Source organism: Streptomyces sp. NPDC005794 (assembly GCF_042871445.1).
Taxonomy (GTDB): Bacteria; Actinomycetota; Actinomycetes; order Streptomycetales; family Streptomycetaceae; genus Streptomyces.
The window spans coordinates 1-57403 of record NZ_JBIAIN010000003.1 but is presented as its reverse complement, the minus strand read 5'-3'; the positions used below and the strand labels follow the sequence as shown (position 1 = coordinate 57403).

General features: G+C 71.1%; 47 protein-coding genes and 2 tRNA genes (1 of these 49 cut by a window edge). 16 read left to right on the top strand and 33 right to left on the bottom strand.

Annotated elements, in window-relative coordinates:
- The 6 genes from ACFYQ5_RS04975 to ACFYQ5_RS04950 form a co-directional block, all read right to left on the bottom strand.
- Positions 1-793, bottom strand: the 5' portion of a protein-coding gene (locus ACFYQ5_RS04975) for an HD-GYP domain-containing protein (protein WP_389193256.1). The gene continues 455 nt to the left of window position 1, outside the view; 793 of the gene's 1248 nt are visible here — the first part of the coding sequence; its start codon is at positions 791-793; its stop codon lies off the left edge, out of view.
- Positions 790-2178 carry an HD-GYP domain-containing protein gene (locus tag ACFYQ5_RS04970; RefSeq protein ID WP_389193253.1) on the bottom strand — a complete coding sequence of 463 codons (1389 nt, stop codon included), beginning with the start codon at positions 2176-2178 and terminating at the stop codon, positions 790-792. The genes ACFYQ5_RS04975 and ACFYQ5_RS04970 overlap by 4 nt, the downstream gene beginning before the upstream one ends.
- A 138-nt stretch (positions 2179-2316) precedes the next feature.
- Positions 2317-2637 carry a mycothiol system anti-sigma-R factor gene (gene rsrA, locus ACFYQ5_RS04965; protein ID WP_389193250.1) on the bottom strand — a complete coding sequence of 107 codons (321 nt, stop codon included), beginning with the start codon at positions 2635-2637 and terminating at the stop codon, positions 2317-2319.
- Positions 2634-3290: a sigma-70 family RNA polymerase sigma factor gene (locus ACFYQ5_RS04960; RefSeq protein WP_389193247.1), complete on the bottom strand. Its 657-nt coding sequence runs from the start codon at positions 3288-3290 to the stop codon at positions 2634-2636. The genes rsrA and ACFYQ5_RS04960 overlap by 4 nt, the downstream gene beginning before the upstream one ends.
- 312 nt (positions 3291-3602) lie before the next feature.
- The gene (locus ACFYQ5_RS04955) at positions 3603-4265 is read right to left on the bottom strand and encodes an alpha/beta family hydrolase (RefSeq protein ID WP_389193244.1); all 663 of its coding nucleotides are present in this window, start codon (positions 4263-4265) and stop codon (positions 3603-3605) included.
- Between the two features lie 16 nt (positions 4266-4281).
- Positions 4282-5097: an SOS response-associated peptidase gene (locus tag ACFYQ5_RS04950; RefSeq protein WP_389193241.1), complete on the bottom strand. Its 816-nt coding sequence runs from the start codon at positions 5095-5097 to the stop codon at positions 4282-4284.
- An 83-nt stretch (positions 5098-5180) separates the two neighbouring features.
- On the opposite strand from ACFYQ5_RS04950, the gene ACFYQ5_RS04945 reads away from it, so the two are divergent.
- The 6 genes from ACFYQ5_RS04945 to ACFYQ5_RS04920 all read left to right on the top strand — a co-directional run bounded on the left by ACFYQ5_RS04945 (position 5181) and on the right by ACFYQ5_RS04920 (position 10354).
- Positions 5181-5894: a M50 family metallopeptidase gene (locus ACFYQ5_RS04945; RefSeq protein WP_389193238.1), complete on the top strand. Its 714-nt coding sequence runs from the start codon at positions 5181-5183 to the stop codon at positions 5892-5894.
- A 90-nt stretch (positions 5895-5984) separates the two neighbouring features.
- Positions 5985-7364, top strand: coding sequence for a 3-phosphoshikimate 1-carboxyvinyltransferase (gene aroA / locus ACFYQ5_RS04940; protein WP_389193235.1), 1380 nt, complete (start codon positions 5985-5987; stop codon positions 7362-7364).
- A 4-nt stretch (positions 7365-7368) separates the two neighbouring features.
- Positions 7369-8385: a ribosome small subunit-dependent GTPase A gene (gene rsgA, locus ACFYQ5_RS04935; RefSeq protein ID WP_389194214.1), complete on the top strand. Its 1017-nt coding sequence runs from the start codon at positions 7369-7371 to the stop codon at positions 8383-8385.
- A 116-nt stretch (positions 8386-8501) separates the two neighbouring features.
- Complete coding sequence (locus ACFYQ5_RS04930) at positions 8502-8825, top strand: DMT family transporter (protein WP_389193233.1); 324 nt, start codon at positions 8502-8504, stop codon at positions 8823-8825.
- Between the two features lie 173 nt (positions 8826-8998).
- The gene (gene hisN, locus ACFYQ5_RS04925; protein ID WP_389193231.1) at positions 8999-9799 is read left to right on the top strand and encodes a histidinol-phosphatase; all 801 of its coding nucleotides are present in this window, start codon (positions 8999-9001) and stop codon (positions 9797-9799) included.
- A gap of 153 nt (positions 9800-9952) precedes the next feature.
- Positions 9953-10354, top strand: coding sequence for a cyclic nucleotide-binding/CBS domain-containing protein (locus ACFYQ5_RS04920; RefSeq protein ID WP_389193228.1), 402 nt, complete (start codon positions 9953-9955; stop codon positions 10352-10354).
- 99 nt (positions 10355-10453) lie between these two features.
- Here ACFYQ5_RS04920 and ACFYQ5_RS04915 read toward each other — a convergent pair whose 3' ends face one another.
- Complete coding sequence (locus ACFYQ5_RS04915; protein WP_389193225.1) at positions 10454-11908, bottom strand: catalase; 1455 nt, start codon at positions 11906-11908, stop codon at positions 10454-10456.
- A gap of 177 nt (positions 11909-12085) precedes the next feature.
- Here ACFYQ5_RS04915 and ACFYQ5_RS04910 point away from each other — a divergent pair, with 177 nt between their 5' ends.
- A complete protein-coding gene (locus ACFYQ5_RS04910) occupies positions 12086-12505 on the top strand; it encodes a Fur family transcriptional regulator (protein WP_389193222.1) in 420 nt (139 codons plus the stop codon).
- A gap of 134 nt (positions 12506-12639) precedes the next feature.
- On the opposite strand, the gene ACFYQ5_RS04905 is transcribed toward ACFYQ5_RS04910, so the two are convergent.
- The 4 genes from ACFYQ5_RS04905 to ACFYQ5_RS04890 all read right to left on the bottom strand — a co-directional run bounded on the left by ACFYQ5_RS04905 (position 12640) and on the right by ACFYQ5_RS04890 (position 18120).
- Positions 12640-12713: transfer RNA gene (locus ACFYQ5_RS04905), tRNA-Met, on the bottom strand.
- 92 nt (positions 12714-12805) lie between these two features.
- On the bottom strand, positions 12806-14857 hold the full coding sequence (locus ACFYQ5_RS04900) for a sel1 repeat family protein (RefSeq protein WP_389193219.1): 2052 nt from the start codon (positions 14855-14857) through the stop codon (positions 12806-12808).
- Between the two features lie 213 nt (positions 14858-15070).
- A tRNA-Met gene (locus ACFYQ5_RS04895) sits at positions 15071-15144 on the bottom strand.
- Positions 15145-15186: 42 nt separating this feature from the next.
- The gene (locus ACFYQ5_RS04890) at positions 15187-18120 is read right to left on the bottom strand and encodes a UPF0182 family protein (protein WP_389194211.1); all 2934 of its coding nucleotides are present in this window, start codon (positions 18118-18120) and stop codon (positions 15187-15189) included.
- Positions 18121-18256: 136 nt separating this feature from the next.
- Between ACFYQ5_RS04890 and ACFYQ5_RS04885 the strand changes: the two genes are divergently transcribed.
- Positions 18257-18817 carry a PPA1309 family protein gene (locus ACFYQ5_RS04885; RefSeq protein WP_389193217.1) on the top strand — a complete coding sequence of 187 codons (561 nt, stop codon included), beginning with the start codon at positions 18257-18259 and terminating at the stop codon, positions 18815-18817.
- Between the two features lie 21 nt (positions 18818-18838).
- Here the strand turns inward: ACFYQ5_RS04885 and ACFYQ5_RS04880 are convergent, their stop codons facing one another.
- The 4 genes from ACFYQ5_RS04880 to ACFYQ5_RS04865 form a co-directional block, all read right to left on the bottom strand.
- On the bottom strand, positions 18839-19945 hold the full coding sequence (locus ACFYQ5_RS04880; protein ID WP_389193214.1) for a PDZ domain-containing protein: 1107 nt from the start codon (positions 19943-19945) through the stop codon (positions 18839-18841).
- Between the two features lie 101 nt (positions 19946-20046).
- Positions 20047-20217, bottom strand: coding sequence for a hypothetical protein (locus ACFYQ5_RS04875; RefSeq protein WP_389193211.1), 171 nt, complete (start codon positions 20215-20217; stop codon positions 20047-20049).
- 127 nt (positions 20218-20344) lie between these two features.
- Positions 20345-20806 carry a molybdenum cofactor biosynthesis protein MoaE gene (locus tag ACFYQ5_RS04870; RefSeq protein WP_389193208.1) on the bottom strand — a complete coding sequence of 154 codons (462 nt, stop codon included), beginning with the start codon at positions 20804-20806 and terminating at the stop codon, positions 20345-20347.
- Positions 20807-20916: 110 nt separating this feature from the next.
- A complete protein-coding gene (locus ACFYQ5_RS04865) occupies positions 20917-22059 on the bottom strand; it encodes an SDR family oxidoreductase (protein WP_359472268.1) in 1143 nt (380 codons plus the stop codon).
- 191 nt (positions 22060-22250) lie between these two features.
- Here ACFYQ5_RS04865 and ACFYQ5_RS04860 point away from each other — a divergent pair, with 191 nt between their 5' ends.
- Both ACFYQ5_RS04860 and ACFYQ5_RS04855 read left to right on the top strand, forming a co-directional pair.
- Positions 22251-23699 (top strand): zinc-dependent metalloprotease, encoded by a 1449-nt coding sequence (locus ACFYQ5_RS04860; RefSeq protein WP_389193205.1) that lies wholly within the window; start codon positions 22251-22253, stop codon positions 23697-23699.
- Positions 23696-24241 carry an NUDIX hydrolase gene (locus tag ACFYQ5_RS04855; protein ID WP_389193202.1) on the top strand — a complete coding sequence of 182 codons (546 nt, stop codon included), beginning with the start codon at positions 23696-23698 and terminating at the stop codon, positions 24239-24241. Before ACFYQ5_RS04860 ends, ACFYQ5_RS04855 begins: the two co-directional genes overlap by 4 nt.
- Positions 24242-24297: 56 nt before the next feature.
- Here the strand turns inward: ACFYQ5_RS04855 and ACFYQ5_RS04850 are convergent, their stop codons facing one another.
- The 4 genes from ACFYQ5_RS04850 to ACFYQ5_RS04835 form a co-directional block, all read right to left on the bottom strand.
- Positions 24298-25053, bottom strand: a complete 756-nt coding sequence (locus tag ACFYQ5_RS04850) for an AIM24 family protein (protein ID WP_389193199.1) — start codon at positions 25051-25053, stop codon at positions 24298-24300.
- Between the two features lie 19 nt (positions 25054-25072).
- Complete coding sequence (locus tag ACFYQ5_RS04845; RefSeq protein WP_389193196.1) at positions 25073-25753, bottom strand: AIM24 family protein; 681 nt, start codon at positions 25751-25753, stop codon at positions 25073-25075.
- Positions 25754-25764: 11 nt separating this feature from the next.
- Entirely contained in the window at positions 25765-27387 is a 1623-nt protein-coding gene (locus ACFYQ5_RS04840) for a TerD family protein (RefSeq protein ID WP_389193193.1), read from the bottom strand.
- A gap of 106 nt (positions 27388-27493) precedes the next feature.
- A complete protein-coding gene (locus tag ACFYQ5_RS04835) occupies positions 27494-28117 on the bottom strand; it encodes a M48 family metallopeptidase (protein ID WP_389193190.1) in 624 nt (207 codons plus the stop codon).
- 180 nt (positions 28118-28297) lie between these two features.
- Here ACFYQ5_RS04835 and ACFYQ5_RS04830 point away from each other — a divergent pair, with 180 nt between their 5' ends.
- The 3 genes from ACFYQ5_RS04830 to ACFYQ5_RS04820 all read left to right on the top strand — a co-directional run bounded on the left by ACFYQ5_RS04830 (position 28298) and on the right by ACFYQ5_RS04820 (position 31248).
- Positions 28298-29443: a ThiF family adenylyltransferase gene (locus ACFYQ5_RS04830; protein ID WP_389193187.1), complete on the top strand. Its 1146-nt coding sequence runs from the start codon at positions 28298-28300 to the stop codon at positions 29441-29443.
- Positions 29444-29507: 64 nt separating this feature from the next.
- Positions 29508-30932, top strand: coding sequence for an ABC1 kinase family protein (locus tag ACFYQ5_RS04825; protein WP_389193185.1), 1425 nt, complete (start codon positions 29508-29510; stop codon positions 30930-30932).
- Positions 30933-31086: 154 nt separating this feature from the next.
- Positions 31087-31248, top strand: a complete 162-nt coding sequence (locus ACFYQ5_RS04820) for a hypothetical protein (protein WP_389193182.1) — start codon at positions 31087-31089, stop codon at positions 31246-31248.
- A 238-nt stretch (positions 31249-31486) separates the two neighbouring features.
- Here the strand turns inward: ACFYQ5_RS04820 and ACFYQ5_RS04815 are convergent, their stop codons facing one another.
- From ACFYQ5_RS04815 to ACFYQ5_RS04800, 4 genes are all read right to left on the bottom strand, one after another.
- Positions 31487-31846, bottom strand: coding sequence for a hypothetical protein (locus tag ACFYQ5_RS04815; protein WP_389193179.1), 360 nt, complete (start codon positions 31844-31846; stop codon positions 31487-31489).
- Positions 31843-32211, bottom strand: a complete 369-nt coding sequence (locus ACFYQ5_RS04810) for a WhiB family transcriptional regulator (protein ID WP_389193176.1) — start codon at positions 32209-32211, stop codon at positions 31843-31845. Before ACFYQ5_RS04810 ends, ACFYQ5_RS04815 begins: the two co-directional genes overlap by 4 nt.
- A 170-nt stretch (positions 32212-32381) precedes the next feature.
- Positions 32382-32708, bottom strand: coding sequence for a hypothetical protein (locus tag ACFYQ5_RS04805; protein ID WP_389193173.1), 327 nt, complete (start codon positions 32706-32708; stop codon positions 32382-32384).
- 167 nt (positions 32709-32875) lie between these two features.
- Entirely contained in the window at positions 32876-35098 is a 2223-nt protein-coding gene (locus ACFYQ5_RS04800) for an ATP-dependent DNA helicase UvrD2 (RefSeq protein ID WP_389193170.1), read from the bottom strand.
- Between the two features lie 188 nt (positions 35099-35286).
- Between ACFYQ5_RS04800 and ACFYQ5_RS04795 the strand changes: the two genes are divergently transcribed.
- On the top strand, positions 35287-35529 hold the full coding sequence (locus ACFYQ5_RS04795) for a mycoredoxin (protein ID WP_389193167.1): 243 nt from the start codon (positions 35287-35289) through the stop codon (positions 35527-35529).
- 483 nt (positions 35530-36012) lie between these two features.
- On the opposite strand, the gene nudC is transcribed toward ACFYQ5_RS04795, so the two are convergent.
- The 5 genes from nudC to ACFYQ5_RS04770 form a co-directional block, all read right to left on the bottom strand.
- Positions 36013-36960 carry an NAD(+) diphosphatase gene (gene nudC / locus ACFYQ5_RS04790; protein ID WP_389193164.1) on the bottom strand — a complete coding sequence of 316 codons (948 nt, stop codon included), beginning with the start codon at positions 36958-36960 and terminating at the stop codon, positions 36013-36015.
- A gap of 44 nt (positions 36961-37004) precedes the next feature.
- The gene (locus tag ACFYQ5_RS04785) at positions 37005-38399 is read right to left on the bottom strand and encodes a dipeptidase (protein WP_389193162.1); all 1395 of its coding nucleotides are present in this window, start codon (positions 38397-38399) and stop codon (positions 37005-37007) included.
- Between the two features lie 10 nt (positions 38400-38409).
- Positions 38410-41952 (bottom strand): UvrD-helicase domain-containing protein, encoded by a 3543-nt coding sequence (locus tag ACFYQ5_RS04780; RefSeq protein WP_389193159.1) that lies wholly within the window; start codon positions 41950-41952, stop codon positions 38410-38412.
- A 60-nt stretch (positions 41953-42012) separates the two neighbouring features.
- Entirely contained in the window at positions 42013-45459 is a 3447-nt protein-coding gene (locus tag ACFYQ5_RS04775) for an ATP-dependent helicase (protein ID WP_389193157.1), read from the bottom strand.
- 298 nt (positions 45460-45757) lie between these two features.
- A complete protein-coding gene (locus ACFYQ5_RS04770) occupies positions 45758-46168 on the bottom strand; it encodes an MGMT family protein (RefSeq protein ID WP_389193155.1) in 411 nt (136 codons plus the stop codon).
- A gap of 216 nt (positions 46169-46384) precedes the next feature.
- Here ACFYQ5_RS04770 and ACFYQ5_RS04765 point away from each other — a divergent pair, with 216 nt between their 5' ends.
- Positions 46385-49114: a lysylphosphatidylglycerol synthase domain-containing protein gene (locus ACFYQ5_RS04765; protein WP_389193152.1), complete on the top strand. Its 2730-nt coding sequence runs from the start codon at positions 46385-46387 to the stop codon at positions 49112-49114.
- 117 nt (positions 49115-49231) lie between these two features.
- Complete coding sequence (locus tag ACFYQ5_RS04760; protein WP_389193149.1) at positions 49232-50830, top strand: alpha/beta hydrolase; 1599 nt, start codon at positions 49232-49234, stop codon at positions 50828-50830.
- Positions 50831-50970: 140 nt separating this feature from the next.
- Here ACFYQ5_RS04760 and moeZ read toward each other — a convergent pair whose 3' ends face one another.
- From moeZ to ACFYQ5_RS04735, 5 genes are all read right to left on the bottom strand, one after another.
- On the bottom strand, positions 50971-52149 hold the full coding sequence (gene moeZ, locus ACFYQ5_RS04755; RefSeq protein WP_351284027.1) for an adenylyltransferase/sulfurtransferase MoeZ: 1179 nt from the start codon (positions 52147-52149) through the stop codon (positions 50971-50973).
- A gap of 84 nt (positions 52150-52233) precedes the next feature.
- Positions 52234-53061, bottom strand: a complete 828-nt coding sequence (locus tag ACFYQ5_RS04750) for a spherulation-specific family 4 protein (RefSeq protein ID WP_389193146.1) — start codon at positions 53059-53061, stop codon at positions 52234-52236.
- Entirely contained in the window at positions 53049-54014 is a 966-nt protein-coding gene (locus tag ACFYQ5_RS04745; protein ID WP_389193144.1) for an NAD-dependent epimerase/dehydratase family protein, read from the bottom strand. Before ACFYQ5_RS04745 ends, ACFYQ5_RS04750 begins: the two co-directional genes overlap by 13 nt.
- Before the next feature lie 131 nt (positions 54015-54145).
- Positions 54146-55363, bottom strand: coding sequence for a hypothetical protein (locus ACFYQ5_RS04740; RefSeq protein ID WP_389193142.1), 1218 nt, complete (start codon positions 55361-55363; stop codon positions 54146-54148).
- A gap of 34 nt (positions 55364-55397) precedes the next feature.
- Positions 55398-57182 carry a DUF3492 domain-containing protein gene (locus tag ACFYQ5_RS04735; RefSeq protein ID WP_389193140.1) on the bottom strand — a complete coding sequence of 595 codons (1785 nt, stop codon included), beginning with the start codon at positions 57180-57182 and terminating at the stop codon, positions 55398-55400.
- Between the last annotated feature and the right edge of the window lie 221 nt (positions 57183-57403).

Sequence of the window (57403 nt, the reverse complement as noted above, 5' to 3'; positions counted from 1 at the left end):
GGGCGTGACCGTGCGGGGTGTAGCCCGCGATCTCCGTGGACCGGGCCAGCGAGGCGATCGTCTGCCGGTACGTCGTGCGGACGGCCACGTACCGGCGGAACGACACCTGGGTGAGCAGCAGCGGTACGCACAGCACGGGCAGGGCCCACAGCCCCGCGACGGCGACCCCGAGCGCCATCACGGCACCGGTCGCGCAGACCGCCGAGCCGATGCCGCTGAGCGCGCGGAGTTCGTCGCGGAGCTGCGGCCCGTACGGACGGGGCGTCCCCGCCGTGAGGGCCGCGAGGACGGCGTCGCAGAGGGCGGTGAGGATCAGCAGCACGATCAGGAAGAGGGCGAAGTCCGGGCCCGCGCCGAACCAGCGTTCCGACCTGCCCGAATGGTGGAGGGGCTGGAAGCACACGGCGGCGAACGCCACCGCCAGCACGCGCCGGGCGGCCTGGTCGGGCCCGGGACCGCTGCCGCGCGCCATGTGGGGCACGGAGGCGAGCAGCTGTGCGGCGGCGACGACGGTGACCACTTGGAGGACCCCGTGCGCGGTCTCCTGTCCGCCGCTGCGCCCGAGCAGTGCGTACGCGAGTGCCCCGGCCGCCCCCAGCGGCGCGGGCTCCCGCTCCCCGGGCAGTGCGCCCCAGCGGGCCAGCTCACCGACGGTCACCAGGACTCCGAAGGCGAGGGCGTGGCCGGGCTCGACGACGCCGTGCCACAGGGTGTGCCCGAGCGCGACGACCGCGAGGACCAGCGCGGCGCCGCGGACCGATAGAACGGCCGGCGACGGGTGGACCGGGGTCATCGCGGATGCCCCGGCCGGCCCGGGGAACCGGTGGCGCGCCCCCGCGCCCCCGCCCGCTGGTGCGGCAGCCCGGGCGGCTCCTCGTCCGAGGTGACCGTGTTGGCCGCGGCGGACCAGCCGTGGCGGTCCAGGGCGTGCGCCAGCGCGCGCACCATCCGGGGGTCGAACTGGCTTCCGGCGCAGCGCTCCAGTTCCTCCACAGCAGCGGGTACGGGCCGCCCGCGCCGGTAGGAGCGCGTCGAGGTCATCGCGTCGAAGGCGTCCGCGACCGCGACGACCCGGGCGAACTCGGGGATGCTGTCACCGGCGAGGCCGTACGGATAGCCGCTGCCGTCGAGCCGCTCGTGATGGTGCAGGATCGCGGCGCGCGCCTCGTCCAGGAAGCCGATGCCCCGGACGATCTCGTGGCCGTACTCCGGATGCAGCTCGATGACGCGGCGTTCCTCCGGGGTGAGCGGACCGTCCTTGCGCAGGACCCGGGTCGGGACGCCGAGCTTGCCGACGTCGTGCAGGATTCCGGCGAAACGGAGAGCCTCCATCCGGCTCTCCTCCATGCCGAGTTCACGGGCGATCAGCTCGGAGGCGCGGCCCACCCGCTCGCTGTGTCCCCGGGTGTACCCGTCCTTGATGTCGACCGCCTGCACGAGCGCCCTGATGGTGGCGCGGTGGGCGGCGTGCTGGCGGTGGTACTGCGCGAAGACCCAGCAGGAGATGTACATCGGCAGCAGGACGACCAGCGCGGACAGCGGCCCGTAGGGGCTGCGCCACAGGACGGCCATCATCAGTCCCGCGAGCGCGTGCACCAGGTGGGGCCCCACGGAGCGGGCCGGCAGCCCGCACCAGGCGTGCCTGACGGCCACGCGTTCCGCCGTGACGAGGATGCCGCCGTCCAGCGCGGCCAGCACGAGGCTGAAGACGAGCGCTGTCGCGCAGGCGGGGAGGAGGGCGTACGGAAGATCGGGCGCGGCGCCCCCCGAGGCCCCGCCGAGCGTGGCGGGGCCGCCGAGGAACGCGTACGTCCATGAGGCCGCCCCCACGCTCAGGGCGAGCTGGGCGGCCCTCCAGACACGGCGGGCCGTGGCGGGCGGCCGCTCCACCCGGCCGGCGAGCGCGCCGGGCACGGCGACGAGCACGGCGGCGGACGGCGGCAGAAGGAACGCCCCGGCGAGCAGCAAAGGGAAGAACGATCCGGCGCCGACCGGCACTGAGCCACCGACGACGCGGCAGCGGCCGGGGAGTTCACAGGCCAGGTAGAGCGCCGCGAGGAGGCCGAGCGTCCCCCAGGGCGTGCCCGCCCCCGGAGACAGCGCGGGCAGGGCGCAGAGCGCGGCGCAGACCGCCGTGCACAGGATATGGACGCGTGCCGCCCCCGGTGTGCCCCTCACCTGTACCGCCCGCCCCAGCCTGGTCGATGGAGGCGCCAGGCTAGCGAGTTGGGCGTCGGTCAGGCTTCGAACGGGCCGGATTAGCACGTTCGGGTGACACGACCGGGGTTCAGCAATCGGCGTGCCGGCGGACCGCTGTCACTCGGCGGCGGCGGCCGGACGCTCGGCGCCACCCATGGCCACGTCCTGCTCGGGCACGGCCTGGCCCGAACGGATCAGGTCGATCCGTCCCATCACCTTCGAGCGCAGGTCGGCGGGGACGTCGTCCTGCCCGCAGCAGCGCTTGACCAGCTTCTTCACGGCCTGCTCCAGGCCGTACTTCTCCAGGCACGGGGAGCACTCCTCGAAATGCACCTCGAATTTGGTGCAGTCGCCCTCGGGCATCTCATGGTCGAGAAACTCATAGAGATGATCGAGAACCTCTGAGCAGTCCGTCTCGTGCGGCTCTCCGCAGCTCATGAGCCCGAGCCTTTCCTGTCGTCCGACTCACCGGCTCCGGCCGGGACGAGCCCGCGCTCACGCGCGTAGTCCTCCAGCATGCCGCGCAGCTGACGGCGTCCCCGGTGCAGCCGGGACATCACCGTACCGATGGGTGTCCCCATGATGTCCGCGATCTCCTTGTAGGCAAAGCCCTCTACATCGGCGAGGTACACGGCGATGCGGAACTCTTCGGGGATCGACTGCAGCGCGGACTTCACATCGGAGTCCGGCAGGTGGTCGAGCGCCTGGGACTCCGCCGAGCGCAGACCGGTCGACATGTGCGACTCCGCACGCGCCAGCTGCCAGTCCTCGATCTCCTCGGCGGCACTCCGCTGGGGTTCCCGCTGCTTCTTGCGGTACGAGTTGATGAAGGTGTTGGTAAGAATGCGGTACATCCACGCCTTGAGGTTCGTGCCCTCACGGAACTGGTGGAAGGAGCCGTACGCCTTGGCATACGTCTCCTGCACCAGGTCCTCGGCATCCGCGGGGTTGCGCGTCATGCGCAGCGCGGCCGAGTACATCTGGTCCAGATATCCGAGGGCGTCCCGCTCGAAGCGCGCGTTCCGCTCGGCAGTCGTCTCCTGCGCACGGCCGTCGTCGGTCCCTGTGTCGGTCCCAGTGACCGGACCCACCTCCTCCAACGATGTGGCGGAACCGAAACCGGACCCGCTCGCATCGGAGAATAGTCGACCTTCCTTCTGCGCGGGCTGCCGATCGGATCCGCCCGGGGCGCGCGCCGGAGTGCGCGTGGCCGCGTGAAGGACCGTCCACTCCAGTTCAGCGGCGTTCGAGCGGCTCGGGCAGATGGTCGAACCCATGCGACGGACTCCCTCTCCACGTACGACGTTGTTGTACCGACACCAGCCACAACAGCCGCCCCGCATGGCGCATTCCCGGGGCTTGAGCGGGTGCCGGGAGTGTGAGGGCCACCTCGTGGCCGGCGGTCAGGAGAGCCCGTCCAGCCAACCGGCCACCGCCTCGGTGAGGAGGTCCATCGACTGATCCTGGGTCAGCGGCGCCTTCTTCGGTACGGCGAAGCCGTGATCCGCGTACGGCACCGCGACGAGCCCGTGTTCCCCCGGAGGAAACTCCTCCGGCCGCCCGAACGGATCGCGGCCGCCCTGCACCACGAGGGTCGGGACGCCCGCGCCGAGCAGCTCGTCCGCGCGGGACTTCTCCGGCTTACCCGGCGGGTGCAGCGGGAAGCTCAGCGCGAGAACCGCGCGGGCGCCGAGCTCTGCCGCCGTACGGCAGGCCACGCGGGCCCCCGCACTGCGTCCCCCGGCGACGACGGGGAGCCCTGGGGCCGTCAGCGCAGGCCACAGGCCACGCCAGCCGGTGTCCAGGGTCCGGGGCGCGGGCGCCAGCCTCTTTCCGGCCACCCGCCACGGCTGCTCCACCAGGGCCACGGTCACCCGGTGGCCAGGCAGCACGCCGGCCAGGGCCTGGAGGTCACGGGCCTCGATGCCGCCGCCCGCTCCATGGCTGACGGCAAGCACCAGACGGGCCTTCTTCGCGGGGATCCAGGTGATCCTGGCCTCCCCGGCATCCGTGCCGACGTTCTCGGTCTTCCGCGGGGTCGCTGCAGTACGGCTCACACCGCCCATCCTGCCGGGTGCCGGGTCAGAAGAGCGTGCTCACCTCCGGCGCGGCCAGCTCGTCCAGGAGTTCCGGGCCGTTGTTGCGGACGTTGCTGACGGCGGTCGCCACCGGATAGGCCCGCATCAGTCCGCCCGGCGGCGGCTCCAGCAGCGCCTTCAGCTCGTCGACGTCGGTGCGCGCAGGGTCGAGCCAGGCGTCCCACCGGTCCGGGGTCAGCATCAGCGGCATCCGGGGGTGGATGTCGGACAGCGAGGCGGGCCCCTCCGCCGGCGCCACCGCGAGCGGGGCCGTCTCCGCCTCGGTGGTGATCACCGAACAGGTCACCCACCAGGCCTGCGGATGGTCGTCGGGCAGCGTCCGGTCACGCCAGAACTCGTACAGACCGGCCATCGCGAAGACGGAACCGTCCGCGGGGGTCACGAAGTACGGCTGCTTCCGGGGCCGCTTCTTCTTCCCCTTCTCCTCCAGCTGCCGCTCGTCGGCCCCGGTGACCCACTCGTAGTAGCCGTCGGCGGGCAGGATGCAGCGCCTCGACACGAAGGGCCGGCGGAAGGACGGCTTCTCGTGGACGGTCTCGGCGCGCGCGTTGATCATGCGGGCGCCGCCCTCCGGCGACTTCGACCACGACGGCACGAGTCCCCACTTCAGGGCGCGCAGCTGGCGAACCGGACGCCGGTCGTCTGCGTCCTTCACAGGACGGTCCAGAACCGCGTAGACCTCCTTGGTCGGCGCGACGTTCCAGTCGGGCTCCAAGGTCTCCGTGGGTTCCCACTTCTCCACGCCGAAGAGCCCGGTCAGATCCTCTGGCCGCCGACTCGCCGCATACCGTCCGCACATAAGTGCCAGACTGCCACGACCCGCCAGTCGAGTGGACCCCGATCCCTCAAGCACCTCGAGCACGTCAAGGAGCCGCACGCGCCATGGACAGCACCGAACTGGGCGATCTGTGGGATCGCGTCTTCGGCACCCAGCCCGCTCCCGAGCAGTGGCTGGTGGTCGTCACGGCCACGGCGGCGCTCGTCGCCGTGGTGCCGAACCTCATATGGCGGCTCTCCCGCAACGCGATCACCATCGCGCACGAGGGCGGTCACGGACTGATCGCCCTGCTCACCGGGCGGCAGCTCTCCGGCATCCGGCTGCACTCGGACACCAGCGGCCTCACCGTCAGCCGCGGCAAGCCGACCGGCATCGGCATGATCCTCACCGCTGCGGCCGGCTACACGGCTCCACCGCTGCTCGGCCTGGGCGGCGCCTGGCTGCTGACCAACGGCCGGATCACCCTGCTCCTGTGGCTGGCGACCGCGCTCCTGGCGGTGATGCTGGTGATGATCCGCAATCTGTACGGGGCGCTGACGGTCATCCTCACGGGTACGACCTTCCTGCTGGTGTCCTGGCTGACCTCGGCGGACGTCCAGTCGGCGTTCGCGTACACCGTGGTCTGGTTCCTGCTGCTCGGCGGCGTACGTCCGGCGTTCGAGCTGCAGTCCAAGCGCAGGTACGGCGGTGCGTCCGACTCCGACGCCGACCAGCTCGCCCGGCTGACGCACGCCCCGGCCGCGATGTGGCTCTTCCTCTTCCACGCGGTGTCGCTCTGCTCGCTGATCGGCGGCGGACGCTGGCTGCTCGGACTGTGAGAGCCCGCCCGTACCACCCTTGCGTTACGTCCCGGTTTCAGCCTTTTTGTTGAGGATCTGGGTTTGCGCTGAGCCACTAAAGTGAGGGGCATGACCGATAGTTCCGCGCACCCCGCCCTCTGGCCCGCCCCCCTAGCGACCGGGGCCGTCGACGCGACCGTCACCGTGCCCGGATCGAAGTCGGTCACCAATCGCGCCCTCGTCCTCGCCTCCCTGTCCTCCGAGCCCGGCTGGCTGCGCCGCCCGCTGCGCTCCCGCGACACCCTCCTGATGGCCCAGGCTCTCCGCGCGATGGGCGTCGGCATCGAGGAGGGCGTGGGCCCGGACGGCTCGGGCGAGGCCTGGCGGGTCATCCCCGCAGGTCTGCACGGCCCCGCCCAGGTGGACGTGGGCAACGCGGGCACGGTGATGCGTTTCCTGCCGCCCGTGGCCTGCCTGGCGGACGGCCCCGTCCACTTCGACGGGGACCCGCGGTCCTACGAACGGCCCCTGCACGGCGTGATCGGCGCGCTGAAGTCCCTCGGAGCCCGGATCGACGACGACGGCCGGGGGACGCTGCCGCTGACCGTGCACGGCGCGGGGGCGCTGGACGGCGGCCCGGTGTCCATCGACGCCTCCTCGTCCTCCCAGTTCGTCTCCGCGCTCCTGTTGTCCGCACCCCGTTTCAACCAGGGCGTGGAGGTGCGGCACACCGGCTCGACCCTGCCTTCCATGCCCCACATCCGGATGACCGTCGACATGCTGCGCTCGGTCGGCGCCCAGGTCGACGAGCCGGAGACGGGCGGTGAGCCCGATGTCTGGCGGGTCTCCCCCTCCGCGCTGCTCGGCCGCGACCTGACGGTCGAGCCCGACCTCTCCAACGCCCAGCCGTTCCTGGCCGCCGCACTGGTGACCGGCGGCCGGGTCACCGTCCCCGACTGGCCCCTGCGGACCACCCAGCCGGGTGACGCGCTGCGCGAGATCTTCACCGCAATGGGTGGCACGTGCGAGCTGACCGAGCGAGGCCTCACGTTCACGGGATCGGGCACGATCCACGGCGTCGACGTCGACCTGGGCGAGGTCGGTGAGCTGACGCCGGGCATCGCGGCCCTCGCCGCGCTCGCGGACTCCCCGTCCACCCTGAGCGGAGTCGCCCACCTGCGGCTGCACGAGACGGACCGGCTGGCGGCACTCACCAAGGAGATCAACGCTCTCGGCGGTGACGTCACGGAGACCGCCGACGGCCTGCGGATCAATCCGCGCCCGCTGCACGGCGGCACCTTCCACACGTACGACGACCACCGGATGGCGACCGCGGGCGCGATCATCGGCCTCGCCGTGGCGGGGGTGGAGATCGAGAACGTCGGCACGACGGCCAAGACCCTGCCGGACTTCCCGGACATGTGGACCGGCATGCTCGGGGAACCCTCCGGCGCCGTCGGCGTCACCCCCGGGTCACTCGGTGCCGCACCGGGAAGGCGTGGGGTCTGAGGACATGCGCCGCTACGGGAAGAACCCCGACGAGGACGACATCCGCGTCCGCCCCAACCCCAAGGGCAACCGGCCCCGTACCCACACACGTCCCAAGCACGAGGACGCCCAGGACGGCATGGTCCTGACCGTCGACCGGGGCAGGCTGACCTGCCTGGTCGACGACCGTACGGTGATGGCCATGAAGGCCCGCGAACTGGGCCGCAAGGCCGCCGTGGTGGGCGACCGGGTCTCCCTGGTGGGTGACCTCTCCGGCGCCAAGGACACCCTGGCGCGCATCGTGCGGATCGGCGCGCGTACCTCGGTGCTCCGCCGCACGGCGGACGACGACGATCCGTTCGAGCGGGTGGTCGTCGCCAACGCCGACCAACTGGCCATCGTCACCGCGCTCGCCGATCCCGAACCCCGCCCGCGCATGATCGACCGCTGCCTGGTCGCGGCGTACGACGGCGGGCTCACCCCCCTCCTGGTGCTGACCAAGTCCGATCTGGCGTCGGCGGACAAGCTCCTGGAGGCGTACACCCCGCTGGGCGTCCCCTACGTCGTCACCAGCCGCGAGGAGCTGGAGAACGGCGACGCCGCCGACCAGGTGCGAGAGCTGCTGAACGACCGGGTGACCGCCTTCGTCGGACATTCCGGGGTCGGCAAGACGACGCTGGTCAACGCCCTGGTGCCCAAGGACCGACGGCGGACCACCGGGGTGGTCAACGCCGTCACGGGACGCGGCCGGCACACCACCACCTCGGCGCTCGCCCTGCCACTGCCGGACGGCCTCGGCTGGGTGGTCGACACCCCGGGTGTGCGGTCGTTCGGACTGCACCACGTCGACCCCTCCCGGGTCATCAACGCCTTCCCCGATCTTCAGCCGGGCACGGAGAACTGCCCGCGTGGCTGTACCCATGACGGCCAGGAGCCGGAGTGCGCCCTGGACGCGTGGGTCACCGAAGGGCACGCCGATCCGGCGCGGCTCGATTCGCTGCGGAGGCTGCTCGCGACCCGGGAGCGGCGCGAGGGGGACTGAGGAGGGCGCCGGACGCCGGACTGCCCGACTCGCGCACGTTTGCGTGCCCCCATGGCTGGTAAGGGCATAATCGCGCAAGCGAGACGAAGCGTCACCTACGTGGGAGGCACCGGACGATGGCGTGGTTGCTGGTCGTGGTCGCTGGACTGCTGGAGACCGGCTTCGCCGTGTGTCTGAAGCTTTCGCACGGATTCACCCGCCTCTGGCCGACGATCGCCTTCTGTGCGTTCGCCCTCGGCAGTTTCGGTCTGCTCACGATGGCACTCAAGAAGCTCGACGTCGGCCCGGCGTACGCGGTGTGGACGGGCATCGGAGCGGCGGGAACGGCGATCTACGGGATGATCTTCCTCGACGACGTCGTCTCCACGCTCAAGCTGGTGTCCATCTCGCTGGTGATCATCGGTGTGATCGGTCTGCAGCTGTCCGGTTCGGCGCACTGAGCGACGGGGCCCGTCACGGAGTCCGCCGGCACCAGCGTGTACGAGAGGGCGAGCCGGAGCGCGATCTCGCAGGGAACTGTCAAGGTCCGCGCACCGCCGGCACGGCCCGGGAACGGCCCGCCCCCGCACGGGGCCGTGTAGCCCGGCCGGGTGGCGGTGGATACTGTGACGGCATGCCCGACTACCACGATGATCTGCGCCTGGCCCACGTACTGGCGGACGCCGCCGACGCGGCGACGATGGACCGGTTCAAGGCTCTGGACCTCAAGGTCGAGACCAAGCCGGACATGACGCCGGTGAGCGAGGCCGACAAACACGCGGAGGAGCTGATCCGCGGGCATCTTCACCGGGCGCGACCACGCGACGCGATCCTGGGCGAGGAGTACGGGATCGAGGGCACCGGCCCCCGGCGCTGGGTCGTCGACCCGATCGACGGCACCAAGAACTACGTCCGCGGTGTCCCCGTCTGGGCGACGCTGATCTCCTTGATGGAGGCGGGCGAGAACGGCTTCCAGCCGGTGGTCGGCGTGGTGTCGGCCCCCGCCCTGAACCGCCGCTGGTGGGCCGCGAAGGGCGCCGGCGCCTTCTCCGGCCGCAGCCTGACGTCCGCGACGCGGCTGCACGTGTCGAAGGTCGAGCGGATCGCGGACGCGTCGTTCGCGTACGCCTCGATGACCGGCTGGGAGGAGCAGGGCCGGCTCGACGGCTTCATGGATCTGACGCGGGCGGTCTGGCGCACGCGTGGGTACGGGGACTTCTGGCCGTACATGATGGTCGCCGAGGGTTCGGTGGACATCTGCGCGGAGCCGGAGCTCTCCCTCTGGGACATGGCGGCGAACGCGATCATCGTCCAGGAGGCGGGCGGGCAGTTCACCAGCCTGGACGGGGTCTCCGGCCCGGGCGGCGGCAACGCGGCGGCGTCCAACGGACTGCTGCACCACGAACTGCTCGGCTACCTCAACCAGCGCTACTAGCCACCCGGGGCAGAGGTACGCCGAAGGCGGGCGCCCGCCCCCTTGTTGAGTCCCCTTCCGGGTGCGACTCCGAGAGTCCCCCACTTGTGAACTTGTGAAGTGCCTCACGAAGGCCGCTTCGCACGGCACTTCTCGAAGGAGGTGGCTCCTTACATGCTTGTCCGTGACGCCATGAGCACCCTGGTCCTCACCATCGGCCCGGCCCACACGCTCCGGCAGGCGGCCCGGCTGATGTCGGCCCGCCGTATCGGAGCGGCTGTCGTCCACGACCCGGACACCTGTGGTCTCGGCATCACCACCGAGCGCGACATCCTCGACGCGGTCGGCGCCGGACTGAGCCCCGACGTCGAGACCGCGTCCACCCACACCACCACCGACGTGGTCTTCGCCTCTCCCGGCTGGACCCTCGATGAGGCCGCGGAAGCCATGACGCACGGCGGCTTCCGGCATCTGATCGTGCTGGACGGCGACGGCCCCGTCGGCATCGTCTCGGTGCGCGACATCATCAGGTGCTGGGCGCCCGCCCGGCGGTCCCGCGCCGAAATGGCCCTCTGACCGGCGCTCCAGGCCCCGGCGGGTCCCGACCGCGAACGACAGCGGGCCGGACCCCCGGAGAACCTCCCGGGGAATCCGGCCCACCACCGACGGCAAGGGCTACTGGCCGCGCAGGGCCTGGACCGCGACCTCCAGCCGCTTGCCGAAGTCTCCGTCGGCCTGACGGAAGTTGTTGATCGCGCGCTCGGCGATGTCGTCGCGCGAGACCTTGGAGATGAACCCGGAGAGGTTGTCGATCAGCCGGGCCTTCTCGTCCTCGGACATCAGCCGGTAGAGGTTGCCGGCCTGCACGAAGTCGTTGTCCTCGGAGTGGACCGGCGTCTCGTGGTTACCCGTGCCGCCCGTGACCGGGAGGGGCTGCCAGAGCGGCCGGTCCGTCTGGGCCGGGCCGCCGAAGCTGTTCGGCTCGTAGTTCTTCGCACCCTTGTGACGGCCGTCGTACAGGTAGCCGTCACGGCTGTTGGTGCGCGCCTCGGTGGCGTGCGGGCGGTTCACCGGCAGGTGGTCGGCGTTGACGCCGACGCGGTAGCGGTGGGCGTCGCCGTACGCGAAGAGGCGCCCCTGCAGCATCTTGTCGGGGGACGGGCCGATGCCGGGCACGAAGTGCGCCGGACTGAAGATCGACTGCTCTACCTCGGCGAAGACGTTCTCCGGGTTGCGGTTGAGCTCCAGCTTGCCGATCTCGATCGGCGGGTAGTCCGCGTGCGGCCACACCTTGGTGAGGTCGAACGGGTTGAAGCGGTAGGTCGCCGCATCGGCCGCCGGCATGATCTGGACCTGCACGGTCCAGCTCGGGAACTCTCCCCGCTCGATGGACTCACGCAGGTCGCGCTGGTGGCTGTCCGGGTCCACACCGGAGAGGCGCACGGCCTCCTCGGCGGTGAGGTTCTCGATGCCCTGGTCGGTCTTGAAGTGGTACTTGACCCAGAAGACCTCACCGGCCTCGTTGTTCCACTGGAACGTGTGCGAGCCGAAGCCGTCCATGTGACGGTACGAGGCGGGAATGCCCCGGTCACCGAAGAGCCAGGTCACCTGGTGCGTGGACTCGGGCGACAGACCCCAGAAGTCCCAGACGTTGTCCGCCTCCTGCGAGCCGGTGTACGGGTCGCGCTTCTGGGTGTGGATGAAGTCGGGGAACTTGATGGCGTCCCTGATGAAGAAGACCGGGGTGTTGTTGCCGACCAGGTCGTAGTTGCCCTCTTCGGTGTAGAACTTCAGCGCCCAGCCACGGGGGTCCCGGGCCGCGTCGGCGGAGCCGAGGTTGCCCGCAACGGTGGAGAAGCGCAGGAAGGTCTCCGTCTGCTTGCCGACCTCCGAGAGGAACGCGGCCCTGGTCCACTGCGAGACGTCGCGGGTCAGCGTGAAGGTGCCGTAGGCACCGGCACCGCGGGCGTGCACGACGCGCTCCGGGATGCGCTCGCGGTTGAAGTGGGCGAGCTTCTCGAGAAGCGCCTGGTCCTGAACGAGAACCGGTCCACCCGGGCCGGCGGTCTCACTGTTCTGATTGTCGGCTACCGGAGCGCCGGCCTCCGTGGTGAGCGGTCCCTGAGTCACGCGCGCCTCCTGCGTCGGTGTCCTGCACAGCGTCGTTCCCTGTGCAGCCTGTTCTCGGCCGCAGCCTGTCCTTGGCCAATACGTCACCGATCCTACAATGGACTTTGTCCAAGTCAAACAGTCATCTAAAGTCACACCTACTCGGAACTCGACCTTCCCACTGTTAGGCTGGGGCCCATGAGTGACCTCCTGGAACGACTCCGTGGACGCGGCTGGCGCATGACGGCACAGCGGCGCGTGGTGGCCGAGGTTCTCGAAGGGGACCACGTGCATCTGACGGCGGACGAGGTCCACGCGAGGGCCGTCGACCGGCTGCCCGAGATCTCGCGGGCCACCGTCTACAACACACTGGGCGAGATGGTCTCCCTCGGGGAGGTCATCGAGGTCTCCACCGACCGCCGGGCGAAGAGGTACGACCCGAACGCCCACCGCCCCCACCAGCACCTGGTGTGCGGGCGCTGCGGTGCGATCCGGGACGTGCACCCGTCCGGCAACCCGCTGGCGGACCTGCCGGACGACGAGCGCTTCGGTTTCACCGTCTCCGACGTCGAGGTGACCTACCGCGGGATCTGCCCGAACTGCGCCGCCACGGCCTGAGGATGCGCCACGCACCGGGCCGCCCGCACGTCTGACGCGGACGGCCCCTCGGTAACCGGCGTACGACAGTCGGCACACGTCGGCATACGACAGAGGCCCGGATCCTTGCAAGGATCCGGGCCTCTGTCTTTCAGTAGCGGGGACAGGATTTGAACCTGCGACCTCTGGGTTATGAGCCCAGCGAGCTACCGAGCTGCTCCACCCCGCGTCGTTGTGATTGCAACTCTACGGGACCCTGCCGACCAGCGCAAACTCATTCCCCGGCCACCCGTGCCCAGCCCTGAGCCGACCAGTGCGCGGTCACGCGGTGAGCTCCTGGTGCAGCGCCTCCAGCAGCCGTGCGGCACGCTCGGCCACCTCCGCCGGCCCCAGCTCGACCGCGCGGGCGCACCAGCGCTGCCCCTCGGTGAGCTCACCGCGGCGGGCGGCGAGCAGCGCGAGGCGCAGAGCGGCCCGGCCGTGCCCGTCGTTGGCGGCGCGGCTCCACCACAGGGCCGCTTCGCGCTCACTGCCCTCGCGGGCGAGCAGCAGGCCGAGGTTGAATGCGCCGTTGCGGCTGCCCGACTCGGCGGCCTCTCGGTACCAGCGCGCCGCGCTCGCCATGTCGCCGCGTGCGGCCGCGAGCATTCCGGCCCTGACCTGGGCACGGCGGTGGCCCTGCCCGGCCGCCCTCTCGTACCACTCCTCGCACTCGGTCTTCTCCGGCATCGCCTCTCCCAGCGCGGGAGGTCCGGGCGCCGGCTGACGCAGGTCGAGGACGCCGGCCAGGCGGAAGGCGGCCTCGGCGCTGCCGCCGCCCGCGGCGCAGCGCAGGTGGCGCTCGGCCTCCCGCTCGTCGCCGTCCCGCAGCAGAGCCATACCGACCTGGAGCGCGGCATCGGTGTGCCCGGCCGCCGCTGCCCGCTGGTACCAGCCGAGCGCCGTGCGGTCCTCGTCCCGTCCGGCGTGCAGGATGCCGAGATTGAACGCGGCGTCCACGCTGCCCGCCTCCGCGGCCTTGGAGAACCAGGGCTCGGCGCCGGTCGCGTCCCCCGCCTGGAGCAGGAGAACGGCCAGGGCGTTCGCCGCTTCACGGTGCCCGGCGTAAGCGGCCCGGCGGTACCACTGCTCGGCCTGAGCGATCCGCTCCTGGGCGGCGCAGAGCAGACCGAGGTTGTACGCGCCGTTGACGTCACCGGCGTCCATGGCGGCGCGGTACCAGCGTTCGGCGGTCTGCTGCTCACCCCTGGCCGCGTGCAGGGCGCCCAGCGCGTTGGCGGCATTACCGTCACCGTCCTGGGCGGCCCGCAGCCACCACACGGCCGCGCTCTCCTCGTCCCCCGCGTCGCGCAGCAGGAAACCGAGGGCGCAGGCCGCCCGGGGCTCGCCTTCCTTGGCGGCGGTGAGATACCAGCGGCCGGCCTCCTTCAGCTCGCCGCGCTGCTCGAGGATGGCTCCGAGATGCAGGGCGGCACGACGGTGCCCGCGCGCTGCGGCCTGGCGGTACCACTGCTCGGCCTCGCCCATCCGTCCGGCATCGGGCCCCGCGACGGGGCTGTCCCGCCTCGCCGGCATACCGGGGTCCAGCCCTCGTCGGCCTTCGCCCACGACGCGCCCCAGGCCGAAGGCGTCGTGCGCGTCGCCCACGGCGTTGCGCTCGATCGTCCGCGCCAAGCGGTACGCGGCCTCCCGGTGTCCCTGCTCCGCGGCGGCGCGCAGCCAGCGCGCGGCACCGCCGTCACCGCGGTGCTCCAGCAGATCGGCCAGTGCGTACGCGCCCAGCGCGTGCCCCTGCTCCGCGGACTGCCGCAGCCAGTACTCGGCGCCCGGCTCGTCCCCGCGCTCACGGAAGTGGCGCCCGAGGGCGTGCGCGGCGGCGGCGGACCCTGCCACGGCGGCGATGCGCCACCACCCGGCCGCCTCGTCCGCGTACCCCCTCTGATGGAGGAGCACCCCGAGGTTGTTGGCCGCGGCCCGGTCCCCCTCGGCCGTAGCCGCGCGCAGGTGGGCCTCGGCGCCGTCCAGGTCGCCGCGGCGCAGCAGGAGAGCGCCGAGGACGCTCATCGACACCGGGTCACCGGCTTCCGCGGCACGCCGGTGCCGCGCCTCGGTCTCGTCGGCGTGGTCCGGGGTCTCCGTGGTGTCCGTGCTCCCGACGTCGTCCGCGCCGGTGTCGGAGCTCTCGGCGGCGTCGGCCGTGTCAACGACATCCACAGCGAAGACGGCGGCCTCGCGAGCGCCGTCGGCGATGGCAGCGGTCCCGGCCAGGGCAGCGGCGAATGCCATATCTGCCACGTTTTCCGTCGTCCGGCCGCGTCGCTGCACAAACCGCCCTGTCTCCAACAGAGTTGCCCTGTCCCCCATAAATACCATCGTCGCACCACCCGCAACCCGCGTACACCTGGTAAAACCGCGACCAGTGAGGTCACTTCAGCGTTTTGTCGACATGCCCACAGAGAGACAAGTGAAACACGATCGAGCCCAACTCATGCCCTGCGAACCGCACTTCACTCCGACAACTTGAGAAAACGCCTCACGGCATGACGAAGGCCCGGATCCCAAAGGATCCGGGCCTTCACCTTTCAGTAGCGGGGACAGGATTTGAACCTGCGACCTCTGGGTTATGAGCCCAGCGAGCTACCGAGCTGCTCCACCCCGCGTCGTTGTGTTCAAACAGTACCACGACGCGGGGTGGACCTTTCTCAGCTGCCCTGGTCGTCGCCCTCCGGCTTCGTGGCACCCTCGGCACCTTCGGTACCCGAGGCTCCGCCGGCTCCCTCGGGCTGTGCCGCCGCGGCCCTCTCGAGAGCGTCCTGAAGGTCCGACTGGGCCTTGCCGTAGGCCTCCCAGTCCTGCTCCTTGAGAGCCGCCTCACCCGCCGTGTACGCCTTCTGGGCGTCCGCGATGGCCTTCTTCAGAGCCGCTTCCCCGGTGGCCGGGGGCTCTGTGGTGTCGCCCGGTGGCTCGGTCGGCTCCGTCGGCGGCGTGGTCGTATCGCCCTCGACCCCGAAGACCGCGTTGAGCGCCTCCCCGAGACTGTTCTCGAAGACGATCTTCGACCCGTACGAGGCGGCCACCTTGCGCAGCAGCGGATAGTTCTGCGTGCCACCGCGCGTGTAGACCGGTTCGATGTAGAGGAAGCCTCCGTCGAGCGGCACGGTCAGCAGATTGCCGTACTCGATGTCCGAGTCGGTGCCCTTGAGGTTTCTCACGAACTCGGCGACGTCGTCGTTGCCGTTGAGCTCACTCTGTACCTGGCCTGGGCCCTTCACGGTGGTGGTGACTCTCAGCAGTCTGATCGTGCCGTAGTCCTCGCTGGCCGCGTCCGCGTCCACCGCCATGAACGCCCCCAGGTCGGGCCGTCCCTTCGGTGTGAACGTCGTGGTGAGCGAGAACTTCTGCTCGTCCTGGCCCGGCATCTTCATGCTCAGGTAGTACGGCGGAACGGCCCCGGGCTCCTTGTTCGTGGGGTCGTCCGGCACCTGCCAGGCGTCACTGCCGCTGTAGAACTGCGCGGGATCCTGCACGTGGTACCGCGTGAGCAGCTCACGCTGGACCTTGAACAGGTCCTGCGGGTAGCGCAGGTGCTCCATCAGCTCCTGCGGGATGTCGTCCTTGGCCTTCACCGTCCCGGGGAAAGCCTTGCGCCACGTCTTGAGCACCGGGTCCTTGGTGTCCCACTCGTAGAGCTTCACCTTGCCGTCGTACGCGTCGACAGTGGCCTTCACCGAGTTGCGGATGTAGTTGACCTGGTTCTGCTGGGCGACGACCGCGCGCTGGTTGGTGGTCAGCGAGTCGGCCGTGGTGTCACCGAGCGTCGTACGCGAGGCGTACGGATAGCCGTTGGTCGTGGTGTAGGCGTCGACGACCCACTGGATCCGCCCGTCCACGACCGCCGGATAGGCGTCACCGTCGATCGTGAGCCAGGGCGCCACCGCCTCGACCCGTTCCTTGGGGGTGCGGTTGTACAGAATCCGTGAACCGTCGCCGATGGCTCCCGAATACAGTATCTGCGGCTCGCTGAACGACACGGCGTAGGCAGCGCGATTGAAGGCGTTGGAGAGACTGACCCCGCTGTCGCCCTTGTAGCTGGTGGTCTTCTCGCCGTCCTCCTCGTAGTCGAGCTCCTTCTGGGGCCCTCCGACGATGGAGTACTGCTCGGTCTTCTCGCCGTAGTAGATCCGCTGCTCGTGCTTCGGCAGCTCGCCGGAGGTCGGCAGGCCCGACTCGGTGAAGTCCGGGGAGCCCGTCGGGTTGGTGCCCGTCGTGGTGCCCCGGGCCGCGATGGCGCCGTAGCCGTGGGTGTAGGTGAAGTGGTCGTTGATCCAGTTCCGCTTGGGGAGCCCGTCGAGGTTCAGCTCGCGCAGGCCGATGACGGTGTCCTGCTCCTTGCCGTCCTCGCCCTTGTAGCGGTCGACGTCCAGCGTCTTGGGGAACTGGTAGTAGTTCCTCTTCTGCTGGAGCTGCTGGAAGGCCGGGGAAACGACGTTGGGGTCCATCACCCGGTAGCTGGCAGCCGCGTCCGCGCCGGCCCGGAGCTTGGCGTCGTCCGTGGTCGTGCTCTTGCCGGAGTAGTCGTCCACCTTCGCGTCGTCGATGTCGTAGGCATCTCGTGTCGCGTCGATGTTCTTCCGGATGAACGGCGCTTCCTTGGCCTGCTCGTTGGGCTGGACCTGGAACTTCTGCACGATCGCCGGATAGAGGCCGCCGATCAGGATCGCCGACAGCACCATCAGGCCGAAGCCGATCACCGGCAGCTGCCAGGTGCGCCGCCAGAGGGTCGCGAAGAAGAGCAGCGCGCAGATCACGGCGATGCAGAACAGGATCGTCTTCGCCGGCAGATAGGCGTTGGCGTCGACGTACCGCAGGCCGGTCCAGTTGTCCGTGGCCTTGAAGTCACTGGACTTCACGGCCAGGCCGTACCGGTCGAGCCAGTACGCCACGGCCTTCAGCGCGACGAAGATGCCGAGCAGCACCGAGAGATGACCGGTGGCCGCACCCGTCGCCCGCGCGCCGGGGCTCGTGATCCGCAGCCCGCCGTAGAGGTAGTGGGTCAGCGCCGCCGCGATCAGCGACAGCACCACCGCGGCGAAGCCGAATCCGAGCAGGAAGCGGTACCACGGCAGGTCGAAGGCGTAGAAGGAGACGTCCAGCTTGAACTGGGGATCCTTCTGCCCGAACGCCACGCCGTTGACGTACATCAGCCAGGTACGCCACTGGCCCGACGCGGAGGCGCCTGCGATCAGCCCGACGAGCGCGGTGACCGCGAGCAGCACCCACTTCTTGTACGGGGCGACGCTCATCCGGTAGCGGTCCAGGCTCTGCTGCTCCAGCGACATCGCGCTCAGCGGCGGCCGGAGCCGGTGCGCGAGCCAGATGTTCACACCGATGGCGACGGCCATCAGCAGTCCGAAGACGAGGAACAGTCCGATCTTGGTCCACAGAGTGGTGGTGAAGACAGACGAAAACGCGACCGACCTGTACCAGAGCCAGTCCGTCCAGAACCCGGCGAACATGACGAAGGCCATGGCGAGAACCGCCAGGACACCCAATGTCATGAGCAGGGTACGGACGCGCCGGGACGGGCGGCCGACTCTGATCCGTGGCCCGGTCGGGCCTCCGCCGCGGTCCGGCATCTGGAAAGCCAACGTGCGCACCTCGAAGTTCGCGGTCGTGTGAAGCAGGCCCAGCGATCGTAGAGCCCACCTATGCAACTTACTGAGGCTTTACCTAGTTCCCGTTCCCGGGGCATAAGGAGGCAGGATATTGAGCATGCCCAACGTTTCCCCCTCAGGCCCTCCGATGGCCGCGAGTCCACTCACCGTCGCCGTCCTCGAAATCGACGCCTATGCCGCAGGTCTCGGCTGGGACCAGCCGGCCAGGCTGTTCGCCCTGGTCGACACCGCCCGGCTGCGTGCCCACGAGCCGGGCCTCGCCGCTCAGCTGGGCCTCGACGACACCGCTTCCACGACCGCCACTCTCACCCCCGTCGAGCAGGAGGAGCTTCCCGCCGGCACCGCTCTGGACGAATTCCTCGCCACGATCGCCTGGCCCGACGCCGTGGTCGGTTGCGCCATGACCGTGGAGCGGATGATGCTGCCGCCGTCCGCGGAGGCGTCCGTGCCGGACGGCCTGACCGATGCCCAGCTGACCAAGTGGGTGGCCGAGCACCCGGACCGGCAGGAGGTGCGCATGACCGTGGCGGTGCTGCGGGACGGGGCGCGGGACTCCGCCGTGCGACTGCGGGAGAAGGACTCCCCGACCGAGGTCCTGACCGGTGCGGGACTTGTCCCGGGGCTGGCCGAGGCACTCGCGGCGACCTTCGAGTCCTGATCCCTCCGGCGGGGGCCGGCCTCAGCTCGCCGAGCAGCTCGGCAGGCCGGCCGTGTCCCCCGCCCGGATCTTCTCCAGGGACTTCTTGGCGTCGTCGAGGGTCTTCACCCTCACCAGGGTGAGGCCGCTCGGGGTGTCGGAGGCCGCAGCGGCGCAGTTGTCGTCCGGGGTCAGGAAGTACTCGGCGCCCTCGTCGCGTGCGCCGACCAGCTTCATGTTGATCCCGCCGATGGGGCCGACCTTGCCGTGGTCGTCGATGGTGCCGGTGCCGGCGATGAACTCGCCGCCCGTCAGCTTTCCGGGCGTGAGCTTGTCGATGATGCCCAGCGAGAACATCAGCCCGGCGCTCGGGCCGCCGACGTCGGCCAGCTTGATGTCGATCTCGAACGGGAACGTGTGGTCCGTCCCTGCCTGGATCCCGACGATCGCCCGGCCCTCCGAGGGGTTCGACGGGTCCTCGGGCGCCTTCCGCGTGGTGAGGGTGACGTCCTGGGAGCCCTTGGGCTCCTTCCCCGCCTTCTCGGCGGCAGCCGCGGTCTTGGCGGGGATGACCGTGAAGACGACGTCCTCGCCGGGCTCGTGCTTCGTGACGAACTTCGCGACGTCCTCCGGCTTCTCGACCTCCGCGCCGTCGACGGCCTTGATCACATCGCCCGCGTGCAGCACACCCTCGGCGGCGCTGTCCTTGACGACCGTGGAGACCACCACACGGGCGGTGACGGGGATCTTCAGCTCCTCCAGGGCGGCGACCTTGGCGCTCTCCTGGGACTGGCTGAACTCCTCGGCGTTCTCCTGTGTCGATTCCTCTTCGGTCTTGCCGTCCGGGTAGAGGGTGTCGTGCGGCACGACCACGCTGTCATGGGCCAGCCAGCCGTAGACGGCCTCGGCGATGTTCATGTCGTAGTCCGCGCCGGTGACACGAACCGTCGTCATATTGAGGTTGCCGGAGGTCGGATAGGTCTTGTGACCGCTGATGTGCAGAACCGGCTCGCCACGGGCATCGCCGAGCGTGTTCACCGTCGGTCCGGGAGACATCTCCGAATACGGAACGCGAATCAGCACGCCTGCGCAGAGCAGCGCGATGAGGATGAGGGTGGAGGCGAGCATCGTCGCGGTGCGGCGTGGCATGGAACGACAGTACGGGAACGGCCTGTCGGTGCACCGTCGGGGCCGGTTCGTGCGGGAAGCCGTGCGGTGCGGAATTCGCGACTGCGTACAGCTGCGGAGTCTCAGACGGCCTCGGAACCGGAGTGCGATTTCTCCATCGCATCACGGAACCTGGCGTAGCCGGCGAGTTCGGTGACATCACCGGTCGTTCGATTGCGGGCTGCCCACCCTCCCCATATCGCTGCGCCGAGAGCAGCTATAAGCGGAATCAACAGCCAAGCGAGTGCTGCCATCACGACCTCCCTACCCCATGAGCGACCGCAACTGACGATCAGAAGATTAACCACCTGCAGGAGCAACGCTCGTGGCAGGGGTGCGGTTACGCAAATCGGGGCTGATGCCCCGGGGGGCGGTTTGCGCTCAGCAGGCGCCGACCCACTCCTCCGTGCCGTCGGAGAAACGCTGGTGCTTCCAGATCGGGACCTCGTGCTTGAGGTCGTCGATCAGCTTGCGGCAGGCGTCGAAGGCCTCACCCCGATGGGCGCAGGAGACGGCGACGACCACTGCCAGATCGCCTACACCCAGTTCACCCACTCGGTGGACGGCGGCCAGCGCCCGCACCGGGAACTCCGCCACCACCTTCTCGGCCACTCTGCGGAGCTCGTCGACGGCCGTCGGATGACAGGAGTATCCGAGGGCGCCGACGTCCTGCCCGTCGTCGTGATTGCGCACCGTGCCGACGAAGAGCGCCATGCCTCCCGCCGCGTCGTCCCCGACCGCGCGGAAGATCTCGTCGACGGAAAGAGGGGTGTCACGGATGTCCAGGAGCCGGATGGGATCCTGGGCCGCCTGCTCGCCGGGGTGGGTGTGGGTGCGTGCCATAGAGCCATGGTGCCGCACGGCACCGACATCCTGGAACAGCGTGTTCGACCGGTGGCGGGCCGTCCGGCTTGGAGCCTCCTACCAGGCGGGGAGGCCGGACCGCCGTCCGCCTAGAAACGACGGCGCGCCTTGCGGGCCCGTCGCACCAGCGCCGCCGTGCCGAGCAGCGCGACAGTCGCCCCCGCGGCACCCGCCGCGGTGGCGTCCTTGCGGCCGAGCCGCCGGCCGGCGACCGTGTGCCGCCCCTCGACCTCTTCCAGGAGCGCTGCCAGGACCTCCTCGTTGGTCCACCGGGGGCGCCAGCCCGCGTCGTGCAGCCGGCTCACACTGACCACCCAGGGGTGCATGGTGTAGGCGAGATCGCCCGCCGGTGACGGTGTGAGACCGATCCGGTGCAGCCGGGCAGCAGCGCCGAGGGCGACGGCGGACGGCAGCTCCATACGGCGCACTCCGGAGAGCTCCTCCACCTCTTCCTGCTCGAGCCAGCCGTCGCAGCCGACCGCGAACTCCCCCTCGATCTTTTCGAGAGCCGCGTACTCCAGGGCGCTCACCAGGTCGTCGACGTGGCAGAACTGCCAGGCCGGGCGTGAGCCCGCGACGACGAGGAGCCTGGGGGACTCGAAGTACCGGGTGAGCGCCGTGTCCGTACCGCCGACCAGGACCGTCGGACGCACCACCGTGACGTTGAGGCCGGGGTGGGCGCGGGGTGCGCGGCGGCCGAGCCTTTCGATCTCCAGCAGGTCGCCGACACCGGTGGCCTCCGCGGTGGCCCGCAGTTCCGCGTCCTCGGAGAGCGGGATGTCGTTGTCGGGCAGAGCCCCGTAGACCATCGCCGAGGTGCACAGCACGACCCGGTGGACGCCCACGGCCGCCGCCGCGGTCAGCACGGTCTGGGTACCGCGCACGTTGTACGCGGTACGGGCGGCGGGATCGGTCTCCAGGTCGAGGTCGAGGGCCATGTGCACGACGACGTCCGCGCCGCGGAGCTTCTCGGCGATGGCGGGGTCGCGTACGTCCAGGATGTGCCACGTGGCCTCGGAGACGTCGCCCCGGCGCTCGTCGATGGCGATGACCTGCTTGATCTCGTCGGATGCGGCGAGGTGGGCGGTGAGCAGCTCACCGACGCCGGTCGCGGCACCGGTGACCGCGACGACGGGGCCGCGGCTTCGGGAAGAATTTTTCGTGGGCTTGCTTTCGGGCGAGGGGTCGGCCAGGTTTCGCGCTGCGCGAACCTGCGGATCTGGGGAACTCACCGGGCGTCTCCAGCGGTTGTCTTCAGTACGTACCCGAATGACGCGTACGTACCAGGTGGCGTCCATCCTGCCGCAGGCCGGGAGCCGGCGGAGCACCGAGGGCCCGAGCGGTCTTTGGTGTCTACGCTGGATGGTGATGTCGGGCAGTCGCCGTCGGTTCGAGCCGGCGGCCCTACGAGCCGAGGAAACCCGTGAGTGACACCCCATTCGGATTCGGCTTTCCGCCGGAGGAGCCGGAAGACGGCGACGAAGGCAAGAAGAAGGACCCCACCGGTGGTGGGCAGGGCTCGGGCGGGCCGGCGAACCCGTTCGGCTTCGGGCCCGGCGCGGGCGGGGACAACCCGTTCGCCGCGATGTTCGGCTCGATGAACCCGAACGACCTGGGCGCCGCCTTCCAGCAGCTCGGCCAGATGCTGAGCTACGAGGGCGGTCCGGTCAACTGGGACATGGCCAAGCAGATCGCCCGCCAGACGGTGTCGCAGGGCACCACGGACGGCAGCAAGGACGCGAGCGTCGGCCCCACGGAGCGGGCTTCCGTCGACGAGGCGCTGCGTCTCGCTGACCTCTGGCTGGACGGCGTGACATCGCTCCCCTCGGGTTCCGTCTCGACGGTGGCATGGAGCCGCGCCGAGTGGGTCGAGGCCTCGCTGCCCGCCTGGCAACAGCTGGTCGACCCGGTGGCCGAGCGTGTCGGCCTGGCCATGGGCGACGTACTGCCGGAGGAGATGCAGGCCATGGCCGGCCCGCTGATCGGCATGATGCGGTCCATGGGCGGTGCCATGTTCGGCCAGCAGATCGGGCAGGCCGTGGGCGTGCTCGCCGGCGAGGTCGTCGGCTCGACCGACATCGGCCTTCCGCTGGCGCCGGCCGGTAAGGCGGCGCTGCTCCCGCTGAACGTCGAGCGGTTCGGCAAGGACCTGAGCGTGCCGCAGGACGAGGTGCGGTTGTACCTGGCGCTGCGTGAGGCGGCCCACCAGCGGCTCTTCGCCCACGTTCCGTGGTTGCGCTCGCATCTGTTCGGCGCCGTCGAGGCCTATGCGCGTGGCATCAAGGTCGACACCAGCAAGCTCGAGGACGTCGTCGGTCAGTTCGACCCGTCGCAGCCCGAGCAACTGCAGGACGCTCTTCAGCAGGGCATGTTCCAGCCGGAGGACACCCCGGAGCAGAAGGCGTCGTTGGCCCGTCTGGAGACCGCCCTCGCCCTCGTCGAAGGCTGGGTGGACGCGGTGGTGCACGAAGCCGCGAAGTCCCGGCTGACCTCTGCGGACGCGCTGCGCGAGACGATGCGCAGGCGCCGGGCTTCCGGCGGTCCCGCCGAGCAGACATTCGCCACGCTCATCGGGCTCCAGCTGCGGCCGCGCCGGCTGCGGGACGCGTCACGGCTGTGGGCCTCGCTCACGGACGCCCGGGGCGTCGACGGCCGTGACGGCCTGTGGGAGCACCCGGACATGCTGCCGACGGCCCGGGATCTGGACGACCCGGACGGCTTCGTCCACCACGAGCAGCTGGACTTCTCCGAGCTGGACAAGATGCTCGGCGAAGCGGCGAAGGGCCCGCAGAAGCCCGTCGCCGACGGCCAGGGCGAGGACGAGCCCGGGGACGAACCGAAGAACGACGGCAAGGACGACTCCGGCAAGTGAGCCTGCACGACGACGCGGTTTCGGTACTCAAGAACTACGACGCGGGTGACCCACAGCAGTCGGAGTTGCGCCAGACGTACCTGGGCCATCTGGCCGGGCACCCCGACGGTATGTGGAAGGCGTGCGGAGCCGGGCACCTGACGGCCAGCGCGCTGGTGATCGACCCGGAGCGCGGCAGGGTCCTGCTGACATTGCACAGGAAGCTGCGCATGTGGCTGCAGATGGGCGGGCACTGCGAACCCCAGGACACGACCCTGGCGGCGGCGGCCCTCCGCGAGGCCACGGAGGAATCGGGGATCTCCGGGCTCGCCCTGCTGCCCGGCGGGCCCGTGCGGCTGGACCGGCACCCCATCCCGGCGCCCTGCCACTGGCACCTCGACGTGCAGTACGCCGCGACGGCGTCGGCCGGGGCGGTGGAGCAGATCAGCGACGAGTCCCTGGACCTGCGCTGGTTCCCCTACGACGAGGTGACGAGGGTGGCGGACACCTCGGTCACACGGCTGCTGGAGAGCACCCGCGCACGGCTGGAGCAGAACGGCTAGAACCTGCTGAGGGGCGGTCTCCCGCGGAGACCGCCCCTCACCGCTGTACATACGGCTCAGTTCCAGGCGTTGTTCTGGTTCTGGCCACGGGAACCCTGCTGACCCACGCCGAGCTGGGCCGCGGCCCCCTGGCCGATCTGCGCGTTCTGCGGCGGAAGCACCTCACTCGGCTGGACGAGGGCGAAGCCCTGTCCCAGGAAGCTCAGCTCCCAGCCCTCCCCCGTGTTGCCACGGCGTCGGATGACGCCCGAGGAGTGGGTCTGGGCCTGCATCTGCACCCTCAGCCCGCTCGACCAGGCGACGATCGCGTCGGCGTCGGCATTGACGTACTTGTCGGGGGTGACCTGCATCATCAGTGGCTGGCCGGAGGTCATCAGCGCGACCTTGCCGTTCCCCGAGATGTTGAGCTGGTACTTGCCGGTGCCGGAGATCCCGTACTGGCTGTCCACCGCGATGACCTCGGTGTGCAGCGAGGAGTCCAGCGCGAGGACGTAGGCGCTGTCGACCGTCATGCCCTCGTGGTCGACGTCGACCAGGTGGATGTACTGGGCGAGGTTGGCCAGATAGACCGTGCCCTGGCCCGAGCAGCGCATGAGGTCGAGACCCTCGCCGGTGTTCCCGCGGGCGCGGCGCTGGCCCTGCGACTGGTACTCGCCGTCGAACTCCATGAGCCCCTGGTAGGCGACCATGGCGCCCTTGCGGGCGAGGACGTCGTCGTGGCCGGTCAGCGAGACCCGCAGGAGCTGCGGATTCTGGACGGTGTACCGGTCCTGCGACTGCTGTTCGGTGTGGCTGAAAAGCGGACTCTGCATGATGTGTTTCTCCCCCCGCTCAGTGCCGGATCCGCAGGCGGTCCGTACTGTCCTCGCTCGGCTGGACGACGACGATGCCCTGGCCCGAGAAGGCCATCTGGTACGCCTCACCGCTGCCCCGCCCGATGAGCGAGCTCGCCTTGAAGCTGCGCTTGCCCTTCACCTTGAGGTTCGGGGACCACGCGACCAGGGCGTCGGGGTCGACATACGTCTCGTCCTCGCCCCTGCCGCAGTCGACGACGATCGGTGTGCCGCGCGAGGTGATGGCGACCCATCCCGTGCCCTGGATCCCGACGTTCCACAGGCCCTGGCCGGTGAACTTTGCCAGCCCCTTGACCCGTTCCACACCCCAGGTGAGGTGGCCGTCGAAGGCCAGGAGGTTGGTGCCGTTGACCGAGAGCGAGTCGTTGTCGAGATTGATGACGACCACGTCGGCGCCGTAGTCGGCGAGGTAGAGCAGACCGTCGCCGGCGCACTTCATCAGAGGTGCGCCCTCGCCGGAGATCCACTGCGAGGCGATCTGGCGGACGGCGGGCGGGTTGGGCTCGTACTGGATGAAGCCCTCGTAGGCCACCATCGAGCCGGTGCGCGCGTAGAGGTCCTGGCCGGTGGCCATGGCGACCTTGAGCATCGTGCGGCCGTGATTCTCCATGCGGGCCGTGACGGGGGTCGGGGCGAAGCCCGCGAGTTGCTGTTTCATGACGGGCTCCCTCAGACCTCGTAGGGCTGGACGACGATGAAGTTGCCGGGAGCTCCCCGGAACTGGAGGTTCACGGTCTCCCCGCTGTGTCCCGGGTACGCGTTGCGGCGCAGCCGGACCTGGCTGGACAGGATCACCTGGGAGGCGGACGACCAGGCCACCACGGCGTTGCAGTCCGCGAAGGTGGTCGGGGTGACCGGCAGGACGACCGGGACGCCGTGGGTCTTGATCACGACGGTGCCGGCGCCCTGGAACTGCATGGTGAACAGGGCGCCGCCGGGAATTCCGTGCCCCTCGATCCTGCGGACCTCGTACTGCAGGGACTCGTCGAACGCGAGAACGCTCTCCGCGGAGACGCAGATGCCGTCACCCTGCAGCTCGATGGGATGCAGATGCGCACCTTCCTCGGCGAAGAAGACCTGGCCACGGCCGGTGCAGCGCATCAGCTGCATCTCCTGGCCCGTCGCGTTGCCGACCATGCGGCCCGCGAAACCGGCGCCCTTGTAGCCGAAGTCGACCTTGCCCTGGTACATCACCATGCTGCCCTGGCGGGCGAGCACCGGGTTACCGCCCATCGTCAGGTCGACGCGCATGAGCTGCTGGTTCTGCGAGGTCCAGCGCTGCCCGGTGGGCGCCTCCTTGTACGGCTGCAGGGCTGCCTGCAGGCCTGCGCCGGCGGCCGGAACACCCTGGGGCACGCCCTGCGGCATACCTGGCTGCGTCCCCGGGGGCTGCTGGCCGAACGGTGCCGGGGGCTGCTGGCCGAACGGCGGGGCCGCCGGGGGCTGCTGACCGTACGACGGGGCAGCGGGCGGGGCAGCGGGCGCGGCACCCTGGCCCGGGACCTGTCCGAACTGCGGCTGCTGAGGCGGCTGTCCGTACGGAGCGGGTGCCTGGGGCGCCGGTGCCACAGGTGCCGCGATGGTCGGCGCGGCGTGCATCGGCTGCTGCGGCGGCGCGGGAGCCGGCGCTGCCGGAGCGCCGAATGCCGGCGCGGGCTGCGGAGCCTGCGGGGCGGCCGGAGCACCGAAGGCAGGAGGTGCGGAGGACTGGGCGGGCGGTGCGAACGAGGGGGCGGCTCCCTGGGGCGCTGCCTCGGGAGCTTCCTCGGCGACCTCCCCACCGAAATTCTTGAGGAGCGCGTCGAGTCCGCCGTCGAAGCCCTGACCGACCGCGGCGAACCGCCAGACGTCCTTCAGGTAGAAGTCGCCGAGCATGACCGCGCGCTCGGTGGTGAACTCCGAACCTGTGAAGGCGTACTTCACCACTTCCTCGCCGCCCGCGACGATCCGGATGTATCCGGGGCCGACCTGCGACATCTGACCGGCACCGTCGAGAGTCGCGGTGAAGGACAGCTTGTGGATCTTGGCCGGAATGCGGTCGAGGGTGACGCGGAACGACTCGGTGTCACCGGCCTGGGCGCCGAGGAGCTGAATGGACTCCTCGGGCGATTTCGGCTGATTGAAGAAGATGAAATACCGGTCGTCGGAGAGCTGCTCGTTGGCATCGAGACCGAAGCAGCTGATGTCGAACGTCAGGCCCGGGCCTGCGATCTGCACACCTACGTACAGATCCGTCCCTGCCGTGAGATCACTGATCTTGGCCTTGTGGCCGCGTTGAAATTCCCTGGCCATGCGTAACGACCGTCCCCCATCCCGAAGGTGAATGCGTCGCGTCAGGCTAACCGCAAACCTCGACAACCAGCCAAGTCGGTACAGACCCGGTACAGAATCGGCAACCTCACTCTTCGCGGGCGGCGGGCAACTGTGGAAGCCGGTCGGCGGCCACGACTCCTTCGAGATAGCCACGCGCGCGCTCGGTACGGGGGTACGCCTCCAGGAGCCGCCAGAAACGCGGCCCGTGCCCCGGGACCAGCAGATGAGCCAGCTCGTGGAGGAGGACGTAGTCGACGACGTACTCCGGCATGCCCTGCAGCCGGTGTGAAAGACGGATGCTGCCCTCGGCCGGGGTGCAGGAGCCCCAGCGGGTGTTCTGATTGGTCACCCATCGCACGGAGGCGGGCCGCGCCCGGCCCTCGAGGTACTGACCGGAGAGCCGCTCGCCTCGATCGGCGAGCTCGCTGTCACCGATGACGCGCTTGCTCTCCTGTGCGGCGAGCTTGTCGAGCATCACACCGATCCAGCGCTGCTCCTCGGCCTCCGACATCCGGGCCGGGATGAGCACGATGGTGCGATCGCCCTCCCGGTACGCGGAGACCGTTCTGCTGCGCCGGGTACTCCTGCGGACCTCGACCGCGCTCGTCACCGATGCGCGGGGTTGCTGGGTGGCTGCGCTGCGCTGCCGGCGTCGGGCGCTGCGCGCAGAGGGCTCCCCGGCGAGACCGGGAGAGGAGTCGGCGGGCACGCCACGACGTTACCCGTTGCCGGTGCGGGAAGTCCCGCCTCCGCGACGGTTCGGCATTGATCCACCTCTCTGCTTGCACTATTTAAACGACTAACGCCCCCGCCTGTGGATAACTTTCGGCCCGTTTCGTCGCCACGTTGCATTCTGGCAACAGACCTCGACACCGACCTGGGAGAAGTCATGCATCCGATGCTGAAGCCCGCACTCCGCCGGGCCTGGCGTGGACGGAACACCGTGCAATTCGGTGTGACACCCGCACACGCGGTAACGCTGGGGCCGATGGATATCGCCACCGGCAGCTTTCTGGAACTGCTCGACGGGACACGGGGACTTCCACTGCTCCGCGAAGAAGCCAGGGCCCTGGACCTGTCTGACCGTCATGTGGACATTCTCCTGTCGCGCCTCTCCGAGGCCGGTCTGCTGGACGATCCGGATGCGGGCGGCCCGGAGGCGGACGCCTTACGCCGTCGGGCCGAGACCCTCGAGCGACAGCGCCCCGACGCGGCAGCCCTCTCCGTGGTCCATCCGGCGCCCGGCAGCGGGCTGCGCAGACTCGCGGCCCGGCGCGCGATGCGGGTGCAGGTGCGCGGCGCGGGCAGGGTGGGCGCAGCGATCGCCGCGGTGCTGTCCGCATCGGGGGTGGGCCACGTCGAGGTGCTCGACGGAGGCCGCGCCGAACCCTGGGACGTCGCGCCGGGCGGACTCCCGGCCTCGTCGGTCGGAGAGCGCCGGGACACGGCGGCCCGGCAGTTGGTGCGCAGGTCCGCCGTCGGTGGACCTCCACGGTCGGGCGGGGCCGGCGCGGCTCCGGCGTGCGGCGAACCGGCGCTGTCCCTGATCGTGGTGGCCCCCAGGGACGGCCTCTCCGTCTACGCCCCCGATCCGGATACCGCCGCACCATGGATCGCCTCGGGTACCCCGCATCTCTACGCGGGGCTGATCGAAGCCACCGGAGTGGTCGGGCCGCTGGTGCTGCCCGGAGGCACCGGCTGCGCGGGCTGTCTGGCGCTGCATCGCGCGGAGGCCGACCCTCAGTGGCCGCGGATGCTCGCGCAGTGGAGGTCCGGACGGCGCACATGCGTCCAGGCCTGCGATCTCGGCCTGGCGACGGCGGTGGCCGGTCTCGCCTCGGCCCACGCCCTGTCCTTTCTCGACGGAGAGCTCCCCGCCAGCACGGGGGCACGATGGGAGGCCGCCATGCCGATGCTGGACTGGCGGTCGGAACGGCTGGGCCCACACCTCGACTGCGTCTGTGGGGCCGCCGGGCACACTGAGGTGGAGCTCACCTCGGCGGCCGGCACCACACAGGACACAATGGCCGGGTGACCGCCGCCGACGGAGCGCAGCCGGATACGCACGCGACACGGCAGTCTGGGAACTGGAGGGGCACATGTCTGATCTTCCCCGGAAGGCGGTTACCCGTACCGCGAAGCTGGCAGCACTGCCGCTCGGCTTCGCCGGGCGTGCCACATGGGGTCTGGGCAAGCGGATCGGCGGGAAGTCCGCCGAGATAGTGGCCCGTGAGGTCCAGCAGCGCACGGCCGATCAGCTCTTCAAAGTCCTGGGCGAGTTGAAGGGCGGTGCGATGAAACTCGGGCAGGCCCTGTCCGTCTTCGAATCCGCACTGCCCGAAGATGTCGCGGGCCCCTACCGGGCGGCGCTGACCAAGCTGCAGGAGGCCGCACCTCCCATGCCTGCCCGCACCGTCCACGGGGTGCTGGCGGAGCGGTTGGGCGAGGACTGGCGTGATCTGTTCACCGAGTTCGACGACCGGCCCGCTGCCGCGGCCTCGATCGGGCAGGTCCACCGCGCCGTATGGCATGACGGGCGCGACGTCGCCGTGAAGGTGCAGTACCCGGGCGCCGGTGAGGCGTTGCTTTCGGATCTCACCCAACTCAGCCGCTTCGCACGGCTGCTCGGTCCGCTGGTCCCCGGGATGGACATCAAGCCGCTCATCACGGAACTGCGCGACCGGGTGTCCGAGGAGCTGGACTACGAGCTCGAGGCCCGGGCCCAGCAGGAGCACGCGGCGGAGTTCGAGGACGATCCGGATGTCGTGATCCCGGCGGTGGTGCATCAGTCCGAGCAGGTGCTGGTGACGGAGTGGATCGAGGGAATTCCGCTGTCGGAGGTGATCGCCGACGGTACGACGGAACAGCGGGACCGGGCCGGCCAGTTGCTGGCACGTTTCCTGTTCTCGGGGCCCGCGCGCACCGGTCTGCTGCACGCGGATCCCCATCCGGGCAACTTCCGGCTGCTTTCCCCGGCAGAAGCGACGGATGGGGAGGTGGACGGGCCCGACGGCGATCCCGGCCTGTGGCGCCTGGGAGTTCTGGACTTCGGCACGGTGGACCGCCTTCCGGGCGGTCTGCCACAGACCATCGGAGACGCCCTGCGGATGACGCTGGACAGGGACGCCGACGCCGTCTACTCCATGCTGCGCGAGGCCGGCTTCGTCAAGGAGTCGATCGATCTCGAACCGGACGCCGTACTCGGCTATCTGCTTCCCATCATCGAGCCGGCCCAGGTGGACGAGTTCACCTTCACCCGCTCCTGGCTGCGCAGTCAGGCCGCAAGGATCGCCGATCCGCGCTCCCCTGCGCATCAGTTGGGCAAGCAGCTGAATCTGCCCCCGTCCTACCTGCTGATACACCGCGTGACGCTGAGCACGATCGGGGTGCTGTGCCAGTTGGGCGCGACCGTCCGTCTGCGGGACGAACTGGAGTCCTGGCTGCCGGGCTTCCTCCTGGAGTACGAGCCGGACGAGGAGAGTGCCGACGGCAGCGCCGAGGAGGGTGAAGCGGTCGAGGTATAGGGGCCTGCCCAGGCCCCCCGCCACCCTCCGGTCCTCACCAGCCGGAGTCGCGCCGGCTCTCGACCGCCCGGACAGAGGAGCAGGCGCTGTCCCCGCAGGGGCACCGGCGGGTGGGTACCGGTAGGCAGGAGGTAGTTCGGTGCGACCTTGCCGCATGAGCCTCGACAGCGATCACCGGAAGCGCAGGATCATTCCCTCGCCGGCGTTCCTCACTGCTGCCACGTCCGATCAACGGTCATGGACCGGCGAGCACCGGGTGGTGCGGGCTGCCACCGTCGTCGGGGAGGACGAGTTCAGCCTCCATCCGACCGGATGAATGGCGGACCGGGGAACCCCCGGACAGGAAGCCCCGCAGAACCTCAAGGCCATCGTTCGGCTCCTGGGCGAGATGGACCTCCGTACCGGTGGCCGGCGGGCCGGCGTACGTGCACCTTCACCCGTACGCCGACAAGGCCGGCCCGTCCGGGCCGGCCCTGTCGGAAGGGGAGGGCGGCTGCCTGCGAGGCCGAGCGGTGGCCCGGCAGCCGTGGTGCGCCGTACTGCTGGTGGGACTGTCAGTGCATGACGGCCATGGCCAGCGCACGGCGGGCACGCATCGAGGCACGCTCCGCACGGCGCTGCATCCGCCGGGCGGCCACCAGGCGCACTGCATGGCGCCCCTCCTCGGCCTCCCTCATTCGGTCGTGCATATGCGCACGAGCCAAGGCTTCTGGGATGAGTTGCATCTCGCGGGTCCTGTTCTGACGCGAGTCGTTCGCGCCGATGATGGTGACGTCCGGGGTCGCAGAGCCGACGGGCTCCCTCGTGGTGGTGGTCATTGGTGCCTGATTCCGGGGGTCATGGGTCTGGGGACGGTCGATGGTTCCGATGCGCTTCGTTCGTGTGGGGGACATGACCCCCAGGCCGGCGGTCACGCCGCGACCGGGTTCTTGCGCGGACGGCCACGCGGCCGCTTGCGGGCGACGACGACGCCCTGGACGAAGAGCTCGCCGCCCCAGACGCCCCACGGCTCGCGACGCTCCTTGGCTCCGGCGAGGCAGGCCTCGATCAGCGGGCAGGCCCGGCAGAGGGACTTGGCGTACTCGACATCGGCCGGCGACTCGGCGAAGAAGACCTCCGGGTCGTAGGAACGGCAGGGGACGGGCACGCCGAGGTTCTCGATGGCGTCGTCGAGCGCGGTGAGCGTGGTGAGGGGGAGCAAGGTGGAGTCCTCCGTGAGGCCGGGCGGGGAGATCGTGTCGGAAGGCGGTACGGACGGGGCGTGCGTCTCGAGTTGCACGGTGGCGTTGTCCTCGTCTGGTCGTGCCGGCCTGTTGGCCGGTTGGCGGCTGGTACCAGGTCCTGCTGTCCCGAGGCTCCTTCGTCTCGTCTCATCCGTTCGGACAAAACAAAAGGGCCGCGGATCCCGAGTGGGGTTCCGCGGCCCTGAAGGCGCCGGCCTGATTCCGATCAGGCTGGATCACTCCAGGGTTCAGGCCCACGGAAGGCCCACATCGTGTGGTGCTGCTGCGTCGTCTGCTTCTTGGCTCCGGCACCGGCTGCCGCAAAGGCATAGGCCGAGGCCTGTCCCTTCGCTACTGCTGCTTCCGATGCCCCGGTCGGTCGCTCATTGCGCTCCCGGACGGGCAGGCTCGCCAGGGACAGAGGGCTGACCCCGGAGATACCGGACGCACCGGTGCCACGAAGCGAGAGCTCCGAAGAGCGCGTGAGGCCGAGCGAGCAGGTGGAGACGACCGACGGATCGGTCATTTTGATGGTGTTGATGATGCTGATCACGACAATCGCCTCCTCTCGGCGTCTCAAGGGACCGGCCGGGGCCGATCCTGCGGTATTCGGATAAGTACAGCACGGAGTCAGGGCTTCAGAGAAGTCGCTGTTCCCGTGGTTAAGAACCTATGGTGCTTGCTGCTGCGGGCGCAAACTATTTTTTCGACGAGTTTTCCTCACACGTCGCCGTCGCCCTCCTCCGGCTCCTGACCCACTGCCCGACCTGCGCAGATGGCCAACACGTCGGTCCCGAACCTGGTCAGCTTCCGGTTGCCGACACCGGCGATGACGACGAGCTCGCCCTCGCTGCCCGGCGCCGCCTCGGCGATCGCCATCAGGGTCTTGTCCGTGAAGACGCAGTAGGCGGGCTGGCTGATCTCCTTCGCCCGGTCCGCGCGCCACTCGCGCAGCCGCTCGTACAACCCTTCGTCCATGTCCGAAGGACAGTCCTCGCAGCGCATCAGTTTCATCTCACCGGCTTCGGTGAGTGTCTTGCCGCAGACCCGGCACCGCACCGGGCCCCTCCGGCCGGGCCGCGCCGGCCTCTCCGGGCCTGCGCTGCCCGTACCCGCCCGGGAGCCTCGGTCGATGCCGCCTCCTCCTCCGGTGCTGCCACGCGTGCCGAGCGCGGCCGAGCCGGGCCGCAGCCCGTTCAGGAAGCGGGTCGCCCGGCGGTTCCCCCGGCCGCCCGGCGACCGGGACAGAGCCCAGGACAGAGAAAGGTGGAAGCGGGCCCGGGTGACTCCGACGTACAGCAGCCTGCGTTCCTCCTCGACCTGTTCGTCCGTCTTGGCGTAGGCGATCGGCATCATGCCCTCGGTGAGACCGACGAGGAACGCGGCATCCCACTCCAGGCCCTTCGCCGAGTGCAGTGATGCCAGGGTGACGCCCTGAACCGTGGGGGCGTGCTGGGCGGCGGCCCGCTCGTCGAGCTCGGCCACCAGATCGGAGAGCGTGGCACCCGGCCTGGCCTGTTCGAAGTCCTCGGCCAGTCGCACCAGCGCGGCGAGGGACTCCCAGCGGTCCCGCACCGCTCCTGAGCCGGCGGGCGGCTTGGACGTCCAACCCTTCGTGGAGAGCACCGCCCGCACCTCGGAGGGAAGGTCGTCGGCGCCGTCGAGCAGCGGGTCGTTACCTCCCGCGCGGGCTGCACCGCGCAGGGCGACGCCCGCCTCCCGCACCTCGGGCCGGTCGAAGAAGCGCTCGGCACCGCGGAGCTGGTAGGGGACGCCCGCGTCCGCGAGTGCCTGCTCGTAGACCTCGGACTGTGAATTGACGCGGTACAGCACGGCGATCTCACCGGCCGGGACCCCGGCGGCGATCAGGTCGCGGATCCTGCGTGCGGTGCCCTCCGCCTCCGCGGGCTCGTCCGGATACTCCGTGTAGACGGGCTCGGGGCCCTTGTCCCGCTGCGAGAGCAGCTCCAGCCGGTGTTCGGCAGCCTTGCCCCGCGCCTGGCTCAGCAGACCGTTGGCAAGGTGGACGACCTGGGGTGTCGAGCGGTAGTCCCGCACCAGCTTGACCACCGTCGCACCTGGATGACGGGTGCGGAAGTTGAGCAGGTGGTCGGGGGTGGCACCGGTGAAGGAGTAGATCGTCTGGCCGGCGTCGCCGACGACGCAGAGATCGTCCCGGTCGCCGAGCCAGAGATCGAGGAGCCGCTGCTGGAGCGGGCTGACGTCCTGGTACTCGTCGACGACGAAGTGCTGGTACTGACGGCGCACATGATCGGCGATGTCGTGCCGGTCCTGGAGGATGCCGACGGTGAGCAGCAGCACGTCCTCGAAGTCGATCACCGCCCTGTCACGCTTCAGCTGCTCGTACATCGCGTAGATCTGCGAGAGCTCGGCCGGGTCGCGCGGCGCGTCACGCTGGGTCTTCACGACCGCCGCCGGATAGTCGGCGGGCACGGTCTGGGTGACCTTGGCCCATTCGATCTCGCTGGTGGCGTCGCGCAGCTCGTTGCGGTCGAGCCGGATCCCGCAACGGGCCGCGGCCTCGGCGACCAGCTGGACCTTGCGCTCCACCAGACGCGGCAGCTCACCGCCGACTGCTTTCGGCCAGAAGTACTGGAGTTGGCGCAGGGCGGCGGAGTGGAAGGTCCGGGCCTGGACACCGGTCGCACCGAGCTGACGGAGCCGGCCCCGCATCTCCCCGGCCGCCCGGTTGGTGAACGTGACGGCGAGCACGGTCGTCGGCTGGAGGATCCCGGCACGCACCCCGTAGGCGATGCGGTGGGTGATCGCCCGCGTCTTGCCCGTCCCCGCTCCGGCCAGCACGCACACAGGTCCGCCGAGAGCCAGCGCGACCTCGCGCTGCTCCGGGTCGAGCCCGTCGAGCACGGCGTCCGCGGAGTCAGGGACCTGTGGGAAGAGGGTGGAATGCGTTGCTGCTGTCACCCTGCCATGCTGCCAGGTCGCGAGGGACCGCCGCGGCGGTTGTCCACAGGGGGTGCCGTTCGTCATACCGGCGGGGAGACCGCGGGGAATGGTGGTCAGCTCTCGTACGTTCCTTCCATGCGGGAGCGTGCGCGTGCGTACGGCCCCGCATTCAGCGAGACCGACGAAAACTAAGGAGCGCCGACAACATGCCGGGCACTGTGACGATGTACAGCACCACGTGGTGCGGCTACTGCCGCCGGCTCAAGGGGCAGATGGACCGCGAAGGCATCGCGTACACCGAGGTCAACATCGAGCACGACCCGGACTCGGCAGCTTTCGTCGAGAAGGCCAATGGCGGAAATCAGACAGTTCCGACCGTGCTCTTCGCCGACGGTTCGACGCTGACCAACCCCTCGCTGGCTCAGGTCAAGCAGAAGATCGGCGCCTGACCCGGAACCACGGATACGTACGGCGACGGCCCTGGGCGGAGAGCTCCGGGGCCGTCGCCGTCGTGTCGTCAGTGCTTACGGGGGCCCTTCGCCACCAGCTCGTGCGTGGTTCCGCTTCCCGGGACGGGCCCGGCTCCGCCGCTGATCCGTGTCCGGATCCGCCGCCGAGCTTCGTCCCCCATGAAGACGGGAGCACCGGCACATCCCTCGGGCATGGTGGCGTCCGGGCATGCGGCCCGGCCGTGGGCATCACCGCGACACCCAGGTCACCGAGGACGGTTCACCCGTCGGCGAAGTCCGTCGTGAGGAGCTTCTCGGCGCTCATCTGCTCATCTGCTCATCACGGTTCGCACAACTCGGTCCGCAGCGTGAACGCGCCCAGGTCGTAGCGCGTCACCTCCGCCACCGTCACGAGGTACTGCCTGATGACCTCGGCGTCGGGCGTGGAGTCGACCAGGTCGTTGAACCAGGAGGCCGCTCCCGTCAGCCGGCGTTGCCCGGCCTCGGGAGCGGCTTGCCGTACCAGAGCTCGATGAGGCGTGCCGCGATCGAGACGCCGAACGGTGGCAGCACCTCGCCCGAGTCGAAGGCGGCCGTCAGGTCCTCGCGGGAGAACCAGCGGGCCTCCTCGATCTCCTCGCCGTCCACGTTGATCTCGAAGGACGTGGCGCGCGCCATGAATCCGAGCATCAGGCTGGACGGGAACGGCCAGGGCTGGCTGGCGATGTACTCGACCTCGCCGACGGTTACTCCCGCCTCCTCGAACACCTCGCGGGCCACGGACTGCTCGATCGACTCCCCCGGCTCGACGAAACCGGCGAGGGTCGAGAAGCGGCCCTCGGGCCAGTGGACCTGGCGTCCCAGCAGGGCACGGTCCTGGTCGTCCGTGACCAGCATGATCACCGCGGGGTCGGTCCGCGGGTAGTGCTCCGCCCCGCAGGCCTGGCAGCGGCGGATGTGCCCGGCCGCCGCGATGACGGTGCGCTCACCGCAGCGTGAGCAGAAGCGGTGCAGCCGCTGCCAGTTCTCCAGGGCCACGGCGTGCACCATCAGACCGGCGTCGCGCGGGCCGAGGAGCAGGCCGGCCTCGCGCAGGCCGGCGGGCCGTGCGGACTGGTCCATGCGGCCCGGAAGGGAGTCCTTCTGGAGCGCGAAGTAGCGTACGCCGTCCTCGTCGGTGCCCAGGAAGTAGCGGTGGGTCTCGGTGACCGGCGCCTCGAAGGCGGGCGTCATGACGAGCTCGGTACCGCCGTCGGGGGTGTCGTCGATGAGTGCCTGGCCCCCGGAGACGACGAAGACTCTGGTCGTCGGGTGGCTCCAGGCCGCGGCGAGCCAGGCCTCGTCGAGCCGGTGGTGCGCGGCGCGGTCGATGCCGCTGGGCGCGGTGAGACCGATCGGACGGTCTGCGGTGGCGTTGTCGAAGGTGCTCACAGGTGCTTCCTACTCCCCCGGGGGTGGATCGGGCGTACAGAGATTCAGCGCAGTGCGTCGGCCAGCTCGCCCCACAGATGGGCGGTGGTCTCCACGCCCTTGAGGAGGAGGTCGAGCTCGACCTTCTCGTCGGGGCCGTGCCAGCCGTCGGACGGTACGGAGATGCCGAGGAAGAGAACGGGTGCGCCGAGCACGTCCTGCAGGTCGGCGGCGGGGCCCGAGCCTCCCTCACGGGTGAAGAGGATCTTCGTCCCGAAGGCCCGTCCCATGGCACGGGCCACCGCCTGGAGGGCGGGATGGTCCAGAGGCGTCAGACAGGGGCGCGTTGCGGGCGCGAAGGTGATCCGGTGGCGCACACCGGCCGGGATCCGGGCCTCGGCCCAGGTGCGTACCGCTTCCTGGATCCGCTCCGGGTCCTGGCCCGCGACCAGCCGGAAGCTCAGCTTCACCAGGGCGGACGAGGGGATGACGGTCTTGCTGCCCGCGCCCTGGTAGCCGCCGCCGATGCCGTTGACCTCGGCGGTGGGGCGGGCCCAGACGCGCTCCAGCGTGGAGTAGCCGGCCTCGCCCGCGGTGGCCTGCGAGGCGGCCGTGCGCAGCCAGGTGTCCTCGTCGAAGGGCAGTTCGGCGAAGAGGGCCCGTTCGGTCTCGGTGAGTTCGGTGACCCCGTCGTAGAAGCCGGGGACCGCGACCCTGCCGTCCGTGTCGTGGAGAGCGGCGACGAGGCGGGCGAGGGCGGTCGCGGGGTTGGGGACGGCGCCGCCGAAGGACCCGGAATGGATGTCCTGGGCCGGGCCGTGCAGCTCGATCTCGCATTCGGCGAGGCCGCGCATGCCGGTGCAGACGGTGGGGGTGTTCTCGTCCCACATGCCGGTGTCGGACACGATCACGACGTCGGCCGCGAGGCGGGCTGCCCGCTCTTCGGCCAGTGCGCGGAAGTGCGGCGAGCCGGACTCCTCCTCACCCTCGACCAGGAGCTTGAGGTGTACGGCGGGGGTCACGCGACCGGTCGCGGCGAGATGGGCACGGACGCCGAGCGTGTGGAAGAACACCTGGCCCTTGTCGTCGGCCGCGCCGCGTCCGTACATCCTGCCGTCGCGGATGACCGGTTCGAACGGGTCGCTGCTCCAGCCGTCCTCGGGGGCGGCGGGCTGCACGTCGTGGTGGCCGTAGACCAGGACGACGGGGGCGTCCGGATCGTCCGACGGCCACTCGGCGAAGACGGCGGGGGCGCCGGGTGTCTCCCAGATCTCGGTGACGGGGAACCCGGTCTCGGCCAGCTTGCCGGACAGCCATTCGGCGCTGCGCCGTACGTCTCCGTCGTGCTCCGGCTGGGCGGAGACGGACGGGATGCGCAGCCACTCGGCGAGGTCCTCGAGGAAGGCCGCGCGGTGCTGCCCGGTGTACGTACGGACGGCGCTGTCCGGGGTGTCGCTCATGCTTATGAGCCTATCGGCCCTGCGGAGGTGGATCGTCCAGCAGGAGCTTTTCCAGCTCCTCCCTGCCCGGCAGCCCGGCGGGGTGGGACGTCTCCCCGGTGCGTACGTACAGAAAGGTCGCGGTGACCGCTTCCAGAGGCAGACCGTGCAGTTCGGCCCAGGCCAGGCGGTAGACGGCGAGCTGGAGAGGGTCAGCCGTGCGGTGCCGGCTGGTCTTCCAGTCGACGATCTCGTACGTGTCGCCCGTGCGGTAGACCGCGTCGATCCGGCCGCGGATCACCCGGCCCCCGAGCGTGATCTGGAACGGGGTCTCGACGCGGTACGGAGTGCGCCGGGCGTACGCGGTGCGCTCGAAGGCCTCCTTGAGCTCGGCGAGGTCGCGTTCGTCAGCGATGTCCGCGTCGCTCCCGTCGCCCCCGGGGAGTTCGTCCGGGCCGAGCATGGGCAGCGGGAGCTCCTCGAACCGGGATTCCACCCAGGCGTGGAAGCGGGTCCCCCTGCGGGCGGCGGGCTGCGGGGGGCGGGGCATGGGACGGGCGAGCTCCCGCGCGAACCCCTCCGGGTCGTCGGCGAGGTGCAGCAGCTGGGTGGCGGAGAGCGTGGCGGGTACGACGACGTCCCGGACGGTCGCGCGGGCGCGGCGCAGCTCACCGGCGAGGGCGTCGAGGTCACGGTCCCAGGAGGCGAGGGTGCGGGACTCCTCCGGGGTGAGGTCCGCGTCCGCCGGGAGGCGGGCGGCGGGAACGTGCGGGACGGGAGCGTGCGGGACGGGAGCGTGCGGGACGGGAGCGTGCGGGACGGGAGCGGCCGGACCGGCGTGCGGGCCGGGCTCGCCGTCCGGGAACGGATCATCGTACGGGGCGTCGGTCTCCGCGTAGGACGGCTCCTCAGGCGCCTCAGGCTCGTCGCCGTACGGCGGCTCGTCCTCGTACGGCGGCTCCTCGTCGAACGGAGGCTCCGGGGCGTGCGAGGGCTCCTCGTACGCGTCGGGCACAGGCGTGGCCGCGAGGGCCTCCAGGTGGGCCAGCACCGTGTCCCGGGCTGCGCGGCGGCGGGCCATGGCCGCGTCGTCGAGCGGGAGGGGCCATGCCTGGTCGGCGTCGTTCTCCTCGAGTGCCGGGTTCTCCTCGTCCTCCCCGGGCGCGTCCTCCCAGACCTCGATCTCGCCGTACCCCGCCGCGCAGTGCTCGTACAGCGCGTCCAGGAAGGCGGACGGGCCGCGGGGCTTCTTCTGGGACGGGCCCCACCAGTGGCCGGAGCCGAGCAGCAGGCTGCGGGGGCGGGTGAAGGTGACGTAGCCGAGACGGAGTTCCTCGGTGTGCTGATGCCCCTTCATCTCCTCCTTGAACGCCTTGATGCCCTTGGCGTCGAAGGAGTGGAGCGTGGGGAGCGTGGCCGCGTCGCCGCGCAGGGCGTGCGGGAGGACCTGTGACTGCGAGGTCCACGCGTCCCGGGACTGCGTACTGGGGAACTGGCCGCCGACGAGGCCCGGGACGGCGACGACGTCCCATTCCAGGCCCTTGGACTTGTGGGCGGTGAGGACCTTCACCGTGTTCTCGCCGCCGGGCAGGGCGTTGTCCAGGCCCTTCTCGTACTGCGCGGCGGTGCGCAGGAAGCCGAGGAAGGCGAGCAGGCTCGCCTCCCCGTCCACTGCGGCGAAGCCGGCCGCGACGTCCAGGAAGTTGGCGAGGGTCTCGCGGCGGCGTGCGGCCAGGGCGTGCGGCGACGCGGAGAGTTCCACTTCGAGGCCGGTGGTCGCGAGGACGCGGTGCAGTACGTCCATGAGGGGGTCGGCCAGTGAGCGGCGGAGGTCGCGGAGCTCGGTGGCGAGGCGGGCGAACCGGACGCGCGCCTCGGCGGAGAAGGGCAGCTGGTCGTCCTCTGACCCGCCGGACTCCAGGAAGGTGTCGAGGGCGTCGGCGAGCGAGATCACCTCGGCGGGGTCGATGCCCTCGACCGCTTCGGCCAGACGCCGGTCCGGGTCGACGTCGTCGTCACCGGGGGCGGAGCGGTGGACGAGCAGGCGGGCGCGACGTCCCAGGAGTGCGAGGTCCCGGGGGCCGATGCGCCAGCGTGGTCCGGTGAGCAGCCGGACCAGGGAGGCGTTGGCCCCGGGGTCCTGGAGGACCTCGCAGACGGCGACGAGGTCGGCGACCTCGGGGAGGTGCAGCAGGCCGGACAGGCCGACGACCTCGACCGGGATGTCCCGGGCGACGAGGGCGGCCTGGATGCGGGGGAAATCACCCGCTGTCCGGCACAGGACGGCGATCTCCCCGGGCGCCGTGCCGGTCCGTACGAGGTGGGCGAGCGAGTCGCCGAGCCAGTCGATCTCCTCGGCGTGTGTGCGCAGGAGGGCGCACCGGACCGCGCCGTCCCTCTCGGCTCCGGGCGCGGGGCGCAGTGCCTCGACTCCCTCGTGCATGGCACGCAGGGGTTCCGCGAGGCCGTTGGCGAGATGGAGGAGACGGCCTCCGCTGCGGCGGTTCTCGCTGAGGGAGTAGCGGGTGGCCGGGGTGCCGTCGGCGTGCGGGAAGTGGTGCGGGAAGTCGTCGAGGTTGGCCACGGAGGCGCCGCGCCACCCGTAGATCGCCTGGCAGGGGTCGCCGACCGCGGTGACCGCGTGGCCTGCCGTACCGCTCCCGCCTGCCGTGCCGCTCCCGCCTGCCGTGCCTTTCCCTCCTCCCCCGCCGAACAGGGCGGCCAGGAGCAGCCGCTGGGCCACGGAGGTGTCCTGGTACTCGTCGAGCAGGACGACCCGGAATTCGTCGCGCAGGATGGTGCCGACCTCGGGCCGGGTGAGGGCCAGCTCGGCGGAGAGCGCGATCTGGTCGCCGAAGTCGAGGAGGTCGCGGCTGCGCTTGGCCGCCCGGTAGCGCCGGGTCAGCTCGAGGAGCTCGCGGCGGGCCCCCGCCGTCTCGGGGAGCTTGCGCAGCTCGGCGTTGGTGAGCCTGGCCGTCTCCAGCGTGTGGAGCAGCTCGGTGTCGTGCTCCGCGAGCTGTTCGGGCCGTACGAGGTGTTCGGCGAGCTCCGCGTCCAGGGCCAGCAGGTCGCTGACGAGGGTGGGGAAGGACCGGGTCAGCGCCGGATAGGGGCCGGGCGCCTCGCGCAGCACCCGGGCGGCGAGCTGGTAGCGGGTGGCGTCGGCGAGGAGCCGGGTGGTGGGTTCGAGGCCGATCCGCAGTCCGTGGTCGGTGAGGAGCCGCCCGGCGAAGGCGTGGTAGGTGGAGATGCTGGGCTCGCCCGGGGGGTTGTCCGGGTCGATGACGTCCGGGTCGGTGACCCCGGCCGCGACGAGGGCCTTGCGGACTCGCTCGGCCAGCTCACCGGCGGCCTTGTTCGTGAACGTCAGGCCGAGGACCTGCTCCGGGGCCACCTGTCCGGTCCCGACCAGCCACACCACCCGGGCGGCCATCACGGTGGTCTTCCCCGAGCCGGCTCCGGCCACGATCACCTGCGGAGCGGGCGGCGCGGTGATGCAGGCCGTCTGCTCCGGGGTGAAGGGGATCCCGAGGAGCTCCTTGAGCTGCTCGGGATCGTCGATACGGGAGGACACTCCAAAGAGGCTAACCGGACGCACCGACAACGCGGTCCCCCACGGATTCCCCCCTAACGGTCATTCGATGATCTGACGGCCTTCGGGCTGCGCGCTGCACGATGCCTTGAAGGCGCAGTGGGTGCAGTGCTGGCCGGTCGTCGGGGTAAACCGTTCGTCCAGGACCCGGCCGGCCGCCGTGGCCAGCAGGTCCGAGACCCATTCCCCGGAGAGGGGTTCCTGCGCCTGCACCTTGGGAAGGGCTTCGCCGCCCTCCTTCTTCGGGGCGGGCTGGCGCAGCTGTACGAGTTCGGCGCCTCCCGGTTCCGGACGGTGGCCGTCGAAGACCTCGTCGACGGCGCCTTCCCTGACGGCCAGCTGGTACACGGCGAGCTGGGGGTGGGAGGCCACCTCGTCCTTGGTGGGCGCTCCCTTGCCGGTCTTGAAGTCGACGACGTACGCCCGGCCCTCTGCGTCCTGTTCGACGCGGTCCATGGAGCCCCGGATGCGCACGGCGTACTCGCCGGCTTCGAGGGTGACGTCGAAGTCGTGCTCGCTGGCGGCGGGGGTGCGGCCGGTGCGGTCCATGACGTGCCAGCGCAGGAAGCGCTCCAGGGCGACGCGTGCCTGGTCCTTCTCCTGCTGTGACTTCCACGGGGCGTCGAAGACCAGGCCGTCCCACACGGAGTCGAGGCGTTCCATCAGGACGTCCAGGTCGGCGGGGGTACGCCCGGACGCCACCTCGTCGGCGAGCACATGGACCACGTTGCCGAAGCCCTGTGCCGCCGTCGCCGGGGCATCGGCCTTCACCTCGCGGCCCAGGAACCACTGGAGGGCGCAGCTGTTGGCGAGCTGGTCGAGCGCGCTCCCGGAGAGCGCGACGGGATGGTCCCGGTCACGCAGCGGGACCTCGGAGCGGGTCGGTTCGTTCAGCCCCCACCAGCGGTACGGGTGCGCCGCGGGAACCAGCGGCCGGCCTTCGTCGTCGGTGAGCGCCGCGAGCCGGGCGAGCCGGCGTGCGGCGGCGTCGCGCAGGGCTTCCGAGGCGGCGGGGTCGACGGTCGTCGCCCGGAGCTCGGCGACGAGCGAGGCCACCGCGAGCGGGCGGCGGGGGCGTCCGGTGACGTCCCGGGGCTCGACACCGAGCTCGGTGAGGAAGCGGGAGGGCTGGTCGCCGTCGTCGGCGGGGGCCTTGACGGCGGTGACGACGAGACGTTCACGGGCCCGGGTCGCGGCGACGTAGAACAGGCGGCGTTCCTCGGCCAGGAGCGCCCCCGGGGTGAGCGGTTCCGCCAGGCCGTCGCGCCCGATCCGGTCCGCCTCCAGGAGCGATCCCCGGCGGCGCAGGTCGGGCCAGAGGCCCTCCTGCACCCCGGCGACGACCACCAGGCGCCATTCGAGGCCCTTGGAGCGGTGCGCGGTCATCAGACGTACGGCGTCGGGGCGTACGGCGCGCCGGGACAGGGTGTCGGCGGCGATGTCCTGGGCGTCGACCTCCTCCAGGAAGTTGAGCGCGCCGCGTCCCCCGGTGCGGTCCTCGGCCCGTGCCGCACTGTCGAAGAGGGCGCATACGGCGTCGAGGTCCCGGTCGGCGTTCCGGCCGCCCGCGCCGCCGCGCAGTGCCGCCCGCTCGAGACGGCCGGGCCAGGGGGTGCCCTTCCACAGGGTCCACAGGGCCTCTTCGGCGGTCCCCCCGCCCTCGAGGAGTTCACGGGCGTCACGCAGGAGCGCGCCGAGCCGCTGGGCTCCGCGGGCGTACGCCGGATCGTGCGTGACCAGGCGCTCGGGCTCGGAGAGTGCGCGGGCCAGCAGTTCCCCGGACGGCGGCGGTACGCGGTTCCCGGCGGCCCGCTCCTCGTCGCGCAGGGCGCGGCCCAGACGGCGCAGGTCGGCGGCGTCCATGGAGCCGAGGGGGGAGGTGAGCAGGGCGAGTGCGGTCTCGGTGTCGAGCCGGCCTGGTGCTGCCGTGTCGCTTCCCCTCCTCTCCTCCACGTGTTCCTCTGCTTCCTCGTCCTCTGCTTCCTCGTCCTCTGCTTCCTCGTCCCCCGTTTCCTCGGGCACGGAGGGGAGGACCTCCTCGGCGTCCTCGGCCGCGGTGGTGTACAGGGCCGCCGTGGCGACGGCGCGCAGGGCGGTCAGGAGCGGGGCGACCGCCGGTTCGTGGCGCAGTGGGAGATCGTCGCCGTCGACCTCCAGAGGGACTCCGGCGGAGGTGAGCGCCCGGCGCACAGCTGGGATCGAACGGCCGCCGGCGCGTACGAGGACCGCCATGTCCCGCCAGGGCACCCCCTCTTCCAGGTGCGCGCGCCGGAGCAGATCGGCGATGTTCTCCAGCTCGGTGGACGGAGTCGGATAGGTGTAGGTCTCGACGCGGCCGCCCGGGCGCACGGCGGACAGCTCGCGGTGGGCGCGGACCTTGTCCGAGGGCAGGCGGGTGAGCGGCATCCGGCGGGTGAGCAGCCGGGTCGCTTCGAGCAGGTGTGCGCCGGAGCGGCGTGAGGTGGTGAGGACCCCGACGGGGGTGGGCGCGCCGTCGGCCCGGCGGAAGGTGTCGGGGAAGTCGAGGATGCCGTTCACGTCGGCGCCCCGGAAGGCGTAGATCGACTGGTCGGGGTCGCCGAAGGCGATCAGCGTCCGGCCGCCGCCGGTGCCCGGCGCGGAACTCCCCTGGTTCCCGGCCAGGGCGTGCAGCAGCCGTACCTGGGCGGGGTCCGTGTCCTGGTACTCGTCGACGAGGACCGCGTCGTAGCTCCGGGCCAGCGCCGCCGCCACCTCCGGCCGTTCGGCGAGCAGGACCGCCCGGTGGACCAGTTCCGCGTAGTCGAGGACCCCTTGGGCGTCGAGGACGTCCAGGTACTCGGCGAGGAACTGGGCGGCGGCGCTCCAGTCCGGGCGCCCGGTGCGGCGGGCGAAGGCGGCCAGCGCGTCCGGGCCGAGGCCCAGTTCACGGCTGCGGGCCAGCACCGCCCGCACCTCGTCGGCGAAGCCACGGGTGGTCAGACAGGCCCGGAGCTCGTCGGGCCAGCGGACGTGTGCCAGCCCTGCCCGCTCCAGGCCGAGCTGGCCGGCCAGGAGTTCGCGGACGGTGACGTCCTGCTCGGGCCCGGAGAGCAGGCGCAGCGGATCCGCGAAGAGGTCGGCGTCCTGGTGGGCACGGACCAGGGCGTAGCAGTACGAGTGGAAGGTGGTGGCCTGCGGGCCCCGGGTGCCGCCGAGCCGGGCGGCCATCCGGTCGCGCAGTTCGACCGCCGCCTTGCGGCTGAAGGTGAGGACCAGGATGCGGGCGGGGTCGGTCCCCCGGGCCACGCGCTGGGCGACCGCCTCCACCAGGGTCGTGCTCTTGCCGGTACCGGGTCCGGCGAGGACCAGCAACGGGCCGTCCCGGTGGTCAACCACCGCGCGCTGCGGTGCGTCCAGAAGAGGGGGTTCCACGGAGCCCGGCGGTGTGCGCACCAGCCGGTACGCGCCCGGGGCCCGCCGCCGTGCCTGACGGTGCGGGCCGTTCCGGGTGGTGAAAGGGGAGCTCACGTGGATCGCCGGTCCTGGTGGGTGTACTCGGTCTGCGCGGTGGCCGGCCATGGGGGTGACGGCCCGGGTGTGACATCTGCTGGTGACGGACTGTGCTGAAGGCCGGTGCGAAGGCCGGTCGTGACGGAAACGGATGAGGGAGCGGAGCGTGCCGCGTGTGGACGACGCTACGCCAGCGACGAGGCGGAAATCAGGCTCCGGGCCGCGTCCCCCGTCACACGTGGGGGCCACCGACGCGCCGGTGCGTCCCGTTCACCGGCCCGGCTCCCGCCCCGGCGGGGCAGGTTGGCGGAAGCTGTCAGATGTGAGCTTCGTCGCCCGGACCACCGGTCACGCCGTCCCATCGGGCGCGCTTCATGTCGAGGCGCGGAACGTGCCCGTCCGCGTCGCGCGGGGCCGCGCGCAGCGGCGTGCCCTCCTCGCGGTAGTGGCCGAGCGCCCGCAGCTCATGGCCCGGCAGCAGTGCCCCGTCGGCGCGCACCACACGCCACCAGGGCGCCATGGAGCCGTACAACGCCATCACCCGGCCGACCTGTCTGGGCCCGCCGTCACCGAGCCACTCCGCGACATCGCCGTACGTCATGACACGGCCGGGTGGAATGAGGTCCGCCACATCCAGCACCCGCTCGGCGTAGACAGGCAGCTCGGTGGTCACGGGGCCGACGGGCGGGGCCCCCGCCCGGCTGCCGCTCGTCCGGTCTTCGCTCATCCGTCCCATCCTGCCGTACGCCACCGACAACCAGCCCTGCCCGGAGTCGTCCTGGTCACACACCGTGCACAGGCGGGCGAAGCAGCGTATGTTGCCCATCGCGCCCGCGCAATGCACCCTGATGCCCCCCTCTGTCTGCAGGCCGTGCCACCATCGTGCGGGCGGTGACCGGTGAAACGAGAACACGAAGATTCGTCAGAGGCTAAGGAGCAGGGCGTGCAGCCACCGAAGGCGGCGGACGCCTCTGATGCGGAGCCGCGCCCGGACGCACCCGATGGCCCGGACGCCGGAGAAACCCCCGGGTCGTCCCCGGAACACCTCTCGGGCTCGACACTCGCGTCGGCCGGCGCCGACCTGACCGACCGTGTATCGGGCGACGAGCCTCTGCTGGCCGCCCGGGTCCACCGCCCCTCCGATCTGCTGCGGCTCCTCGTCGGGGTCCTCGCGATCGCTCTGCTGCTCTCCATCGCCGCCTTCGCCCAGGGGACCACCACCGGCCTCGAGGACGACATCTCCAAGGGCACCGACCAGGCCCCCGATCTGCTGATCAAGATCGCGGGCCTGGTGTCCAGCATCGCCGTGCTCCTCGTGCCGGTCGCTTTCGCGATCGAGCGGCTGGTGAAACGCGACGGGCTGCGGATCGCGGACGGGGTGCTCGCCGCCGTGCTGGCCCACGGGGTGACCCTGGCCACCGATCTCTGGGTCGCCCGGTCGGCCCCCGGGACGATCCGCGAGGCCCTGACCCAGCCCCAGCCGGGTGACGCGCTCACCGACCCGGTGCACGGATACCTCGCGCCCGTCATCGCCTATATGACGGCGGTCGGGATGGCCCGCAGACCGCGCTGGCGGGTCGTGCTGTGGGTGGTGCTGCTCCTGGACGCCTTCGCGATGCTGGTCGGCGGGTACACCACCCCGTTCTCGATCGGCCTCACCGTGCTGATCGGCTGGACCGTGGCGTACGGCACGCTGTACACGGTCGGCTCGCCGAACGTCCGTCCGACCGGCCAGCACCTGATGGCCGGTCTGCGCCACGTCGGCTTCCGTCCGGTCGCCGCGATGCGCACCGAGGACGCTCCCGACAACGTCGACCAGAGCGACCGGGGGCGCCGCTATCTGGTCACCCTGGAGGACGGCCCACCGCTGGACGTGACGGTCGTCGACCGTGAACAGCAGGCCCAGGGCTTCTTCTACCGGGTATGGCGCAGGCTCACCTTGCGCAGCATCACCCAGCGCCGCTCGATCCAGTCGCTGCGCCAGGCCCTGGAGCAGGAGGCGCTCCTCGCGTACGCGGCGATCGCCGCCGGGGCCAACGCACCCAAGCTGATCGCCACGTCCGAGCTGGGGCCCGACGCCGTGATGCTCGTGTACGAGCACATCGGCGGGCGCTCGCTGGACGCGATGGAGGACGAGGAGATCACCGACGACCTGGTGCGGGGCGCCTGGCGGCAGGTCAAGGCACTCCAGTCGCGGCGGATCGCGCACCGCAGGCTCACCGGTGACGCCATCCTGGTGGACAGTTCCGGCACGGTGTTCGTCACCGATCTGCGGGGCGGTGAGATCGCGGCCGGTGACCTCGTCCTGCGCATGGACGTCGCCCAGCTGCTCACCACCACCGGGCTGCGCGTGGGCGCCGAACGGGCCGTCGCCGGCGCGCTCGCCGTGCTCGGGCCCGACGCCGTCGCCGACTGCCTGCCGCTGCTCCAGCCGATCGCGCTGAGCCGCTCCACCCGGGCGACACTGCGCAGACTCGCCCGGGAACGTTCGCAGCGCGAGCGTGAGGCGGTGCTGGAGGCCTCGCAGGCGGCGAAACAGAGCAAGGCGGAGGAACAGGGCTCGGAGGCCGGCGACCGCAAGGCGGTCCGCAAGTCGCTGCGCACGGAGAAGCAGGCCGAGAAACGGGCGATGGACGATGCCCTGGACGAGGCCCGCGAGGAGGACATGCTGGCCCAGATCCGTGGCCAGGTGCTGCTGATCAGGCCGCAGGCACCGGTCGAGCCGGTCCGGCTGGAGCGCATCAAACCGCGCACCCTGTTCAGCTTCATCGCGGGTTCCATCGCCGCCTACTTCCTGATCTCACAGGTCACCGAGGCCGACTTCGGCACGGTCGTGGAGCAGGCGGAGTGGGGCTGGGTGGCGGCCGCGCTGGGCTTCTCGGCCCTGAGCTATGTCGCCGCGGCCATGAGCCTGCTCGGCTTCGTACCGGAGCGGGTGGCCTTCGGGAAGACCGTGCTGGCGCAGGTGGCCGGGTCGTTCGTGAAGATCGTGGCACCGGCGGCGGTCGGCGGTGTGGCGCTGAACACGCGCTTCCTGCAACGCGCCGGGGTGCGTCCCGGGCTCGCCGTCGCGAGCGTCGGCGCGTCCCAGCTGTTCGGGCTCGGCTGCCACATCCTGCTGCTCGCCCTGTTCGGCTACCTGACCGGCACGGAGAAGACCCCGGACTCGCTCACCCCGTCGAGGACGGTCATCGCGGGCCTCCTCACGGTCGCCGTGCTCGTGCTGGTGGTGACCGCGATCCCGTTCATGCGGAAGTTCGTCGCCACCCGGGTGCGCTCGCTGTTCGCCGGCGTCGTGCCTCGCATGCTCGACGTGGTGCAGCGCCCGCAGAAGCTGGTCACCGGCATCGGCGGCATGGTGCTGTTGACCGGGCTGTTCGTCCTGTGCCTCGACGCGTCGATCCGCGCGTTCAGCGGTCCCGACGTCCCCCAGCTCAGCTACGCCAGCATCGCGGTGGTCTTCCTCGCGGGCAACGCCCTGGGGTCCGCGGCGCCCACCCCGGGCGGTATGGGGGCGGTCGAGGGTGCGCTGACCCTGGGTCTGATCGCGGTGGGCCTGCCCAAGGAGGTCGCGGCGCCGGCCGTGCTGCTGTACCGCGTGATGACCCTGTGGCTGCCGGTGCTTCCCGGCTGGATCTGCTTCAACCAGCTGACCCGTAAGGGAGAGCTCTAGGACGTGTTTCGGACAGGCGGGACTTTCGAAACCCGCCCTGGAACACACGTGCGAGGGGGGCCACTCGCATGGACCGCGCCCCGCGCGTTCCCCCGCGCCCCGCCGCACGATGGGGTCATGAGGACCTCTCCCGCTCTGCGTGCCGCCGCCCTCGCCGCCACCGTCACCGTGCTGCTGCCGCTGACGGCCTGTTCGGACGACGGCGACGACGGGGGTACGGAGAGGTCGACGCCGAAGACGGCCTCGACGGCGTCGCCCACCGCGACCGCGGAGAAGCTGTCCTCCCAGAAGCTCGACTGGGAGCCCTGTCCGGCTCCCAGCCAGGCCCAGGGCAGCGGCACGTCCCCCTCGCCGCTGCCGGGCGGAGGGTCCTGGAAGTGCTCCTTCATGGACGTACCCCTCGACTACGCGGACCCGGAAGGCCGGACCGTCGAACTGGCGCTCATCCGCGCCGCCGCCAGGAACCAGGACCGGCGCATCGGCTCGCTGATCTTCAACTTCGGCGGGCCGGGCGCCTCCGGCGTCGCCACGCTGCCGTCCTTCGGCTCCGCGTACGACACGCTCCGCACCCGCTACGACCTGGTGAGCTTCGACCCACGCGGGGTCGGCCGCAGCGAGGGCGTCGAGTGCTCGGACGACAAGACGCTCGACGTCCGGTACGAGCAGGACGGCACCCCTGACGACGCGGAGGAGGAGAAGTCGTTCGTCGCCGACCAGAAGTCCTACATCGCGGACTGCAAGGAGAACTCCGGGGACGAACTGCCCTACGTCGGCACCACGAACGCGGCCCGGGACATGGATCTGCTGCGCCAGGTCCTCGGCGACGACAAGCTGCACTACTTCGGGATCTCGTACGGCACGGAACTGGGCGGTGTCTACGCCCACCTGTATCCCGGGAACGTCGGCCGGGCCGTCCTGGACGCGGTCGTCGACCCGACGGAGGACTCCCTGGACTCCTCGCTCGGCCAGGCCAAGGGCTTCCAGCTCGCCCTGGACAACTTCACCGCCGACTGCGCCGAGCGCGACGCGTGCAAGCTCCCGGGGGCTACGTCGCGAGAGGTCCAGGACTGGATCGCCGATCTGCTCGCCCAGTTGGAGAAGAAGCCCGTCCCGGGGCTCGGCGAACGGGAGCTGACCCAGACCCAGGCCACCACCGGCATCGCGTCCGCCCTCTACTCCAAGGAGACCTGGCCGTTGCTCGAACAGGGCCTCGACGAGGCGGACGGCAACAACGGAGGACTGCTGCTCGCGCTCGCCGACTCGCTGAACGGCCGCTCCGAGGACGGGCACTACGACAACTCGAACGCGGCCAACGCGGCCATCAACTGCGCGGACTCCCAGCAGCGGTTCACCCTGGAACAGACCAGGAAGGCGCTCCCCGAATTCCGCAAGGCCTCCCCCGTGTTCGGCGACTACCTGGGCTGGGGGCTGATGTCCTGCACCGGCTGGCCCGTCGCGGGCGCCTGGGACACCCCGGACGTCAGCGCGCCGGGGTCGGCCCCGATCCTGGTCATCGGCAACACGGGGGACCCGGCGACGCCGTACCCCGGCGCGAAGGCGATGGCCGCCGAGCTCGGCAAGGGGGTCGGGATCGAGCTCACGTACGAGGGTGAGGGCCACGGGGCGTACAACGGCGGCAGCACCTGCGTGCAGAAGGCCGTGGACGGCTATCTGCTCGAAGGGAAGGTCCCGAAGTCGGGAACGGTCTGCCGGTGACCACGCCTCGGGCGACCGGCCATCGGTGACACCGAGGGCGCCCGCGGACGGCGGACGGACGGACCCGGTCCTGACGGTCCCCACGACGAAGGGGCCGGCCGCGGTGCGGAGCCGACCCCTTCCTACGTACTGCCGTGGCCCTAGTAGACCGGCTTCTCGGGCTCGATCTGGTGGACCCAGCCGATCACGCCGCCGCCGACGTGCACCGCGTCGGCGAAGCCCGCCGACTTGAGGACCGCGAGGACCTCGGCGCTGCGGACACCGGTCTTGCAGTTCAGGACGATGCGCCTGTCCTGCGGAAGGTCCTGGAGGGCGCTGCCCATCAGGAACTCGTTCTTCGGGACCAGCCGGGAGCCCGGGATCGAGACGATCTCGTACTCGTTCGGCTCACGGACGTCGATGATCTCGATCTTCTCGTCGCCGTCGATCCACTCCTTGAGCTGCTTGGGAGTGATCGTGGAACCGGCCGCCGCCTCCTGGGCCTCCTCGGAGACGACGCCGCAGAAGGCCTCGTAGTCGATGAGCTCGGTGACGGTGGGGTTCTCGCCGCAGACCGCGCAGTCGGGGTCCTTGCGGACCTTGACCTGGCGGTACTGCATCTCCAGCGCGTCGTAGATCATCAGACGGCCGACCAGCGGGTCACCGATGCCGGCGAGCAGCTTGATGGCCTCGTTGACCTGGATGGAGCCGATGGACGCGCAGAGCACACCCAGGACACCGCCCTCGGCGCAGGAGGGAACCATGCCGGGGGGCGGCGGCTCCGGGTAGAGGCAGCGGTAGCAGGGACCGTGCTCGGACCAGAAGACGGACGCCTGGCCGTCGAAGCGGTAGATCGAGCCCCAGACGTACGGCTTGTTCAGCAGGACCGCGGCGTCGTTGACGAGATAGCGGGTGGCGAAGTTGTCCGTGCCGTCCACGATCAGGTCGTACTGGGCGAAGATGTCCATCACGTTCTCGGCTTCGAGCCGCTCTTCGTGAAGGACCACGTTCACCAGGGGGTTGATCCCCTGCACGGTCTCCTTGGCCGACTGGGCCTTGGACTTGCCGATGTCGGCCTGGCTGTGGATGACCTGACGCTGCAGGTTCGACTCGTCGACCTCGTCGAACTCGACGATGCCGAGCGTGCCGACGCCGGCCGCGGCCATGTACATCAGAGCCGGTGAGCCGAGGCCACCGGCTCCGACACAGAGCACCTTCGCGTTCTTCAGCCGCTTCTGTCCGTCCATCCCGACATCCGGGATGATCAGATGGCGGGAGTACCTGCGGACCTCATCGACGGTGAGCTCAGCAGCTGGCTCGACCAAGGGTGGCAGCGACACAGGAACCTCAACAATGCAGGTGGTCGGTTTCTACGTACTTCATCTACGTACGGTTGTTCTCCCGTAACACTGCCACGCCGCTCCTCATTCCGAGATACCCGGTCCGATCCGCGAGACGAATTCGTCCCAGTAGCTGGGCGGTGCCGCAAATGGGTCGGTTTGCCCGTTCGCGCTGTCCCGGTCCGTGAAGAAGATCGTGCCCGCACCCTGCCAGCGGGCGACGCGCATGGCCTCCTCCAGGTGCGTGCGCGGGACCCCGTGGACGAGGTGCACGAAACGGCCCGGTTCGTACGCGGCGGTCCACTCGGCCGCCTGCGACCAGCGGTAGTCGGCCCACGGCCCACGGAAGGTGACCAACTGGTCGGCGGCCTCGGCATAGCCCGGATGCGGGTGGATGCCGTGGCCCAGGACCACCCGGCCGGCTTCCTCGTCCGCGCTGTCGCTGTCCGCCACGAGCGCGGAGAGGGTGCTGGTCAGCCGGCGGACCGTGGGGAGCCCGTCGCGTTCCGCCGGGCAGTGGTCCAGGTAGAAACCGCCGACGCGGTACCAGTCGAGGTAGGTCCGGGCCTCGGCGACCAGCTCGCCGACGGGACGGCTGCCCCAGGCCAGGTCGAGGTGGCCCAGCAGCCTGCCGCCCGCGGCCCGGACGGTGTCCTCGGGAACCTCGCCGCGCAGAGCCCGCTCGCGTGCGTTACGCAGTCGGCCCGCGACCTCCAGGCAGTGCGGGTCGGGCCGGGCGCCCGGCCCGTCGTCGATGTTGAGGACGGCCCAGTGCAGCGGGGTGCCCGGCCGGTCGAGCTCCGCCCACTCGGAGGGCGCGAGGAGCGGATGGGCGTATCCGGGCACGCCGACACCGAGCTGTTCCGAGGCGCCGGTCCGCAGGGTGGAGCCGGTGCTGGTCAGATGCGGCATGCCGCCTCCATCCAGATGTCCGCGAGGGACTCCTCCAGATTGATACGGGGACGCCAGCCGAGCCGGTCCCGGGCGGTGCGCACATCGGCCTGCTGCCAGGCACCGCAGCCGTCGGGGTAAGGGGACGGGGTCGCCGCGAGATGCTCCACGGCCGATTCCGTGGAGGCGCGGGGGGCGTGGAGGGGAAGCCGGGCGGGGGGCATGTCGAGCTCGTGGAGTGCGCCCGCGTATCCGGCGACCCTGGCGAGGACCGCCGCCGCGTCGCGCAGCCGTACGGCCCGGCCGGTGCCGATGTTGACGACGCCCTGGGCGGCGGAGAGCGAGGCGGCGTGCACGGCGCGCGCCACGTCGCGTACGTCGACGAAGTCGCGCTGCACCCCGAGGCCGCTGAGCTTGAGCTCGGGGTCGCCGGTCTGCATGGCGCGGCGCATGGTCTCGGCGAGCCTGCCGAGCGGGGAGCCGGCCGGTGTGCCGGGCCCCACCGGGGAGAAGACGCGCAGCACGACCGCGTCCAGACCGGAGCCGAGGACCAGCTCGGTGGCGGCGAGCTTGCTGACGCCGTACGGGCCTCCCGGCCGGGGCACCGCGTCCTCTGCGGTGGACGAGCCGGGCTGCGAGGGCCCGTACTCGGAGGCGCAGCCGACCTGGACGAGCCGCGCGCTGCAACCACTGCGGCGCATCGCCTCGCAGACGGTCGCCACGGCGACGGTGTTGTGGCGGGTCAGGTCCCTGGCACCACCGCGGGTGGCGCCGGCGCAGTTCACCACGACCCCGGGGTGGACGGCGTCCAGGAAGCGGGTGAGCGCTCCGGGGCTGCCGCCCGCGAGGTCGAAGCGCACATCGGCGTCGTCGCCGCGGCCGAGTGCCGTGAGGTGCACGGCGGGGTCGGCGAGCAGGCGGTCGGCGACGAAGCGGCCGAGGAATCCGTTCGCTCCGAGCAGCAGAACCCTCATCGCGCACCCTTTCGGTGCCGACGGCGTGCTGCCGGTGCGGGGGATTGGGGGGTCATGTCTGGTATCTCCTTGAAAAGGTGTGGGCGGTACGGAAGACCCGCGGCGTCGGCTCCGCGGGGGTGGGGCAGGCCCTAGCGGGCGTGGGCGGATGCCCGAGTGAGGGTGACCGAGGCGTGGACCAGCAGCCCGAACGCGGCGATGCCGCAGGCGAGGGCGGGTACACCGCCGGGGCCGGCCGCGACGACGACGGCGTCGACGGGCCGGGCGAGGACGCCGAGGCCGGGCAGCCGGCCGGCGAGGACCAGGAAGGGGGCCGCCACTTCGACGGCGCAGGCGGCGGCGAGCCCGGTGGCGGCGGGCTCCGGGAAGCCGTGGACGGCCAGCAGGCGGGCCAGGAAGAGCAGGGCACCGAGGGCGGCCGGGGCCACGAGGCTGCCGCCCGCGCCGGGCCGGCCGAGGTCGGCGAGGAACAGCAGCGCGGTCAGCGCGCACAGGAAGAGCGCGACGACGCCGAAGAGCAGGGGGCGCACGCCGGCGCCGAACTCCGACAGGCCGTGGGACGCGGCCAGCCGGTGACGGGACCGTACGGCGAACAGGCGGGCGCACCAGGCCGCAGGGGTCAGGGCCAGGGTCAGCCCGAGCAGGGGGGTGGGCGTGGCGGTCCAGTGGCCGTCCGGGCCGCCGCTGATGACCTGGACGAGCAGGTCGTCGCCGTACACGACGTAGCCGAGGAGCCAGCAGACGTACAACGTGACGCCGCCGGTGCCGCCCGGGGCGCGCAGCGGACCGCCGCGCAGACAGAGCCGCAGTCCGAGCAGGACGAGCAGCGCTCCGACGGCGGTCACCGCGAACCGGGCTTCAGCGCCGAGCACCCCCTCGGTGACCCTGAGCGCCCCTGCGGTCGCGAGACAGGCGGCACCGGGCAGCAGCGCAGGGAGGGCCCATCCGGCCCGCACGTCCTCGTTCCTGCCGGGGTCCGTCCTCGGCCGGGAGGCGTGAGGGGCGCGCCCGCCCGCGCCGGGCACACGGGCGTAGAGCTCCTCCGCGAGCGAGAAGACGTCGCGATGCCGATAGCGCGCGGCGGTCCGGTCGGTGAGCCCGTGCGCCTCCAGGCCGGCGGCGATCTCCAGGGGGTCGACGGCGCGCTCGCAGAGGTCCCGGTGCCGGTGCATGAGCGCCTTGACCGGGTCCGCGGGTCCACGCCGGACCACGGACCTGCGGGCGGGGTGGTAGGCGACCTCGGGCGCCCGGACCGCGGAACGAACCGCGGCCGGTCCCTCGTCAGCCGGCGCGCACGCGGCGTCCGGGGACGGGCTGTCCGGGGACGGGGTGTCGGTCGGTCTGCCCATCGGGGCTCCTCCGTGGCCGTGGCCGCTCGTGTCGTCACACATCGCGGTCCCCCGCCCCGTGTACGCCCGCGCACACACTCTCCGCACCCATGGCCCAGCTCGGTACCCGGGAGACACCGGCGGCGACCGGCTCGGGTGGCAGGGCACCCAGCACATGGGCCTCCGGGGGCATGGCGAAGGGGCGCGGCGGGCCACCCGGGTCCCGAGGGTCCGACGGCGTTCCCCAACGGGCCGGGGCGTGCCCCGCCAGGTCCAGGTAGATGCCGCGATATGCCTCGAGGTTCTGCTCGACGGTGAAGAGTTCGAGCGCTCTGGCGCGCGCCGCCGCTCCCAGGCGTGCGCGGCGCTCCGGGTCACGCAGGAGCGCGACGCAGGCGTCGGCGAGCGCCCGCGGATTGCGCGGGGGCACCACCAGCCCCGTACCGCCGACGACTTCGACCACGGCGCCCACATCCGTCGAGACCGTGGCGCGGCCGCAGAACATCGCTTCGACCAGGCTGATGGGAAAGCCCTCGACGACGCTGGACAGCACGACGACGCCGCCCGCGGCATAGGCCTCCGCGAGGTCGGGCACCTCGGGGCCGCCGATCTCCTCGAAGGTGACCGGGTTGTCGCCGACGGCGTGCGCGTCCGCGGCCTCGTCGGGGAAGAGCTGCGCGGCGAGTGCCCGGCACTGGGCGAGGTAGGTGTCCCCCTCGCTCCCCTGGACCGGCGCGCCGAAGATCCGCAGCCGGGCGTCCGGCTCGGACCTGTGCACTTCGGCGAAGGCGTGGAGCAGGGCGACCAGGTCCTTGGCGGGTTCGATCCGCCCGATCCACACGAGCGTGCCGGGACCGCCCCCGTCGTCGCCTTCCCCCACGGCCCCGAACCGCTCCGCCTCCATGCCCGGGTAGACCGTGCGCAGCTTGCTCCGGTCGGCGCCGAACCGCTCCTGCCAGCGGCGGACATGGGTGTTGCCGGGGGTGATGAGCGCGGCCTGCCGGTAGACCTCGGAGGCGAGCAGCCCGTGGAAGTTGGCCAGCAGGGCGCGCACCGGCGCACCGCGCGGGGCTTCGGGCGCCGCGAGGTAGTGGGCCCGCAGCGGCACTCCGTGCTCCGTCACCAGCAGCGGCACACCGAAGAAGCGTTTGGCCAGCAGCCCCGGCAGAGCCGACGCACCGCCCGACGCCGCATGGCAGAGGTCGACCGCGCCGAGACCGTCCTCGTCGTACCAGTCGACGGAGAGGGGGCGCAGTGCGCGCTCAAGCTCGGCCACGAAGTCGAGGTAGTCGGGGACGGTGGCAGCGTGGACGGTCCGCCCCGTGCCCGGGGCACGGCAGGCCGACTCCACGATGCGTACGGTCGTCTCGGAGCGCAGGGCCTCGTGCAGCCCACCGCGCTCCCGGGCCAGGTCGGCGAGGCCGTAGAGGCCGTCCGTGAAGCGTCCGGCCGCCGCCTCCGCGTCCGCGCCGCCGGAATCCGGCCCGGTCTCGGTGCCGACGCACACCGCGCCGACGAGCGCCGTCACATGCGCCGTGAAGCGCCGTCGGTCCCGCCGCCCGTACGAGCGCCCGAGGCCGGTGGCGAGTCTGCCCGTCAGGCCTCGGGACCGGCCCGAGCGGCGGGCGTCCTCCTCGTGCGTCCACATCGGCGCCGTCCGCACCCGCTCGACCCGGTCGGGGAGCCTGACCCAGCCCTGTTGCTCCTGGTCGGCGGAGCGGCTGAGCGCGAAGAGGTCGAACTCGTGTGAGGGAAGACCGCGTACCAGACGGTCGCACCAGAGTCTGGACTCACCGGTCGCATACGGATAACCACCGTCCGTGAGGAGTCCGATCCGCACGAGCACACCCCCGATCTCCCTTGTGGTCAGCCGCCTTTGCCCGGCGACTCGCAGCGGGACGACCGTATGCGGACAGACAGGTGGGGGGGGGGGGGGGGGGGGGGGGGGGGGGGGGGGGGGGGCGGGGCGGGGGGGGGGGGGGGGGGGGGGGGGGGGGGGGGGGGGGGGGGGGGGGGGGGGGGGGGGGGCGGGGGGGGGGGGGGGCCGGCGGGGGGGGGCGC

Coding starts and splice junctions, on each gene's coding strand:
- rsgA (WP_389194214.1), top strand. CDS start 7,369: ATGCGCCGCTACGGGAAGAACCCCGACGAGGACGACATCCGCGTCCGC.
- hisN (WP_389193231.1), top strand. CDS start 8,999: ATGCCCGACTACCACGATGATCTGCGCCTGGCCCACGTACTGGCGGAC.
- ACFYQ5_RS04850 (WP_389193199.1), bottom strand. CDS start 25,053: ATGCAGAGTCCGCTTTTCAGCCACACCGAACAGCAGTCGCAGGACCGG.
- ACFYQ5_RS04945 (WP_389193238.1), top strand. CDS start 5,181: ATGGACAGCACCGAACTGGGCGATCTGTGGGATCGCGTCTTCGGCACC.
- ACFYQ5_RS04900 (WP_389193219.1), bottom strand. CDS start 14,857: ATGGTATTTATGGGGGACAGGGCAACTCTGTTGGAGACAGGGCGGTTT.
- ACFYQ5_RS04840 (WP_389193193.1), bottom strand. CDS start 27,387: ATGGCCAGGGAATTTCAACGCGGCCACAAGGCCAAGATCAGTGATCTC.
- aroA (WP_389193235.1), top strand. CDS start 5,985: ATGACCGATAGTTCCGCGCACCCCGCCCTCTGGCCCGCCCCCCTAGCG.
- ACFYQ5_RS04890 (WP_389194211.1), bottom strand. CDS start 18,120: ATGCCGGACCGCGGCGGAGGCCCGACCGGGCCACGGATCAGAGTCGGC.
- ACFYQ5_RS04955 (WP_389193244.1), bottom strand. CDS start 4,265: ATGGGCGGTGTGAGCCGTACTGCAGCGACCCCGCGGAAGACCGAGAAC.
- ACFYQ5_RS04910 (WP_389193222.1), top strand. CDS start 12,086: ATGAGTGACCTCCTGGAACGACTCCGTGGACGCGGCTGGCGCATGACG.
- ACFYQ5_RS04760 (WP_389193149.1), top strand. CDS start 49,232: ATGAGGACCTCTCCCGCTCTGCGTGCCGCCGCCCTCGCCGCCACCGTC.
- ACFYQ5_RS04875 (WP_389193211.1), bottom strand. CDS start 20,217: ATGGCAGCACTCGCTTGGCTGTTGATTCCGCTTATAGCTGCTCTCGGC.
- ACFYQ5_RS04785 (WP_389193162.1), bottom strand. CDS start 38,399: ATGAGCGACACCCCGGACAGCGCCGTCCGTACGTACACCGGGCAGCAC.
- ACFYQ5_RS04870 (WP_389193208.1), bottom strand. CDS start 20,806: ATGGCACGCACCCACACCCACCCCGGCGAGCAGGCGGCCCAGGATCCC.
- ACFYQ5_RS04740 (WP_389193142.1), bottom strand. CDS start 55,363: ATGGGCAGACCGACCGACACCCCGTCCCCGGACAGCCCGTCCCCGGAC.
- ACFYQ5_RS04920 (WP_389193228.1), top strand. CDS start 9,953: ATGCTTGTCCGTGACGCCATGAGCACCCTGGTCCTCACCATCGGCCCG.
- ACFYQ5_RS04885 (WP_389193217.1), top strand. CDS start 18,257: ATGCCCAACGTTTCCCCCTCAGGCCCTCCGATGGCCGCGAGTCCACTC.
- ACFYQ5_RS04880 (WP_389193214.1), bottom strand. CDS start 19,945: ATGCCACGCCGCACCGCGACGATGCTCGCCTCCACCCTCATCCTCATC.
- ACFYQ5_RS04745 (WP_389193144.1), bottom strand. CDS start 54,014: ATGAGGGTTCTGCTGCTCGGAGCGAACGGATTCCTCGGCCGCTTCGTC.
- ACFYQ5_RS04950 (WP_389193241.1), bottom strand. CDS start 5,097: ATGTGCGGACGGTATGCGGCGAGTCGGCGGCCAGAGGATCTGACCGGG.
- ACFYQ5_RS04930 (WP_389193233.1), top strand. CDS start 8,502: ATGGCGTGGTTGCTGGTCGTGGTCGCTGGACTGCTGGAGACCGGCTTC.
- ACFYQ5_RS04795 (WP_389193167.1), top strand. CDS start 35,287: ATGCCGGGCACTGTGACGATGTACAGCACCACGTGGTGCGGCTACTGC.
- ACFYQ5_RS04750 (WP_389193146.1), bottom strand. CDS start 53,061: ATGCCGCATCTGACCAGCACCGGCTCCACCCTGCGGACCGGCGCCTCG.
- ACFYQ5_RS04830 (WP_389193187.1), top strand. CDS start 28,298: ATGCATCCGATGCTGAAGCCCGCACTCCGCCGGGCCTGGCGTGGACGG.
- ACFYQ5_RS04770 (WP_389193155.1), bottom strand. CDS start 46,168: ATGAGCGAAGACCGGACGAGCGGCAGCCGGGCGGGGGCCCCGCCCGTC.
- rsrA (WP_389193250.1), bottom strand. CDS start 2,637: ATGAGCTGCGGAGAGCCGCACGAGACGGACTGCTCAGAGGTTCTCGAT.
- ACFYQ5_RS04825 (WP_389193185.1), top strand. CDS start 29,508: ATGTCTGATCTTCCCCGGAAGGCGGTTACCCGTACCGCGAAGCTGGCA.
- ACFYQ5_RS04820 (WP_389193182.1), top strand. CDS start 31,087: ATGAGCCTCGACAGCGATCACCGGAAGCGCAGGATCATTCCCTCGCCG.
- ACFYQ5_RS04845 (WP_389193196.1), bottom strand. CDS start 25,753: ATGAAACAGCAACTCGCGGGCTTCGCCCCGACCCCCGTCACGGCCCGC.